Raw genomic sequence first — 55,418 nt, forward strand, 5'->3', positions numbered from 1 at the left:
CGTGGTCGCCTCGAGCTCGAGGTCGTCGACGAGATCGAGGGCCAGGCCCAGCGCGTCGAAGCCCGGCCCCAGGTTCGCGGAGGTCGCCGGGACCTGCACCCGCACGCGGGAGTGCTCGATCCTCACAGCCCCATGGCCTCCGCGGCCGCGGAGATGTCCACGGGGATGACGGTCGGCGTGAGGTCACGGCCGCTGAGCGCGGTGTCCACGTCCTTGAGCCCGTTGCCGGTCACGGTGATGACGATCCGCGCGCCGGCGGGGACCAGGCCCTGCTCGGCCTTCTGCAGCAGCCCCGCGACGCCCGCCGCGGAGGCCGGCTCGACGAAGATCCCGACCTCGGCGGCGAGGAGGGCCTGCGCGGCGAGGATCTGCTCGTCGGTCACGGCGTCGATGCTGCCGCCGGAGTCGTCGCGCGCGGCGACGGCGAGGTCCCACGACGCGGGGGCGCCGATCCGGATCGCGGTCGCGACCGTCTCCGGGTCGAGGATCGGGCGGCCCGCGACGAAGGGCGCCGCGCCCGCGGCCTGGAAGCCCCACATGCGCGGCACGGAGTCCGAGATCCCCTTCTCGCGGTACTCCTGGTAGCCCATCCAGTAGGCGGAGATGTTGCCCGCATTGCCCACCGGCAGCAGGTGGAGGTCGGGCGCCGCGCCGAGCGCGTCGACGATCTCGAAGGCGGCCGTCTTCTGCCCCTGCAGGCGGTAGGGGTTCACCGAGTTCACGAGCTCGACGGGATGCTCGGCGTCGAGCTTGCGCGCGATCTCGAGGCAGTCGTCGAAGTTGCCCTGCACCTGCACGAGCTTCGCCCCGTGGACGACGGCCTGGGCGAGCTTGCCCGCGGCGATCTTGCCCTCGGGCAGCAGCACCACGCAGGTGAGGCCGGCGGCGGCCGCGTAGGCCGCGGCGGAGGCGGAGGTGTTGCCCGTCGACGCGCAGACGACGGTGGTCGCCCCGTCGTTGAGCGCCTTCGACATCGCGGAGACCATGCCGCGGTCCTTGAAGGAGCCCGTCGGGTTCTGGCCCTCGACCTTGATGTGGACCTCGGCCCCGACCTTCGCCGACAGCGCGGGCGCGGCGACGAGCGGGGTCCCGCCCTCGCCGAGGCTCAGCAGCGTGTCCGTGGAGGAGAAGGGCAGGTGATCGGAGTACTCGGCGAGGACGCCGCGCCACTGGTGTGCCATGCGGGTCATTCTCCTTCGATGCGCAGGACGGAGTCGATGGACAGGACGGTGGAGGTGGAGGAGAAGTCGTCGAGCGCGGCGGTCATCGCGGACTCGAGCGCCCGGTGCGAGGTGATGCCGATGTGCGCGCGACCCGGGGCGTCCTCATCGGCCGCGAGGAGCTCCTGGTGGATCGTGGAGATCGAGATGCCGTGGCGGGAGAGGGTGCCGGCGATCTCGGCGAGCACGCCGGGCCGGTCCTGCACCGTGAGGGAGACGTAGAAGGCGCTGCGCAGCTCGTCGATCGAGGCGACCGGGAGGTCCGCGTAGTTCGACTCGCGGGGCCCCACTCCCCCGGAGACCCGGTGGCGGGCGGCGGAGACGACGTCGCCCATGACCGCGGAGGCCGTGGGCGCACCGCCCGCGCCCTGGCCGTAGAACATGAGGGAGCCGGCGGCCTCCGCCTCGACGAAGACCGCGTTGTACGCCTCGGCGACGGAGGCGAGGGGGTGCGAGTCCGGGATGAGGGCCGGGTAGACGCGGGCGGAGACCCGCTCCTCGGTGCCGTCCTCGATGCGCTCGACGATCGAGAGCAGCTTGATGGTGCGGCCCATGCGGGCGGCCGCGGCGATGTCCTGGGCGGAGACCGCGGTGATGCCCTCGCAGTGCACGTCGCCGATGCCGACGCGCGTGTGGAAGGCGAGGGAGGCGAGGATCGAGGCCTTCGCGGCGGCGTCGTGGCCCTCGACGTCGGCCGTCGGATCCGCCTCGGCGTAGCCGAGCTCCTGGGCGGAGGCGAGCGCGTCGTCGAAGCCCGCGCCGGTGCTCGCCATCGCGTCGAGGATGTAGTTCGTGGTGCCGTTGACGATGCCGAGCACACGCTGGACGCGGTCGCCCGCGAGGGACTCACGCACCGGACGGACGATCGGGATCGCCCCGGCCACGGCGGCCTCGAAGTAGATGTCCACCCCGTGCTCGTCCGCCGCCTCGTAGAGGGAGGCGGCGTCCTGCGCGAGCAGCGCCTTGTTCGCGGTCACGACGCTCGCGCCGTGCGCCATCGCCTCGAGCAGCAGCCCGCGGGCGGGCTCGATGCCGCCCATCACCTCGATGACCAGATCGGCCTCGCGCACGAGGGCGCTCGGCTCCGTGGTGAGCAGGGCGGCGTCCACGTGCGGGCCGCGGTCGCGCTCGGCGTCCCGCACGGCGACGCCGATCAGCTCGAGGCGGGCGCCGATGCGCTGGGCGAGGTCCTCGCCCTGCTGCGTGATCAGGCGGATGACCTCGGTCCCGACGGTCCCGGCGCCGAGCACGGCGACGCGCAGGGCGGGGAGCTGATCGGAGGGCGAGGGGGTCGTGGAGACCATGGGGTGAAGTCCTTCCGCGGGGTCCAGGGGCGGCCTGGGAGGCACACGGCACTGTATCCGAGCAGGTGCCGGGCGGATGTCCGGGGATGAACGCATGAGACGCGCTCCCCGGACGCACGCCGCCTCAGCCGATGTCGAGGGCGAGGAGGTCGTCCTCCGTCTCGCGGCGCACGAGGGTGCGCAGCTCGCCGTCCTTGACCGCGACCACCGGGGGGCGCGGCACGTGGTTGTAGTTCGAGGCGAGGGAGTAGCAGTAGGCGCCGGTCACGGGCACCGAGACGAGGTCCCCGCGATGGACGTCCGCCGGCATGTACTCGTCCTTGACGACGATGTCCCCGCTCTCGCAGTGCTTGCCGACCACGCGCACCACCTCGGGCCGCTCCCCCGAGACGCGGGAGGCGAGCAGACACGAGTAGTCCGCGTCGTAGAGCGCGGTGCGGATGTTGTCGCTCATCCCGCCGTCGACGGAGACGTAGACGCGGTGGTGCGGGCCGCCGAGGCTCACGTCCTTCACGGTGCCCACGCCGTAGAGGGTCTGCGTGGAGGGGCCGGCGATCGCGCGCCCCGGCTCGAAGGACACGTGCGGCACGTCGAGCTCGAGCTCGTGGCACTGCTTCTCGACGATGCCCGCGATGCCCGCGGCGAGCGCCTCGGGCGTCGAGGGGGTGTGCTGGGTGTTGTACATGACGCCGAAGCCGCCGCCGAGGTCGAGCTGGGTGATCGTGTGCCCGAGCTCGTCGCGCACCTGCGCGACGAGGTCCAGCACACGCCGCGCCGCGACCTCGAAGCCACCCGTGTCGAAGATCTGGGAGCCGATGTGCGAGTGCAGGCCCACGAGCTCGAGGTGCTCCGCCGCGAGCACGTCCCGCACGCCCTCGAAGGCCCGGCCGCCGCTCAGGGAGAGGCCGAACTTCTGGTCCTCGTGCGCGGTCGCGATGAACTCGTGGGTGTGCGCCTCGACGCCTGTGGTCACGCGGAGCATGACGGCGGTCCTGGTCCCCGCCTCGGCGGAGAGCGCGTCGATGCGGGCGATCTCGTCGAGGGAGTCGGCGACGATGCGGCCCACCCCGACCTCGATCGCACGGCGCAGCTCGGCGTCGGACTTGTTGTTGCCGTGCAGGGCGATCCGCTCGGCGGGGAAGCCCGCGCGCAGCGCCACGGCGAGCTCGCCGCCGGTGCAGACGTCCAGGCCGAGGCCGTCCTCCTGCACCCAGCGGGCGACGGCGCCGCACAGGAACGCCTTGCCCGCGTAGTAGACCTGGGCGCCGGCGTGGGGGCGGAACGCCTCCGCGAAGGCGTCGCGGAAGCCGCGGGCGCGCTCGCGGAAGTCGTCCTCGTCCAGGACGAAGGCGGGGGTGCCCACCTCCTCGGCGATCCGGGTGACGCTCACGCCGCCCACCTCGAGGGCGCCGTCGGCCCCACGCACGGTGGTGCGCGACCACAGCCCGGGGATCAGCGCGTTGACGTCGGTGGGGAACGGGAGCCAGGTGGGGGCGGCGTCGTTGCCATGGAGGGCTCCGGCTTCGTGGGCGCGCATGGGGCTGCTCCTTGATGTCTGCGGGGGCGGGGATCGCGGGGTGGGGCGGGGTCACCGGGGGCGACGCCACGACCCTAGACGGCGGCGTCGCCGGCGCGCCCCGACCGTCCGGCCGACGGTCCGCCCCGGCTGCTCCCGGCCCCGCAGAGCCCCGCGCATCGCCACCCGTCCGCGCAGGTCATGACGCTGATGGCGCGGCCCCGGCACGGCACCCCCACGGTCCGAGTGAGGCATCGCACTTGATAGCGTGGACCCGCACGCACCGGCCCGACACGGAGGAGCTCCCATGCCTGATCCCCAGACCGGCCCCGAGGACGCGCAGCGGCCGGAGGCGGGCCACGAGCTCGTCGTCGTCGCCAACCGCCTCCCCGTCGACTCCCGGACCCTCCCCGACGGCGCGACCGAGTGGGTGACGAGCCCCGGCGGCCTGGTCACCGCGATGGAGTCGGTCATGCGCACGGTGGACTCGGGCGCCTGGGTGGGCTGGGCCGGCGGCACGGGCGAGGCCCCCTCCCCCTTCGTCGCGGACGGCATGCACCTCTACCCCGTGCCGCTCGCCGGCCACGAGGTCGAGCGCTACTACGAGGGCTTCTCCAACGCGACCCTGTGGCCGCTGTACCACGACGTGATCGTCGACCCCGAGTTCCACCGCACCTGGTGGGACGACTACCAGCGCGTCAACCGCCGCTTCGCCCGCGCGGCCGCGGAGGTCGCCGCCCCCGGCGGCATCGTCTGGGTGCACGACTACCAGCTGCAGCTCGTGCCCGCGATGATCCGCGAGACCCGGCCCGATGCGCGCATCGGGTTCTTCAACCACATCCCCTTCCCCCCGGTCGAGCTGTTCAGCCAGCTCCCCAAGCGCAACCAGATCCTGCGCGGGCTGCTCGGCGCGGACGTCCTCGGCTTCCAGCGCGAGGGGGACACGCTGAACTTCGTGGCCGCGGTGCGCAAGCTCCTCGGCTACCACACCGACGGCCAGACGATCACGGTGCCCGGGCTCGGCACCGCCCCCTCCCGTGAGGTCCAGGCGCGCACGTTCCCGATCTCGATCGACTCGCAGTCCGTCTCCGACCTCACCGAGGACCCGGACATCCAGGAGCGCGCGCGGCAGCTGCGCGCGGACATGGGCGACCCCGCCAAGATCGTCCTCGGCGTGGACCGCCTGGACTACACCAAGGGCATCCGGCACCGGCTGAAGGCCTGGGGCGAGCTCCTGGCCGACGGCGCGATCGACCCCCGCGACGCCGTCATGATCCAGGTCGCGACGCCCTCCCGCGAGCGGGTGGACGCGTACCGGCAGCTGCGCGACGAGGTCGAGCTGACCGTCGGGCGGATCAACGGCGACCATGCGCCGATCGGCCGGCCCGCGATCTCCTACCAGCACCGCTCCTTCGACCGCCGCGACATGACCGCCCTCTACATGGCGGCCGACGTCGTCCTCGTGACCGCCCTGCGCGACGGCATGAACCTCGTGGCGAAGGAGTACGTCGCCTCGCGTCCCGACGAGCAGGGCGTGCTCGTGCTCTCCGAGTTCGCGGGCGCCGCGGACGAGCTGCGGGCCGCGCTGCGCGTGAACCCCCACGACATCGACGAGCTGAAGTCCTCGATCCTGCGTGCCCTCGCGATGGGCGAGGACGAGCAGCGCGAGGCGATGACGTCCCTGCGCCGCCAGGTCATGGACCACGACGTGCAGGCCTGGGCCCATGCCTTCCTCGACGAGCTCGAGAGCGTGGGCCGGGACGAGATCACCACCCGCCGGATCCGGCTCACCGGGGAGACTCCCACCCCCGAGGCCGAGCTCGAGGCGAGCCTGCGGACCTTCGCGGAGGTCCCCCGCATCCTCGTCGCGAGCGACTTCGACGGCGTCCTCGCACCGATCGTCGCCGAGCGGGACGCCGTGCAGGCCGATCCCGAGGCGATCGCGGCGCTCCGCGACCTCTCGGAGATGCCCGGCGTCGCGGTGGCCCTCGTCTCCGGCCGCTCGCTGACGAACCTCGACCACCACACGCGCATGCCGAGCTCGGTGGTGCTCGTCGGTTCGCACGGCGCGGAGGTCGGCGCCCTGCCGCCGTGGATGCACGCGGAGGTGCTGGACTCCTTCGCGCTGACCATGTCGCCGCAGAAGGAGCAGCTGCTCGAGTCGATCACCCGCGCCCTGCACCGGATCGCGAGCGCGAACCCGGGCACGGAGGTCGAGACGAAGCCGGCCGCGGCCGTGCTGCACACCCGCCGCGCCCGGGGCCGCGGCGCCGGGAACGCGACCGAGGCCGCGCTCGAGTACGCCCTGAGCCTCCCGGACGTCACGGTGACCCCCGGCAAGGAGGTCGTCGAGTTCTCCGTGGTGGACGCGAACAAGGGCGTGGCGATCGAGGCGCTCGCCCGGGCGAGCGCGGCGGACGCCTGGCTCTACCTGGGCGACGACGTCACCGACGAGACGGTCTTCGACCAGCTCGGCGACGACGACCTCGGCATCAAGGTGGGACCGGGGGACACGGGCGCCGGGCTCCGCGTGGAAGGCACCGAGCAGGTACGGGAGCTGCTCACCCACCTCGCCGCGCTGCGCCGCGCCCGCGGCTGAGCGGTCCGCTCAGACCAGGATCCGTGCGGCTCGGCGGCCGCGGACGCTGCTGAGCAGGGCGATCCCCTCCGCCGCGCGCAGATCCGCGACGGAGAGGGGACGCTCGCGGATCTCCCCCGCCTCGAGGGCGAGCCGCCTCCCCACCCCGGGGAGGCAGCCGTCCTCGAGCGGCGGGGTCCACCAGCTCCCGCCGAGCCGGACGATCAGCGTCGCGATGGTGGACTCGGTGACCCGTCCGTCCCGCCCGCGCAGGAGCACGTCCTGTGCCGCGGGTGAGCGCCGCCGCGCCCGCTCGAGCGCCCGCTCGAGGTGCGCTCGATCGGTGCTCTTGTGCCGGAGCGCCGGGGAGTCCGGGTCCTGGAGCTCGTCGTCGAGCGCGAGCAGCACCGGGTCCTCGGACGGTGCGGGCAGCGGGCGCTCGGTGAGCGTCGCCGCGCCGTCGAGGCCGAGCGCGAGCCGGAGCACGGCCCCCGGCTCCCCCGCCGTGCGCGCGCGGTCCCGCAGCAGGTCCGCGAGGGCGGGCCGGTCGCAGGGGATCCTGAGCTCCGCCGCGGAGGACTCCAGCCGGTCCAGGTGGGCCTCGAGGTACTGCGGTCGTCCCTCGCGCGCCGCGAGCGTCTCCAGGAGCGCGAAGCCCGCGGGATCCGGCGCCGCAGCCCCGTCGGCGTCGACCGGCGCGACGGGAGCGGACGTCGTCCCGGGACGGGGCCGGTGCGCCGGACGCGGCGTGATCGCCTCGAGCACCCGGGCCTTCACCTGCAGCTCCTCCCATTCCGCGGCCGCCTCCGAGGCCCACGTGATCCCGCTGCCCACGCCGTAGGTCGCGGCGCCGTCGGCCCGGTCCACGACGATCGTGCGGATCGCGACGGAGAAGGAGCTGCTCGCCGGCCGCCGACCACCCGGGGTGTCGCGCGCCGGCGCCATCCAGCCGACCGCGCCGCAGTAGGCGCCGCGCGGGCCGTCCTCGAGCCGGGCGAGCAGCGCCGTCGTCGCGGCCTTCGGCGCGCCCGTGATCGAGCCGCACGGGAACAGCGCCGTCATGGCCTCGGCGAGCCCGGTCCCGGCGGCGGCACGGGCGGTGACGGTGCTCGTCATCTGCCACAGCGTGGGATAGGGCTCGGCGTCCAGCAGCGCGGGCACCGCGACGGTGCCGGGCTCGGCGCAGCGGGCCAGGTCGTTGCGCAGCAGGTCGACGATCATGATGTTCTCCGCCCGCTCCTTGGGGCTGCGCAGCAGGTGCGCGCGGGCGGCGGCGTCCGCGGCGGGGCCGCTCTCCCGGGGCGCCGTGCCCTTCATCGGCCGGGTCGTGAGCCGGTCCCCCTCGCGCCGCACGAACAGCTCGGGACTGGCCCCGAGCACGACATGGCTCCCCAGGTCCAGGTAGGCGCCGTGGCGCGTGCGCTGGCGGCCGAGGAGATCGCGGTGGCAGGCGAGCAGGTCCCCCTCGATCCGGCCGTCGAGGCGGGTCGTGAGATTCGCCTGGTAGGTGGTCCCCTCGGCGATCGCCTCGCGCACGGCGCCGACGGCCCGGGCGTGCTCGGCCGCGCTCCACCGCGGCGTCCACGGCCCGGTGCGGTAGTCACCGTGCGGGCGGGGAGCGCGGGCCACGTCCTGCTGATCAGGGGCGTCGGCGATGACGAACCACACGAGCGGCAGCGGGGCCGGGGCGGGCGCGACCGTCAGCGCCGGGTCCAGCCCGGGCGCGGCCTCGTAGGCGATCATGCCGGCCGCCCAGGCCCCGGCGTCGACCCGCGCCTGCACGGCGTGCAGGGCGGGGAGCACCTGGTCCGGGGTGCGGGCGACGATCTCCTCCTGCACCCGGCTCAGCTGCAGCACCTCCCCGGTCCCCGGGTCCTCGAAGCGGGCACGAGGTGCGGCGGGGTGCACGGGGCCTCCAGGGTGCGGTCAGGGGGGCGCCGGGGAGGGGCGCCGCGCCCACCCTAGAGCAGGTCCCGGTGGCGGGATCCTCCGCGTCGGGGTCACGCCTGCCCCCTGAGGAGACGTTCACCGCCGTGAGGACGGGGGTGATCACGTCGACGCGGACCGCCTCCGGGGGGGGGGGGCGCCGCCGCCCGACCGGTCCGGCGGAGGGGCGGGCGCCCGGGGACCAGAGGACCCCGCCCTCCGGCCACGTGGGCCGGCGGACGGGGTCAGGGGTGCCCGCGACAGGATTCGAACCTACGACCTTCTGCTCCGGAGGCAGACGCTCTATCCACTGAGCTACGCGGGCCGACTTCGGCATCCTAGCAAGCCGTGCGGCCCGAGCGGACCGCGCGGGCCCTGCAGGGCCGCGGGAGTGAGGCAGGCCTCATCGCAGGAGCGGCAGCTGGGCCCCGTGGAGGACGGCGGAGGGATCCGCGGGGATGCCGAGGCCGCTCGGCTCCGCGCCGGAGCGCACGAGCAGGTCCCCGATCGCAGCGATCATCGCGCCGTTGTCGGTGCACAGGCGGATCGGCGGGATCCGCAGCGTGATGCCGAGGGACTCGCAGCGCTGCCGCGCCGCCTCGCGCAGCCGGGCGTTCGCGGCGACGCCGCCCACGATGACGAGCGTGTCCAGGCCCCGGTCGCGCACGGCGCGCACGGCCTTCGTGACGAGCACGTCGACGACGGCCTGCTCGAAGCTCGCGGCCACGTCGGCCACGGGCACGGCCTCGCCGGCGCGCTCGATGGTCTCGACGGTGCGGGCGACGGCGGTCTTGAGCCCGGAGAAGGAGAAGGTGTAGGGCGCATCGCCCTGGCGCAGCATGGCGCGCGGGAAGGAGAAGGCGGTGGGGTCGCCGCCCGCCGCGGCGCGGGAGATCGCGGGGCCACCGGGGTAGCCGAGGCCCAGGAGGCGGGAGACCTTGTCGAAGGCCTCGCCGGCCGCGTCGTCGAGGGTGTCGCCGAGGTGCTCGATGGGATCGCGCACGAGGTCGCCCACGGCGAGGATCGAGGTGTGCCCGCCGGAGACGATGAGGACGATCGAGCGCTCCGGCAGCGGGCCGTGCTCGAGGGTGTCCGCGGCCGCGTGGCCGGCGAGGTGGTGCACGCCGTAGAGCGGGACGTCGAGCGACCAGGCCACGGACTTCGCCGCGGCGAGGCCCACGTGGACGGCCGTCGCGAGGCCCGGCCCTGAGGTCGCGGCGACGTGCGTGATGTCGCCGAGCTCGACGCCGGCGTCGGCGAGGGCCAGGCGGAGGGTCGGCACCGCCGCGTCGAGGTGGGCGCGGGCGGCGATCTCGGGGACCACGCCGCCGAAGTCGGCGTGCTGGGCCGCGCTCGAGGCGAGGCCCTGGCCCAGCAGGACCCCCTCGGAGACGATCCCGAAGCCGGTCTCGTCGCACGAGGACTCGACGCCGAGGACGACGGGGGTGCGCGTCACTTCAGCAGCGCCATCGGGTCGGAGTAGGTGCCGGACTCGTCCATCTTCGCGAAGTGGAGGTGGCAGCCGGTGGAGCGGCCGGTGGAGCCGACGTAGCCGATGACGTCGCCCTGCTCGACCTTCGCGCCCACCTCGGTGTTGAAGCCCTGCAGGTGGTAGTAGCCGGTGACGACGCCGTCGCCGTGATCGATCTTCACCCGGTTGCCGGAGGCGGGGTGGTTCTCGACGGCGACGACGGTGCCCGCCGCGGAGGCGTGGACCGGGGTGCCGCACGCGGAGCCGAAGTCCACGCCGTCGTGTCCCTTGCCGTAGCCGAGCACGGGGTGGATGCGGTAGCCGTAGCCCGAGGTGATGGGGCCGCTCACGGGGCGGATGAAGCCCTCGGCGCTCGCGGTGAGCTCCTCGCCGGTGGCCTCGTCGACGATCTCGGGGGCGGGGGCCTCGACCTCGATGCCCGTCGAGGCGGTCGCCGGGTCCACGGCGGCCGCGTCGTCGGCGACGTCCGCGCTGTCCGTGGAGGTGCGCTCCTGGCTGCGGTCCGCGGCGTCGCCGCCCCGGGTCGCGGTCGCGGAGGCGACGTCGGCGACGGGCAGCGCGACGGGGGCGGTGGCGGACTCCGCGAGGGCGGGGACGGCGTCCGAGGCCGGGGTCGCGACCTCGGCGACGGCCTGGGACTCGTCCACCCCGGCGGCGGCAGCGGCGAGAGGGGCGGCGATGGTCGCCGTGGCGAGCGCTCCGAGCACCCCGACCTTGACGACTCCGGCGGTCAGCGTGGAGTCGCGGTGGGTGCCGCCGGTGACCCGGCTCTTGCGGACGTTCGCCCGCCCGGTGGCGCGATGATTCGCCAAGAGATCAGCCTGCTTCCTACGTCAGTTCTGGGCATCGGTCCGAGATCGACGCCGGACTGGGGGGAAGGAGCGTCTCCGAACAACGCGTACCAACCTAGGGGCCCGCACGGAGGGGTTCGAGCCCGGGCCAGCGGCCTTTGCCGACTTTTTGCGGTCTTGGGGAAAAGGGGGAAGGGCTCTTGACGTGCCGCCCCGGGAGCGGACCCTCCCGATACCCGGACACCACTCCCGCGACCGTCGGACACCCAGGGCGTGTCCCGGGCCGCGGTCTACAGTGACGCCATGCCGACCCCGGATCTCCCTGCCCCCAGCAGCTCCTCGGCCCCCGGCGCGGACCCCGTGCGCGTGGTGGTCGTCGAGGACGAGCCGACGATCACGCGCGCGATCGCGGACCGCCTCACCGCGGAGGGCTGGGAGGTGACGACCGCACCGGACGGCCCCTCGGGGGTGCGCACGGTGCTCGAGGTCCACCCGGACCTGGTGGTCCTCGACGTCATGCTCCCCGGCTTCGACGGGCTCGAGGTGTGCCGCCGGATCCAGGCCGCGGACCCGGTCCCCGTCCTCATGCTCACCGCCCGCGACGACGAGACGGACATGCTCGTAGGGCTCGGCGTCGGCGCCGACGACTACATGACCAAGCCGTTCTCGATGCGCGAGCTGGTCGCCCGGCTCAAGGCTCTGCTGCGCCGGGTGCGCCGCGCGCCCGCCCCGGCCCCTGCGGGCGGCTCACCCGCCGAGCCGCAGCTCGCCCTCCAGATCGGCGACCTCGTCATCGACCGGGCCGGGCGCCGTGTCATGCGCGCCGGGGTCCCGGCGCACCTCACCCCCACGGAGTTCGACCTCCTGCTGTGCCTCGCGACGGCGCCCGGGACCGTGCTCACGCGCGAGCAGCTCCTCGCCGACGTCTGGGACTGGGTCGACGCGACGGGCACCCGCACCGTCGACTCCCACGTCAAGGCGCTGCGCCGCAAGCTCGGCGCGGACCTCGTGCGCACGGTGCACGGCGTGGGCTACGCACTCGAGGCCCCGGAGGACGCCGACGGCGGCGAGGGCGGCGGGAGCGGCCTCCCCGCCGACGCGGGCACCGGCACGGGCATCCCCGACCTCGAGCAGCCCCGGGATCCCTCCGGACCCTCCACCGCACCGTGATCCCGGCCGAGCGCCGGGCCACCGCCCTGCACCGCGTCGAGGAGCGCTTCGACGTGCGTCCCCTGGACCGTGTGAGCTCCTTCAAGGTCAAGCTCGGCGTTCTCGTGGCGGTCGTCGTCACGGTCGCCTCGCTGCTCGCCTGGGCCGGCTTCTACGCGGGCCTGCAGCCGCTGCTGACGATCCCGATCGTCGTGGTCCTCGCGCTCGTCGTCACGCAGCTGCTCGCCCGCGGCATGACCTCGCCGCTGCGGGAGATGACCCGTGCCGCGGTGGCCATGTCCCGGGGCGACTACTCCCAGCGGATCCGTGCGAGCAGCCGCGACGAGGTGGGCGAGCTCGCGGCGGCCTTCTCGACGATGGCCGCCGAGCTCGAGCACACCGATCAGCTGCGCCGCGACCTCGTCGCGAACGTGTCCCACGAGCTGCGCACACCGGTCGCCGGCCTGCGGGCGCAGCTCGAGAACCTCGTGGACGGCGTCACCGAGCCCGATCCCGCCGCGCTCGAGGTCGCCCTCGGGGAGACGGAGCGGCTCTCCCTCCTCGTCGACCATCTGCTGGACCTCTCCCGCCTGGACGCCGGGGTGGTCGAGCTGGACCTCGAGAGGGTCGAGCTCACCCCCTTCCTCCACGAGGTCGCGGACGCGGCCGATCTCGCCGCCGGCCAGCGGGACGTCCGCTGGATCGTCGAGGTCGAGCCGCCGGACCTCGCCGTCACGGCCGACGCCGCGCGCCTGCACCAGGTCATCCACAACCTGCTCGACAACGCGGCCCGCCATTCCCCCGCGCGCGGGCGGATCCGGATCATGGCGCGCGGCGACGCTGCGCGCGGCACCGTGAGCATCGACGTGCACGACGAGGGGCCCGGGATCGCCCGCGAGGACCGCTCCCGCGTCTTCGAGCGCTTCCAGCGCGGCGGTGCACCGGACTCCTCGGGCGGCACCGGGCTGGGGCTCGCGATCGCCCGCTGGGCCGTGGGGCTGCACGGCGGCAGCATCGAGGTCCTCGACGACCCCCGCACCGAGCAGGCGCGCTCGGGGCGCTCCTCCCTCATCCGGGTGACGCTCCCGCAGGAGCCGCCGTCCCTCCGCTGAGGCCTCCCGGAGGAGCCCCGCGCGGTCCGGTGCACGGGCCGCGGGAGGCCTCCGACCACCCGGCGCGGGGTGACCTCTCCCACCTGGACGGCCCTGTCTGTGAAGGACCTGCGCACAAGCGACGTCGGTGCTCCCCGCCTCCGTTAGGGTGGTGCCATCCGCATCACCCGACCGTGAGAAGGCTGGCGATCTCAGAGTGTCACAGACGACACAGGGCCCGGACACCTCCCCCGTTCCGGAGACCCCGGACTTCGGACCCAATCAGTGGCTCGTGGACGCGCTCCGCGAGCAGTGGCAGCAGGATCCCGCGAGCGTCGACCCGAGCTGGGCGGAGTACTTCGCCCGCTCCGCCGAGGACTCCCCCGCCGCCCCCGCATCATCCGCATCGACCGACGCCCCCACGTCGGGCAAGGAGGGCGACGATGCCCCCGGGCCCGCGACGGTGAGCGCACCGGACCCGGCAACCGAGCCCGCGGAGCCCGTGACGGAGCAGGAGCCCGCCGCGGCGCCCGCGCCCGCCGCGCAGGTCCCCGCCCCGGAGCCCGCCGGGACCGGCATCCCCCGCACCACCGCCTCCGGGGACCGCACCCCGGACGCCGCCCCCGACTCCCCTCCCGCCGCGAAGGAACCTGCCGCCGTGACCGACCAGCCCGCGAAGGAGACGCGGAGCGCCGCCGTCTCGACCACCTCGGACCGCCCCGCGAAGGTCCCCACCACGACCGCGCAGATCCCCGCGGTGGAGCTGCGCGAGCCCGTGGTCGCCAAGCTGCGCGGCCCCGCGGCCGCCGTCGTGCGGAATATGGACGAGTCGCTCACCGTCCCCACCGCGACCTCGGTCCGCGACGTCCCGGTCAAGCTGCTCTTCGACAACCGCATCGTCATCAACAACCACCTCAAGCGCCACCGCGCCGGCAAGGTGTCCTTCACCCACCTCATCGGCTGGGCGATGGTCGAGGCGGTCTCCGAGATCGGCGACCTCAACAACGGCTTCGACGTCGACGAGAAGGGCAAGCCCGTCATGCTCGTCCGCGAGGACGTGAACTTCGGCCTCGCCATCGACATGCCCCGCCCGGACGGCTCCCGCGGCCTCGTGGTCCCCAACATCAAGGCCGCGCAGCGCTTCGACTTCCGCGGCTTCTGGCGCGCCTACGAGGAGGTCGTGAGGAAGGCCCGCGCGGGCAAGCTCACGATGGACGACTTCACCGGCACCACCGTGTCGCTCACGAACCCCGGCGGCATCGGCACCGTCCACTCGATCCCCCGGCTCATGAAGGGCCAGGGCGTCATCGTCGGCGTCGGCGCCATGGACTACCCGGCGCAGTTCCAGGGCGCGAGCCCCCAGACCCTCGCCGATCTCGCGGTCTCGAAGGTCATGACCATGACCTCGACCTACGACCACCGGATCATCCAGGGCGCGGCCTCGGGCGAGTTCCTCAAGGCCATCGGCGACAAGCTCCTGGGCAAGGACGGCTTCTACGACCGGGTCTTCGCCTCGCTGCGGATCCCCTACAAGCCCGTGCGCTGGGTCGCGGACAACCCCTTCAAGGACTCGAAGTCCGAGCGCCTCGCGCGCGTCATGGACCTCATCCACTCCTTCCGCGTGCGCGGCCACCTCATGGCGGACACCGACCCGCTGCAGTACCGCGTGCGCCACCATCCCGACCTCGACGTCGAGACCTACGGCCTCACGCTGTGGGACCTCGACCGCACCTTCCCCACGCGCGGGCTGGGCGGCAAGGAGGAGATGCCGCTGCGCGACATCCTCGGGGTGCTCCGGGATGCGTACTGCCGCACCATCGGCATCGAGTACATGCACATCACGGACACCGACGAGCGCGCCTGGCTCCAGCGGGAGATGGAGACGCCGCGACGCCCCTTCGCCAAGGAGGAGCTCGCGCACATCATGGACCGCCTCAACGCCGCGGAGGCGTTCGAGACCTTCCTGCAGACCAAGTTCGTGGGCCAGAAGCGCTTCTCGCTCGAGGGCGGCGAGTCGGTCATCCCGATGCTCGACGCGATCCTCGAGGGCTCCGCGCACGAGGGCATCGAGGAGGTGGGCATCGGCATGTCCCACCGCGGTCGCCTGAACGTCCTCTCGAACCTCGCGGGCAAGAGCTACGGGCAGATCTTCCAGGAGTTCGAGGGCAACTTCGGGCAGAACCTGGGCTCCGGCGACGTGAAGTACCACCTGGGCACCGAGGGCACCTTCACCGCGGTCGACGGCTCCACCACCAAGGTGTACCTCGCGGCGAACCCCTCGCACCTCGAGGCCGTGAACCCTGTGCTCGAGGGCATCGTCCGCGCCAAGCAGGACCGCCTCGAGAAGCCCACCGAGTTCCCCGTGCTGCCGATCCTGGTGCACGGCGACGCGGCCTTCGCCGGCCAGGGCGTCGTGACGGAGACCCTCAACCTCTCCGAGCTGCGCGGCTACCGCACGGGCGGCACGATCCACGTGGTCATCAACAACCAGATCGGGTTCACGACGCTCCCGGACTCCTCGCGCTCGTCCTACTACTCCACGGACGTCGCGAAGTCGACGCAGCTGCCGATCTTCCATGTGAACGGCGACGATCCCGAGGCGTGCGTGCGCGTCGCGGAGATCGCCTTCCGGTACCGCCAGAAGTTCCACCGCGACGTCGTCATCGACATGGTCTGCTACCGCCGCCGCGGGCACAACGAGGGCGACGACCCCTCGATGACGCAGCCGCAGATGTACAGCCTGATCGGGGACAAGCCCACGACCCGCAAGGTCTACATGGACTCCCTCATCGAGCGCGGCGAGCTCACCGAGGAGGAGACCGGGAAGCTCGTGAAGAACTTCCAGGACCACCTCGACGAGGCCTTCGCCTCGACCCGCAAGGACTCGGGCTCGGGTGCGGGCGAGACCGAGCGCTCCGTGCAGGGGCTCGAGAAGCCCGTCGCCCAGCGCGGCGGCGAGTCCTCGGGCGACGAGGACACGGCCGTCGACGCCGAGGTCATCACCCGGATCGGGCAGGCGCACTCCGAGGTGCCCGAGGGCTTCACCGTGCACCCCAAGCTCGCTTCGCTGCTGAAGAAGCGCACGCAGATGTCCGCCGAGGGCGGGATCGACTGGGCCTACGGCGAGCTGCTCGCCTTCGGCTCGCTGCTCCTCGAGGGGCGCCGTGTGCGTCTCGCCGGGCAGGACTCCCGACGCGGCACCTTCGTGCAGCGCCACAGCGTGCTCATGGACCACACGGACGGCGAGTCCTGGACCCCGCTGCACCACCTCGGCGAGGGCCAGGGCCGCTTCAACGTTTACGACTCCTCGCTCTCGGAGTTCGCCGCGCTCGGCTTTGAGTACGGCTACTCCGTCGAGGACACGGACGCCCTGGTGCTGTGGGAGGCGCAGTTCGGCGACTTCGCCAACGGCGCGCAGACGATCATCGACGAGTTCATCTCGGCCTCGGAGCAGAAGTGGGGCCAGAACTCGGGTGTGGTCATGCTCCTCCCCCACGGCTACGAGGGCCAGGGGCCGGACCACTCCTCCGCCCGCATCGAGCGCTTCCTCCAGCTGTGCGCGGAGGACAACATGCGCGTCGCGATGCCGTCCACCCCGGCCAGCTACTTCCACCTGCTGCGCCGCCAGGCGAAGCTCGAGCCGCGCCGGCCGCTCATCGTCTTCACCCCGAAGTCGATGCTGCGCAACAAGGCCGCGGTGAGCGCCGTCGAGGACTTCACGAGCGGCGGCTTCCGCCCGGTCCTGCCCGACACGACCGTGGACCCGCAGCAGGTGCGCCGCGTGATCCTCACCTCCGGCAAGGTCTACTGGGACCTCGTGGCACGCCGCGAGAAGGACGGTGTCACCGACACCGCGATCGTCCGTCTCGAGCAGCTCTACCCGCTGCCCACCGCGGAGCTCGTCGAGGTGCTCGGGGCCTACCCGGATGCTGAGCTCACCTGGGTCCAGGACGAGCCGAGCAACCAGGGCTCCTGGTCCTACATGGCGATGAACTTCCCCGTCGAGGTGGGCCGCACGCTCCGCGTGGTCGCCCGCCCCGCCTCCGCCTCGCCCGCGACCGGCTCCAACAGCGCCCACAGGGCGGAGCAGGAGGACCTGGTGCAGCGCGCGCTGCACTCCTGAGCGCCGGTAGAGTGTCCCGTCCTGTCCCCTGACCCTCCAGGAGGTCCCGGTGCCCGCACCGTCCACCAGCCCCGTCACGCCCACCACTCCCCGGGTGCGGGTCATCGCGCTCGGCGACGAGCTGCTCGCCGGGGTCGGTGACGCGCGTGCCCTGGGCTGGCTCGGTCGTGCGGTCGCGAGCGCGCAGGACCCCTCCGCCCGGATCGACGTGTTCACCTCGGCGCTGCCCGGCGAGACCTCTGCGGAGCTCGCGGAGCGCTGGGACGACGCGGTGCGGCGCCGGATGGATCCCGAGGCGCAGGCCGACGGCTCGATCGAGCACCGCGTGGTCATCGCCCCGGGCCGGGCCGACGTCGAGCACGGGGTCTCCATGGCCCGCGCACGGCTGAACCTCGCGAAGATCCTCGACGGGCTCGAGCGCCTGCGGGTCCCCGCCTTCGTGGTGGGACCGCCGCCGAGCCGCGACCGGGGTCGCAGCGCGGCCGTGCGCGAGCTCTCCGACGCGTACGCGGACGTCTGCTCGCGGCGACGGGTCCCGTTCGTGGACATGGTGGCCGGTCTCGAGGGCCACGAGCAGTGGGAGGGCGACCTCGCGCGCACCGACGGCGACCACCCCGGGCAGACGGGCTACGGCCTCATGGCCTGGCTCGTGCTGCACAGCGGCTTCGAGGACTGGGTCTCGGGCCGCGCCTGAGGGCAGTGACTCGCGCCTCAGGTGCGGGCACCTGACGGGGACCGGCGCGACCTGTGGCAGAATTGCGGGGTTGCCCGGGCGAAGGAAGGAGAGCGTGATGAGCAAGCGTGGACGCAAGCGCAAGAGCCGCCGCAAGAGCGGCGCCAATCACGGCAAGCGCCCCAACGCCTGATCCGTGAGGCGTCGGCCCGCCGGCCGACGACGACGAGGGCCTCCATCCTGACGGATGGAGGCCCTCGTCGTCGTCCGGTCCCGGGAGCGGGCACCCCGGCCCGCAGGGCCCCGGGGACCGCCCCGGGACCCGAGCGGTCAGGAGCTCCAGCTGGTGCGCGTCACCCGCACGGTCGTGCCGTCGGCATCGGTGGAGGTGACGGTGACGGTGCGGCACTGCAGCGCGATCCGGTCGCGCAGCTCCGAGGGGGCCGGGGTGTCGCAGCAGCTGCGTCGCACGAGCTCCTTCAGGCGCCTCAGCCGCTCGACCTCGTCCGCGCACTCCGGGCAGTCCGCCGTGTGCGCGGACATCCTCTCCGCGAGCTCCTGGGGCACCTCGCCGTCGAGGGCCTCCTCGAGCCCGTAGCGCAGGTCGCGACGGGGATCCACCTCCGGCGTGTTCCGCGTGCTCATCGTTCCTCCTCCCCGGCCTCGTGGTCGGTCGTGTGCTGATCGGTGGTGCCCGCCTCGGCGCGGCGCAGGTAGCCGAGCGAGCGGGCATGGTCGGAGAGCAGGTCGCGCAGCTGGCGACGTCCCCGGTGGAGCCGCGACATGACCGTCCCGATGGGGGTGTCCATGATCTCGGCGATCTCCTTGTAGGCGAAGCCCTCGACGTCCGCGAGGTACACCGCCATGCGGTAGTCCTCGCGCAGCTCGGCGAGGGCGTCCTTCACCGCGGAGTCCGGGAGGCTCTCGAGGGCCTCGGTCTCCGCGGAGCGCAGCCCGCGGCTGGTGTGGGACTCGACCTCGGCGAGCTGCCAGTCCTCGACGGAGTCGCTCCAGGACTCCTTGGGACGGCGCTGCTTCTGCCGGTAGGTCGAGATGTAGGTGTTGGTCATGATCCGGTAGAGCCATGCGCGCATGTTCGTGCCGGGGGTGAAGCGGTCCGCCGCGCGGAAGGCCTTCATAAAGGTCTCCTGGACGAGGTCCTCCGCGTCCTGCGGGTTGCGGGTCATGCGCAGGGCACCGCCGTAGAGCGCGTCGAGGTGCGAGAGCGCCTCGGTCTCGAAGTCGAAGGCGTTCTCCGGGGCCGGGTCCGGGGTCACGGCGAGGGGTGCGGGGTCGCTCGAGCTCATCGTGTCCCAACTTACGCCAGCATCACCGGGGCACGCGCCCCGGCCGCCGCCCGCGAGGGCTGTCGCCGTCATCCGCTCTCCGTCCGTCCCGTCCGATCGGTCCCTGGGCGGCGCGTCGTGCGCACCACCCCCCGGTGCAACGCCCCGGACGGCCCGGGTGTTCCCCGCGCGGTAGGCTGGCGCCGGTGACAGGGATCTCCCCGTCCGCCCCCGGCCGGTCCGGGAACCGGGCGCGACCCCGTCGCACCGCCGCAGCCGTCGACATCGTGAGGACACCGAGGACACCATGGCACTGGTCCGTCGCATCGCCCGCCCCCTGCTCGCCGCCCCCTTCATCCTCGAGGGCGTGCGCACCGCACTGCACCCCGAGCGGGAGACGGAGGTGTACCCGAAGGCCTTCGAGTCCGCGGACGCCAAGCTCGCGCAGTCCTCGGCCCCGGGCTTCGTCGACGTGCGCACCGTGGTCCGCGCGACCGGCGTCGTCGCCGCGGGCGCCGGCCTGCTCTACGCCACCAACCGGGCGCCGCGCGCCGCGGCCGTGGCCCTGCTCGCCACGACCTCCGTCGGCTGGGTCGGCCGCAGGAAGGTCTGGGAGCTCCGCGGTGAGGAGCGCCTCCGCGAGGTGCAGTCGATCCTCGTCGACGCCGGTCTCCTCGGCGGGCTGCTGCTCGCGACCGTCGACCACGACGGCCGTCCCTCCCTGGGCTACCGCATGGACCGTCTGGTCGAGCGCTCGCAGAAGGCCGCCGCCGCGAAGCAGCGCGAGCTCGGGAAGAACGCCGCCAAGGCGGAGAAGAAGGTCGGGAAGTCCGTGAGGGACGCGAAGGGCACGGCCGAGAAGAAGCTCGCCGCGGTCCAGGGCTGAGCGCGTGACCACCGACGTCCTGTGGACCGCCCCGGTCGCACAGGGGCCGGTCGACGCCCTCGTGCGGGTGCCGGGCTCGAAGTCGCTCACGGCCCGCTGGATGCTGCTCGCCGCGATCGCGGACGAGCCCTCGCGGCTCACGGGCGCGCTCGTATCCCGGGACACCCGCCTCATGCGCGATGCGCTCGAGCGGCTCGGCGCCCTGTTCTCCGTCGAGGACGGCGCGCTCTCGGTGGTGCCGATCCCGCCGCCGGGCGAGCACCCGGCGGAGCCGATCGAGATCCACTGCGGCCTCGCGGGCACGGTCATGCGCTTCGTGCCGATGCTCGCGGCACTCCACCACGGCGACGTCCGCTTCACCGGTGACGAGGGCGCCCTCGTGCGGCCCATGGGCGCGGTACTCCAGGCCCTGCGTGCGCAGGGCATCGAGGTCACCGAGCACGGCGAGCCCGATCGCCTGCCCTTCACGGTCCACGGCCGCGGGAGCCTGCGCGGCGGCCGCATCGAGGTCGACGCCTCCGCCTCGAGCCAGTTCGTCTCCAACGTGCTCCTCACCGGCGCGCGCGGCGAGGAGGACCTCGAGCTCGTCCACGTGGGCGCGACGCTCCCCTCGCTCCCACACATCGACATGACGCTCGAGACCCTCGCGCAGGCCGGTGTCACCGCCTCGCACGACGTCGATCCGGACGGCCGCCACCGCTGGCGCGTGGCCCGCGGCTCCCTCCACCTGGACGAGATCACCGTCGAGCCGGACCTCTCCAACGCCGGTCCGTTCATCGCGGCCGCGCTCGTCACCCAGGGCACGATCGCCGTCTCCGACTGGCCGGAGACGACGACGCAGCCCGGGGACGGATACCGCGAGTTGCTCACCCGCATGGGGGCGGAGGTCTGGCGCGAGGAGGACGAGATGCTCTTCCGCGGCGACGGCAGCCTCCACGGGATCGATGCGGACCTCTCCGCCGTCGGCGAGCTCACCCCCACCATCGCGGCGCTCTGCGCGCTCGCGGACTCCCCCAGCCGGCTCACGGGCGTCGCGCACCTGCGCGGCCACGAGACCGACCGTCTCCAGGCCCTCGCCGCGGAGCTCACCAAGCTCGGCGCGCGCACCACGGAGCTCGAGGACGGCCTCGAGATCGTCCCCGGTCCCCTGCGCGGGACGGTCTTCGAGACCTACGCGGACCACCGCATGGCGACGGCCGCGGCGATCATCGGGCTGCAGGTGCCCGACGTCCGCGTCGTGGACGTGGCCTGCACCTCCAAGACGCTCCCGGACTTCGTGGGGATGTGGCTGTCGATGCTGCACACGGAGGCCCCGGAGGGCGGCACCCCGTGAGGAGGGGTGCGCGGGACCTCGACGAGTCGGACGTCCGCGTCCGTCCCAACCGTCGCGGGTCCCGTCCGCGCACGAAGGACCGCCCCGCCCATGCGGACGCCGTGCAGGCGCGCGTGATCGCCGTGGACCGCGGCCGCTGGCGCACCGTGGTCGACGCGGGAGGCGAGGAGCAGCGGATCGTCACGGCGATGCGCGCGCGGGAGCTGGGCCGCTCCCCCGTCGTCCCCGGGGACCTCGTCGGTCTCGTCGGCGACACCTCCGGCCGCGACGGCTCGCTCGCGAGGATCGTCCGCATCGAGGAGCGCAGCTCGTTCCTGCGCCGCAGCGCGGACGACGACGACTCGACCGAGCGGCCGCTCGTCGCGAACGCCGACCTCATGGTCATGGTCACCGCGCTCGCGGACCCGGAGCCCCGCGGCGGCATGATCGACCGCTGCCTGGTCGCGGCCTTCGTCGCCGGGATCCCCGCCGTGCTCGTGCTCACCAAGGCGGATCTGCGCGCCCCCGAGGAGTTCCTGCGCACCTACGCGCCGCTCGGGCTGGACCACGTCGTCACCCACCAGGAGGCCGACGGGACGATCGTGGGGCTGGACGCGCTGCGGGAGCGGCTCGAGGGGAACGTGAGCGTCCTCGTGGGCCACTCCGGCGTCGGGAAGTCCACGCTGCTGAACGCTCTCGTGCCGGGCGTCGGGCGCGCCACCGGAGCCGTCAACGATGTCACCGGCCGCGGCCGCCACACCTCCTCCTCCGCGCTCGCCGAGCAGCTCCCCGGCGGCGGCTGGGTGATCGACACCCCGGGCGTGCGCTCCTTCGGCCTGGGGCATGTCGCGCCCGAGCAGCTGCTGGACGCCTTCGCCGACCTCGCGGCGCTCGCCGAGCAGTGCCCCCGCGGGTGCACGCATCTCGAGGACGCCCCGGACTGCGCGCTCGACGCGCTCGTGGAGGCCGGGGAGGCGGGCACCGCCGGGCCCGCCCGCCTCGCCTCGTACCGGCGCCTCGCGGTCACGCTGCGCAAGAACGATCCTTGGGACGTCTGAGCGCGGCGACGTGCAAGGCCGGGTCCTCGCGTCGCTGCGGGCCCGGTGGGCCGCGACCGCCTAGGGTGTGACGCATGTCCAGCCGATACGCCGATGACCTGCGCCTCGCCCACGTGCTCGCCGATGCCGTGGACCAGCTGACGATGTCCCGCTTCAAGGCGCAGGACCTCGAGGTCTCCACCAAGCCGGACCTCACGGAGGTCACCGACGCCGACCGCTCCGCGGAGGAGATGGTGCGCGCGCAGCTCTCCCGCTCCCGCTCGCGGGACCAGGTGATCGGCGAGGAGTTCGGCTCGAGCGGCTCCTCGCCGCGGCAGTGGGTCATCGACCCGATCGACGGCACGGCCAACTTCGTGCGCGGGGTCCCCGTGTGGGGCACCCTGATCGGCCTCGTCGAGGACGGCGAGCCCGTCGTGGGCCTCGTCTCCGCCCCCGCGCTGTCGCGCCGCTGGTGGGGCGGCGAGGGCGCCGGCGCCTGGACGGGGCCGCGGCTGAGCTCGGCGAGCCGGCTGCAGGTCTCCTCGGTGGACAGCATCGAGGAGGCGTCGCTGTCCTACTCCTCCCTGCACGGCTGGGCGGACATCGACCGCCTCCCCCAGATGCTGAACCTCATGCAGCGCTTCTGGCGCACCCGCGGCTACGGCGACTTCTGGTCCTACATGCTGCTCGCCGAGGGCGCCGTCGACGTCGCCACCGAGCCCGAGCTCAAGCTCCACGACATGGCCGCCCTCGTCCCGATCATCACGCAGGCCGGCGGCCGCTTCACCTCGCTCGACGGCGAGCCCGGCCCGTTCGGCGGCAACGCCGTGGCGACCAACGGCCTGCTCCACGAGGAGGTCCTCGAGGCGCTCGCGGCACGCGGCTGAGCCCGTCGCCGCCGAAGGCCCTGAGCGACGCGCGACGGCCGTGCACCGACGCCGCTCGGACGGACGGGATCCGTGGAGCGGCCCCCGCTACGATGTGAGCGACCTGCGCGCCGGGACCCGGGAGGGTCCGCCGCGCGCCTGCCATCGGACCCTCGGAGGACCTGCCTCATGACCGTCAAGCGCGTCGCACTGCTCACCGCCGGGGGCTACGCCCCGTGCCTCTCCTCCGCCGTCGGCGGCCTCATCGAGCGCTACACCGAGCTGGTGCCGGACGTCGAGATCATCGCCTACAAGCACGGCTACTGGGGCCTGCTCTCCGACGAGAAGATCGTCGTCGACGAGACGGTGCGCGCGAACGCGCACGTGCTGCACGACTTCGGCGGCTCGCCGATCGGCAACTCCCGCGTGAAGCTCACGAACACCGCGGACCTCGTCAAGCGCGGCCTCATCGCCGAGGGCGAGGACGCCCTCGAGGTCGCCGCGAAGAAGCTCCAGGCGGACGGCGTCGACGTGCTGCACACGATCGGCGGCGACGACACGAACACCACCGCCGCGGATCTCGCGAAGTACCTCGCGGACAACGACTACCCGCTGCAGGTCGTCGGGCTGCCCAAGACGATCGACAACGACATCGTCCCCGTCAAGCAGTCCCTCGGTGCGCGCACCGCCGCGGAGCAGTCCAGCCTCTTCGCTCAGAACGTACTCGCCGAGCACGGCTCGAACCCGCGCATGCTCATCATCCACGAGGTCATGGGCCGTGCCTGCGGCTACCTCACCGCGGAGGCCGCCCGCTACTACCAGCAGTGGCACTCCCGCCAGCAGTGGCTCTCCCAGATCGGCCTCTCCGCCGAGAAGTGGGACGTCCACGCCGTGTTCCTGCCCGAGCTGAAGCTCGACATCGACGCCGAGGCCGCGCGCCTGCGCACCGTCATGGACGAGGTCGGCAACGTCAACATCTTCCTCTCCGAGGGTGCCGGCATCCCCGAGATCGTCGCGGAGATGCAGGCCCGCGGCGAGGAGCCCGAGAAGGACCCCTTCGGCCACGTCAAGCTCGACACGATCAACCCCGGCCAGTGGTTCGCGAAGCAGTTCGCGGAGAAGCTCGGCGCGGAGAAGGTCATGGTCCAGAAGTCCGGCTACTTCTCGCGCTCCGCGAAGGCGAACGCCGACGACCTGCGCCTGATCAAGTCGATGACCGATCTCGCCGTGCAGGTCGCCCTCGAGGGCGGCTCCGGCCTGGTGGGCCACGACGAGGAGCAGGGCGACGTGCTGCGCGCGATCGAGTTCTCCCGCGTCGCCGGCCACAAGGCCTTCGACGTCTCCCAGCCGTGGTTCCACGAGGTCATGGAGCGCACCGGCCAGGGCGTCGTCCCCGCCGAGAAGCACTGACCCCGGCCACCCCGAGCCGCTGAGATGGCGCCGCGGATCCTCACCTGGCGCCGCGGCCTGCGCGCGCTCCTCCGTCCCGGAGGGGCGCGCGCCGTCGTGCTGCGGGAGGACGACTCGCCCCTGTGGGCGCCGGGCCGGCCCCGGCAGGGCATGCTCGGCGACTGCTGGGTGATGGCCTCGATGCTCGCGGTCCACGAGACCGCGCCGGAGCGCCTGCGCGCCCTGCTCGCCGAGCAGGCGGACGGCGCCGTGCTCGTCACCCTGCCCGGGGCGCCGCCGCTGCGCGTGGACCGCTCCCTCCCGGTCGACGAGCACGGCCGCTTCCTCCTCGGACGGATCGACGGGCACGGCCCCGGCTGGGTGGGCGTGCTCGAGAAGGCAATCGCCGAGCACGTCGCCGGAGGGTACGGCTTCCTGCAGCGGGGGCTCGCCCGCTACGGACTCCAGATCCTCACCGGCGGCCGCGGGCGGATGCTGCTGCGCTCCCCCGACGCCGGCACGATCCGCCGCTGGCGCGCCGAGCACCGCGCGATCACCGCGTCGACGCATCCGCTGAGCCCGCGCGTCAGGACCGAGCACGGACCGCTGCCGCCGAACCATGTCTTCGCCGTGGTCGACGCCGATCCGCGCACCGGGCACGTGCTGCTGCGCAACCCCGTGCGCCCTGCCGCGCTGCTGCGGGTCGACGCCCGCAGCTTCCGCCGCGGCTTCCTCGCCGTGGACGTCACCGCTCCCCTGCGCTGAGCGCGCCCCTCCGCGGCCGACGATGCCGCGCCGCGCCAGGAGCCCGGCGCGGGAGCTCCGGGCTCAGGAGCGGCGGGCGACCGTGTGGTCGAGCGTGCCGAAGACGTCCAGCCACGCGTCCGCCACCAGACGGTGGCCGGCGATCGTGGGGTGCACGCCGTCCTGGGCGATGCTCGCGGGCGTGTGCCCCACGGCCCAGGCGTCCTCGAGCACCACCTCCAGATCGACGATCGCGGAACCGAACTCCTTGCCGAGCGTGCGGATGATCGCGATCTTGCGATCCAGCTCCCCGTGGTACCCGGCCTTCTCCTCGTCGACGTCCGCCACGAAGGGCAGCACGAGCAGCACCGGCAGGCCCGGGCGGGACGCGGAGAGCTGGTCGAGCAGGAAGCGGTAGTCCGCCTCGAAGTCCTCGTCGGAGACGTGCTCGCCGCGGGTGAAGCCGTGCCACACGTCGTTGACGCCGACGTAGATCGTCACGACGTCCGGGCGCAGGTCCAGGCAGTCCGCGTCGAAGCGGTCACGCAGGTCCAGGACCTTGTTCCCGCTGTTGCCGCGGTTGATCACGGTCGCGGTGGGCTCGTGGGCGGCGAAGTGCTCGGCGAGCAGGCGCACGTACCCGAAGCCGAGGCCCTCGGGATCCTCGGAGCGGCTGCAGTCGGTGATCGAGTCGCCGATGAACACGAAGGTGCGGGGCGCGGGCGCGGACGTCATGGTCATGCGCACATCCTGCCAGAGCAGGACCGTCCTCCGGCGCGCGGCAGTCCCCCACGCGCTCGCAATAGTCGAACCAGCGGGTCAGCCGCTTCCACACTGGTGGACCGAAGGACGCTCAGTACGCCTCGGGCGCGACGGCGAACCTCTCGACGCTGTGTAGTCCGCTCGCGAGGAGGCCCATCAACGGTGCGGACGGAGTACCCGGCACTCCCGCGCGCCCGGCGCAGCAGCCCCGGGGTGTCGTCGGGGCTCGACGCCGAGTCCGAGAACATCTCCACCTTTCCAAGCGGTCCTACGACACGCCCGCGCGTTCAGGCCGAGATCTTACGGAAAGGTTTGCGTATAGGTCACCGAATTCGGGGCAAACCAAGAACCCCTGATCAGCATTGTTGCTGACCAGGGGTCCTATCTCGTAGCGGGGGCAGGATTTGAACCTACGACCTCCGGGTTCCCATGTATTTATTTCGTGACCGTTCGTCTACCAGCGAAGACGCTCCGAATAGACGGCCTCCGCTGCCACTAAAGACGAGACGTTTACGTTCTCGGGACGGCGACCTGCGGTGCAGCAACCGCCCGCCTGGACCATTTCCGGCCATTAAACGGCCCCCCGGTCGGAACCTCGCGACCTCCTCGAGCACCCCCGCCGCCCGTCTACCACTACTAGACGGTGCGTCTATTATCCGCTACGATGAGGGGGTACAGCAGTACAGCCCCACCGCCACGAGGAGCCCGACATGACCGCCACCACCACCCCGACCGAGCGCACCGGCCGCGTCCGCGCCGACGAGGTCGTCGTCGGCGAGAAGCTGACCGTCTTCCCCGCCGTGCTGTTCCCCGCCCTCGTCCTCGAGGCGACCCCCGGCATCGACCTTAACTTCCGCCGCGTCGTCGAGTTCCGCCTCGAGGGCGAGCGCGAGACCGTCGTCCTCCCCGTGTCCAAGACCGTGTTCGTCGAGCCGAACACCCTCCACTGAGACCGGCGCTGACCGTCGCCTCCACCGCATACGATCGGACAACCCCGCCACAGAAGGAGCCCGCCATGCCCAGCAAGCCCCGCCCGTCCGTCCGCGACGCGTGGCGCGACCTCGCCGCCGCCGTCAAGGCCCCCGCGAACCCACCGCCCGACGATGCGCCCGCCGCGCCGGCGAAGCGGAAGTGGTCGACCCTCCCCTCCGCCCGCTTCAAGGGCACCGACGGCGAGCTGCAGCTCTACCCCGACGCGGTCGACCACGTCCACGGCATGACGAAGGAGTCCGCCCCGCTGGGCACCATCACGTCGGTGACCGTCGAGGACGGCGCAGACCTCGAGGCACGGATCACCGCGACCCGCCTCGTTCTCGTCGGCGTGTTCGCGCTCGCGTGGCGCAAGCGCACCGGCGGCGAGAAGTTCCTCGTCGTCGAGTCCACCGACACGACCCTGCTCGTCACCGTCGACCGCAAGGACGTCGCGAAAGCGCAGAAGTTCGCCGCCGCCGTCCGGTCTTCCGCGAAACGCGCCTCATGAACGGCTGGCCGCAACGACTGCTCGACGTCACCTCGACCTACGAGGGCCTTGCGAGCTGGATTGTCGCCGTAATTGCGGTTCTCACGGGAATTACCGCGATACTATCCTTGGTGCAGGCGAAGGCTCTCCGCTTCGAGGAAGCCAGGCCATACGTAGTGGCTGGCTTGCGACGTGTGACACCAACCGCCGTGGAGCTTTACATTAAGAACTACGGGCGAACCGCGGCATATCAGATCACCGTCGATAGCGCCCCGCCCCTATGGTCGCTGACATTTCCGAAGCGATTTCGCCCACCCCAGGAACTGCCGATGCTTGCGCCCGGCGACGAATGGTCCACCATCTGGGAGACGAAAGCCGGGAACCGAAAAGGGCTTCCTGACCGTGCCAATCGCTTCGAGGTAAAGCTCCAATACAGGGCGCGCGTGGGCTCGAAGTTCAATGGCGGCCCCCGGTACAGACCAATTTCAGATAGCATTGTAATAGACTTCCAACCCTATCTCAGTACAACTTTCGTCGACGTAAGACCTTACGGCGATATTGTAAAGTCGATCGAGAAGGCGACTACCCAGTTGCGCGCCATCGCAATAGTGGGCAAGGAGTCGCCACCCGAGGCGAATAGCGGTCGATTCGAATGGCTTAAGAAGCTCCTTTCTCGAACGAAGTAGGAATGGCGAAGCGGCCCCCTCCCGATGATGGGAGAGGGCCGCTTCGCTGTTCTCGGGGGGCGAGGTCACTCCTTCTCGACGCCCGTCCCGAGGCCGATCCGCGCGAGGAGGTCCTGCACCGCCTCGAGCGCCATGATCCGGGTCGCCGCGGCGACGATCGCGCCGAGGACGGCGACCACGCCGCCGAGCCACGCGACCCACGCGTCCGGCAGGTACGGGCCGAGCTCGTCCTGCACGACGGGGATCGCGACCAGCAGCACCGGCACGACCGCGACGACGTACGCGACGACCGTGCGGAGCGTCGCCTTCCAGGGATGAGCGACCTGCGTCGGCAGGCCCTTGTGCGTGTTCACGGTTCGGTCTCTCCTTCGTCGGTGGATGCAGTGGGCGGCGTGTAGACGATGAACGCGGCGAGGTCCGCCGGCACGCTGGGCGGGATCGCGCCGGGGAGCTGCTGCGACACCCAAGTGAGCAGCACCCGCACGTACTGAATCGCCGACCAGCGGAGGTCCCGCTCGAAGACGATGTCCTTCTCGATCCGGTCAATGCGCGCCCGGTCGTCCTCCCGGTCCTTCCGAAGCCGGTCGACCTCCCCCCGGAGCGAGTCGACCAGCGACCGGAACCCGTCGATCGCGGTCGCCGCCTCCGCGGCGTCCGCGTCCCGCGCACCCTTCCGCTTGTCCACCCACACCCTGTAGACGGCCGCCACGCCGCCGCCGGACGTGGCAGCGACGATGATCGCGATGACGAGTTCGCTGTCCACGTTCACTCGATCCTCGCCTCCGCTGCCCACCGCGCGTCGGTCGACACCCGCAGCAGCGCCCGGAGCCGCACGGCGGCGAGGATCATCCCGCCGGTCATGAGCAGGGCCCGAGGCCCCGATCCGAGGGAGTCACCGAATGTCTGCTGCCAGGACAGGAACGCGTAGATCGCGAGCCCGCCGGCGACGAGCACGACGCCGGGGAGCTCGAGCTTGTACGACCGGGCGACCCACCCCAGCGCGAGGAGCAGCCCGCCGAGCGCGAGGAACACGCCCCACGCGGTCGTGAGGGCGAGGCCGAGCGCCTCGTACGATCGCGGGGGCGACATGAGCACCCACGTGCCGGCCGCAGCGACGAGCACCCCGACGGCGGCCCCGGCGGCACGCGATCCGATTCCGGGCGGGTACGGCATCACTTCACCGGCGCTTCCCACGCGGCGGCCCACGTCTCGGGGCCGACCTTCCCGTCCTGCGGCTGCCCGACGGTCTTCTGGAACTGCTTGACGACCTTCGCCATGGTGTCGCCGTACCGGCCGTCCGCGCCGTCTCGCTCGAGCTCCTTCCAGCCGCGAGCGATCAGCCGCTCCTGGAACTTCGCGAGCCCGCGGGAGTGCCAGCGACCGTTCTTGTCTCGGTAGACGTCCGCCGGCACCGCCGTGTTGAGCCCGGTCCCGGAGACGCTGGTCTTCCCGCCGGACGCGGGCCCGTAGAAGAACATCGCGCCCTTCCGCCGCGGGAGGGGGAACGCGGGGGCCTTCGCGGCGGCCGCCGGGGCGGGGGCCGGCTTCGTCGCGGCGGGCTTCGTCGCCGCCGGCTTCGCGGGGGCGGCGGGCGTGTCCGCCGGCGCGCCCTTCATTCGCTGCCACGTGTCCGCGCCGGGGATGCCGTCGGCGGTGAGCCCGTTCGCCTTCTGCCACGCCTTCACGGCGGCGATGGTGCCGGGGCCGAGGTCCCCGTCGACCTTCACGCCGACGACCGCCTGCGCGTCACGGACCATCGAGTCCGTCACCCCGTAGAACGGATGCAGCGTCCCGTCGACGGTGTCGTTCGTCCGCTCGTTCTCCGCGACGAAGACGCCGTCCGCGAACGACCCCCCGCGCCCCTTCCACGACGTGTTCCCGCCGACCGTCCAGAACCGCTTCCCGGACACGCGGATCACGAGCTCGACGTGCTTCCCGCCGCGGAAGGTGACGATGTCGCCGACGCGGACGTCGGACTTCCCCGCCGACCAGCGGCCGCGGGCACGCGCCCACACCCGGTAGTCCGGCACCCATGCGGTGCGCGGCCCGTAGATGCCGACGTCGAGCCCGGCCTGCGCCATGACCCACGAGACGAACATCGCGCACCACGCGACCCCGTTCACGCCGTACCACTTCCCGTACTTCGTGAGGTTCGAGCCCCGCGGATGTTCCGCCGAGCTCTTGGACACCTCCGCGCGGGCGACGTCGACGACTCGCCCGATCTGCGCGTCCCGGTTGCTGGACATGGACTGCTCCCTTCCGGCCCGGCACCCGCCGGACACGACGAAGCCCCCGGAGCGGATGTGCTCTCGGGGGCGGTGGTGAGAGGGCGGGCCTCGTGGTGAGGCCCGCCCCGGTTGCGGTCACTTCTCGTAAGTGATCCAGATTTCGGCGTTCGCCAGGCGGGCCTGCACGTAGTACTCGAGGTTCGTCGAGGCGGTAGACAGGCCGAAGCCCCGCCACGTCCCGGACCGGAAGCCGTCGAGGTAGTTCGCCGGCACGTCGATCGAGTACTGCGCGTTCCGCTTGACCTTCAGCGTCCGGATCGACGTGTCGAGGCCGCCCGTGGTGAAGCTGGTCTTCCCGTGGAGGCGGATGTCGACCGTGCCGCCGGCACCCCAGTACGTGTGTGTCACGTAGAACCGGAGCTGCACCTTCTTGATCGTCGCTCCGGACAGGTTGCCGTTCAGCGAGTTGAACCACCACGCGCCCTCGCGCGCGGGCACGTTCGGGTACTTGCCCTGGTAGACCGTCCCCGCCTTGTCCGACAGGAACGAGGACGCGCCCTTGTTCCACGACTCCGCCCGCGTCGCCGCGAACTTCTCCGTCCTGGTGACCTTCTCGACCGTCGCCGGCGGGGCGTCCGCCGTGCCCTCCGCGGGGGTGCCCGTGTTGAACCAGGACATCCCCGAGGAGCCGACGGTCGGCCCCTCGTCGCGGATGGTCATGCGGATCGCCTGCCCAGGCGACCCCTCGAACCGGTAATCCCGCCCGGAGACACCCTGCGTGGACCACCAAATCTGGACGGGGGTGTCCTCCGTGATGCCGAGGTCCGCCGTGGACAGCCAGCCAGTGAATCCGGCCATCGAATAGGTGATGGTGGACGCGGGCTGGGAACCGACGTAGATCGCGAGCTGCCCGGATTTGGACACGTCGGTCGCGTTGTAGCGGAGCCGCTCGACGATGCGGAGGCCCGTCGCTCCCGACCGGGTGCGGACGAGCCGCTGGTCCAGCGTCACGGAGTACATCCGGTCCGGGCGGAGCAGGAGGGACAGGCGCATCCGGTCGACCTCCGAGGAGGTGCCGTCCCATGCCGTGTTCGACGTCGAGTACGCCCACGCGACGACGCCGCGGGCCCCGTCGTCGACGATCGTCGCCACGTCCCGCCCATCGACGGTGACCATCCCCGCCTCGAGCGACGGCGTCGCGATCCCGTCAGGAGCGACGGTCGTGTCACCGATCGTGAGGAGGTTTTCCCCCGACGGACCGAGCCGCACGAGCTCGTACTCGAAGCCGTCGTCGTCCAGGCCGATGAGGACGACGCCGCCCTTGTCGATCACGACCCGCTGCCCGGTCTCCGACGTGCGGATCACGCCGGCGGTCACCATCTCCGAGGCGAGCTTGCGGATCACCGCCGCGTCGATCGTCGCGCCGTCGGTGACGACGAGGTGCTCGACGGCAAGCTGCATGATCGCCGCAATGCGCGCGACGAGCCCAACCTCGTCAGGGTCGTCGGGGTCGCCGACGATGAGCAGCTTGTTCGCCGAGACGGTGCCGTCCTGGATGTGCACGCCGCGCACGGAGTCGGCGACGAGCTCCCCGTCCGGGCCGACGGCCGCGATGGTGAGCTCCCCGGCCGTGATCTTGTGCGCCGCGAAGATGTCCGCGAACAGGCGGTCGACGACCGCCTCCGTGAACCGCGACGATCCGGTGACGACGAGCTTCCCGACGTCGAGGTTCGCGATCACCTCCGACCGGACCGTCCGCGGCGACCACTGCGACCCGGTCCACGTCCACTGCCCGTAGATGTTCCCGGACCCGTCGACCCGCCACCACGTGTCCCCGACGACCACGCCCGGGGTCGACGAAGACGCCGCCGCCGAGGAGACGGTGATCGCGTTCTTCCCGTTCGCGGACGTCTTGATTTCCGCCGTGATCTGCCCGCGAGCCGTGGCGAGCGCCGCGAGCGCATCCGCGAGGGCCTTGTCCGCCTTCGTCTTCGCGTCGGCGGACGCGGCGGCGACGGCGGCGGCCTGCGCGGCGGCGGCCTTCGATGCCGCGTCCGTGGCCGCGCCGGCGAGGGCCGCGGCCTTCGCGGCGTCGGCCTTCGCCTGCGCGTCGGCGGCGGCGGCCGTCTTCGCGGCGGCCTCCGCGGCGGACGCCGCCGCCGTCACCTGCGCCGGCGTCGCCTTCGAGGCCGCCTCCGTCATCGCCGCATCGGCGCGAGCCTGCGCGGCGTCCGCTGCCGCCTGCGCCGCGACGAGCCGAGGGTAGGTCTCCGTCACGTCCACGAAGCGGAAGTCGTCCACGTACACGACCTGGCCGGCGTTCTCGGCCTTGTTGTAGGCCGCCGCCTGGCCGGCCCACGCCCGGTAAGCGAGAGCGCCTTCCGGTGCCTGGAAGAACCATGTCGCCGTCGACGTCGAGTTCGCAGGGACCGTGATCCTTCCGTTGGTCCCCGAGATGACGTAGCCGATCATCGGCCCTGCACCATTCTGCGCAGTGCGCGCGTCCCAGGTCGTGATCCACTGCTGCTCGTGGTCCCCGGCGCGTACCGTCGCGCTCACCGCGTACCAATGCCCGGGGGTGAGAGCGCCGAAGAAATAGGCCCCGTAGTTGTTTCCCGCGTTCCCGGATGCGGTGTACTTGACCGACCAGGACCCGGACGCGGCCCACTCCTGCGACCGCTCGATCTTGCCCGGGTACGGGCCGGGAAGGGGGCCCATTCCCCGCTCGAAGCTGGGGTCTGCCCACAGTGACGGCCCCGCCGCCATGTCCGCACGGAGCGCCGCCGCGGCGTCCCCCGCCGCGACGGCCGAGTTCCACGCGTCCCGCGCGTCGAGGGTCGCCTGTTCCGCGGTGCGCTGCGCGCCCTCCGCCGCCGCCTGCGCCGTCGCCGCCGCCGACACCGCCGCGTCCGCCCGCTGCTGCGCCTGCTGCGCCGCCTCCCGCGCGTCGAGCGCGTTCTGCGCGGCCTGCGCGAGCTCCGACGACGTCGTCGCCTGCCACTCGTCCGACGCCTCGAGGTACACGTACGTGACCGCCGACTCGACGACCTCCGTCGCGGGGTCATCCGGCACCGGCCGAATCCAGATGTTCGACGGCGTCCGGTCCGCACCGGTCGGCTCCGTCTCCGAGACGATGACCCGACCCTTCGACGCGGCGATCCCCGCCGCCTCGAGCGCCGCCTGCGACGCCGCGAGCGCCGCCGTGTTCGCCTCCGTCGCCGCGGTCGTCGCCGAGTCCGCGACCGCCCGCGCCGCCGCGAGGTCCGTCCGGATCGCGTCGAGGTCCGACGTCGACGGCCCATCCTCGAGCCGCCCCTCGAGCTCCGCGAGCGCAGCGGCCGCCTCCGCGAACGCCTGCTCCCGAGCGATCCGCTCCGCCTCGAGGTCGCCCTTCGCCCCGTCGAGGTCCTCGCGGGTCTCCTCGAGCTCCTTCTTCGCCGCCTCGATCGCGAGCGCGGTCTCGTCGATCAGCGCCGGCAGTTCGCGGACCGAGGACTCCTCCCCGGACTCGGGGTCCGTCCACACGGCGTCGCCCGTCTCGCCGAGGTCCTTCACCCCATGCGGGCGGGTCTCGAGCGCGGCCGCACGGTCGTTCAGCCGGCGGACGAGGTCCGCCATGGCGGCTTTCGAGTCCGGCTTCAGGTTCCGCCGCTTCACCATGCGAGCTCCTCTCCGAGCGCGTCCGCCTGGCACTCGAGGGCCACGACGTCGCTTCCGTACGTGTACTTCGCCGCGATCACCCGCAGCAGGTGCTCCCCGTCCGGGACGTCGAGCCACCCCTCCGCGTTCACGACCGCGAGCTCCCCGCACCACCAGGTGCCGATCGGCTCGTCCGACGAGTCCGCGTTGACGGTCAGGGACACCTGGTCGAGGGCCTCCGTTGCGAGCCGCGCCTCCGCCTTCGACTTCAGCAGCGCCGACGACCCCGACGCGTCGTCCTGCTCCGCGTCCGCGTCCGACGTGACCACCTCGACGAACGGCATGTACTCCGACAGCTCCGCGACCTCAGCGACGGCGACCGCGATCGCCGCGCCCTCCCCCGCCCCGGTCGTGTAGACGCGGTGCGCGATGCCCGTCGCGTCCGAGGTGACCGTCATCGACGACACCGACGAGTCGACGGACGTCGCATCCCACAGCACCGTTCTCTCCTGCGGGAGCGTCGGCTGCGCCTCCGTGCCGACGGTCAGCCGCCACCGGAACGCGGTCCGCTGCTCGTTCGCCCACTCCGGGCGGAACGCGACGTCCGGGCCGTTGATGACCTCCGTCATCTCCTTGACCCGCTTCCAGACCTCGTTGTTCGCGAAGTTCCAGCCGGCGTACGTCCGGACCCGTTTCCCCGTCTCTCGGGGGGGCGTCACGAGCGGCAGGTACCCGTTCCGCTTCGCCATGCCCAGCCGGAGCACCTCGCCGATGATCGACGGGAACGTGTCCCCGTGGAACCGGATCGTCGCCTTCCGCGCGTCGCCGGCCGTCGCGACGGGGTACTCCTTGTCGAGCAGCACCCGCCGCTCGAACAGCCACCCGGGCCCCTTGCCCTTCAGCGTCACGGTGCCCGCCGCCCGGTTCTCCGCCGGCGGATCCGACACCGCGCACACCGTCACCGGCCGCTCGACGTCGTGCGCGTCGGTGTACGTGATGACGAGCGCGCCGGCGCGGACCCGCCAGAAGTCCGGCTCGACCCCGTCGAGGGAGTCCCGCGCGATGACGAGGGTCAGGTCGTCGTGGTCGTTCAGCGCCATGTTCAGGGTGCCGGAGGTGACGTCGAGCTTCGGCCCCACCTCGCCGGTCATCGTCCGCCCGAGGTACGCCGACCAGGTCACGCGAGCGCCCCAATGTCGACAGCCGAGAAGTTCGTGCCGGGCCAGTTCCCGGACGCGCCCTTGTAGTAGAGGATCGCGTTCTTCGAGTCACGCTTCACGGACCGGCGGAGGGTGACGACGTGTGTGCCGGCGGTCAGCGACGAGTTCATGTTGAAGTACTTCGTCTCCGCGATGTTCTCGACCTTCATCTCCCACGACCGCTGCACGTTGCCGTTGATCAGGAGGTCCCACTTCATCGACGACCAGACACCGTCCGCCGTGTCCTCGAGCGCGAGCGTCTGGAAGAAGCGCCAGTCGATCAGGCGGTCCTCCTCGAGCGTGATCGTCTTCCGCATGACCTCGACGACACCGACGGGCATGTGGTATCCGTGGCCGACGGACTCCTCCCACGAGATGAGGCGACCCATGGACCCACCCACGAGCGGCGCGAACCGTCGATCACCGAGCGTCGACGTCGTCGCCGTCGTCGCCGTGATCCCCGCCGGCACGGTCCGCCGGTCGAGCATGACGTTGTTCGCCGGGAGCGACGTGCCGACCTTGATCGCCCCGTCCGACCCGGCGTAGATGATGTCCGTCCGGCTGCCCGAGGACGGCGCGGCCGCCGTCGGCACCGTCACCCGGTCGGTGGGGACGACCAGCCGTCGCGAGTCGCCCGCGGGGACCACCAGCACCGCCGGCGCGACCGCGTAGGCCATGCTCGACGTGCCCGTCACCACGCCGCCGCGTGCGATCGACGGCTTGTCCGACCGGTACAGGGACCACAGCCACTGCTGGAAGTCCTCCGGGGTCGTGCCCGTCCCGTCTGCCGCGGCGGCCTTGCCGATTGCGTAGCCCATGAGGGCCCCCTTCTCTCAGATGTAGGTGTCTCGGTGGTGGGTCTCGCACCAGCCGTCGCCGCCCTGCAGCGCGGTCAGCGACGGGGTGACGGCCCGGCCGGGGCCGATCCTTGGCCATTCGCGGAGGGTCGCCTGCTTCGTTACGTTCGCCGACCCGATCCACACGGACCCGGCCGACTCGATCTGCACCGGCGCGGTCTTCGTCGTCGGCCACGGCCACTCGACGGACCTCCGGTCGACGGTGAGCCGGAACCCGCCGGGGAAGTCCCCGACGATGAGGAACGACGGGTACGCGTCCGCGTCGCCGCGGTTCACGACCTGCCCGTCCTCCGCGAGCGCCGACCCGTACGACATGACCCCGGCCGGCGTGAACAACGGGAAGACGAGGCCGACGCCCGCCTCGACCGGCCGGGTGAAGTGCACCCGCTCCTCCCCGAACAGCCAGGGGTCCGGCGAGTAGAGGGGGAGCTGCACGGTCGCCGACGCGATCCCGTCCGGGACGATCCCCGGCTCCCCGTCGAGCTTCACCGGGCACGAGAGGGTGAGCCCGTCGACGGTCGCCGTCAGCGTCCCCTCCTCGCCGTCCCACAGGACGGCGGACAGGGAACGCATGACTCGGTCCCGTTCTCGGGGGTCGGTGACCTCGAGGTGTCCCTTCACGGTGATGGACCGGCCGGTGCGCCATGCCCGCCCGGCCCAGCCGCCGTGCCCGACACGGTCCGTCTTCTCCGTGCGCACGCCGACGCCGCCGTACCAGCCGGTGACGTCGAGCAGGACCAGGCGCACGCCGGCATCCGGGACGGCGTCCGAGTCGAAGTCGACCCGCACCCCGCCCCACTCGATCGTCGCGCTCGTGACCGCCACGTCAGCCCACCTCCACCGTGAGTAGATGCAGGTCGAGCGATTCGCCGACCCTCCGCCCGAACGTCGTCGGATCGCCGTCGCCCTCCGACACCTGCGGGTAGACGTTCACGTCCCCGAACCGGCCACGCCGGTCCTGGTCCTCGAACGACTTCGCGAGCACGTCCCACTGCGCACCGTTGAACACCGGCTCCGGACGGTTCGACAGGTTCACGGCCACGCCGCCCGGCTTCAGCCAGCCGCCGTTGTCGTACAGGCCCGCCTGCACGAGCCCGCCGCCGAAGTACCCGCCGGCCCGGCCCCACCCCTTCTCGAGGTCGCCGTAGCGCGACAGGGTGTAGCGGATCGACGCGACGATGTTCGCGAGCGGGTCGTAGATGTCGCTGGACAGCGACCGGTCCCGGTACGCATCGAACGTCGGCTGGATGACCTGCATAAGGCCCTTCGACGGCGTCCCGCGCTTCGCGTTGCTGTCCGTGAGGTTGATCGCCCGCGGGTTGTAGCTGGACTCCTTGTTCATCCGTGCGAGGAGCGCGGCGAGCCGCTTCGGCCCGAGCTGCCCCTCACGCGCGAGCGCCTCCGTCGCAACCCCGGTCCAGCGGGCCGCCCCGGCGACGGTGCCCGCCGTGTCCGTCGCGAAGTCACCGAGCGAGGACAGTGCGTCCTTCGCCCACGACACCGCGCTGCCGATGACGTTCTCGGGGAACGCGAACAGCATGTCCGCGAACGGGCCGTCGCCGACGCCGTCCCGGACCCGGTCCTTCAGCGAGTCCCACAGGCCGTCGAACGGGTTCCACCAGGAGGAGCCGCTGTCCCCGGGCTCCTCGCCGTTCGCGAAGCCGCCGACGTGCACGTGGTTGTAGTGCATCCGCTTCGTCTTCGCCGGGAAGTCCGAGCGGGGGATGCCGCCACGGGACAGCTGCCGGCCACCCATGGGGGTGTGGATGAGCTCCGAGACCCGGAAGTTGTCCCTCACGTAGTTGAAGAACGACCGCATGGCCGACGCGGTGCCGGCGAAGTCGACCGCGCGCCCGAGGGCGTGCAGCGACGTCGACCCGGTGCCTGCCGTCCGAGCGCCCGCCCGGTACGTCGACGTGATCGTCATGCCCTCGTGCGGGATGGACGAGATGTCGGACGCCGAGTGCAGCACCCGGCCGCCGCTCGCGTAGCCGCCGAGCGCCGCGGCTCCGTGCCGGTTCAGCGCGTCGAGGTACCCGGGTGCGGCGTTCCGGATCGAGTTCTGCGACTCCTTGCGGATCACGAACTCGTCGGCGTGGACGACGCCGGCGGGCGCGTACTTCGCGCCGGGGCCGGTGTAGCCGCCCGTCGCCCACCCGACGGTGAACTTGCCCTCGTCGACCGTGGGCACCTTGAACAGCTTCGCGACCTCGTTGTACTTCTTCACGATGCCGTCGCGGACGATGTCCTCGACCACGAAGCGGACCGGCTCCTTGGCCTTGTCCCGGATGCCGTTCCACACCGCCTCGACGGTGTCGCGGAGGGTCGAGAACGCGTCCCCGACCCCACCCGTGACCGTGTCGAACAGCGGCTTGATGGTGTCGCGGAACCATGCCGCGACCGGCTCGATGATCTTGTTCCGGATCGCGGACCAGACGTCCGAGATGCGGTCTCGCATGGTCGCGAAGCCGTCCTTCAGCCGGTCGATCACGTTCCGGATCGTCGGCCAGGCCGTGTTGGTCAGCCAGTCGGCGACGACCCGCACGGCCGTCCGGACCGCGTCCCAGACGATCTGCGCGAGGGTCTTCCAGCCCTCGAACGAGTTCTTCAGGTACCCGATGACGGCGTTCACGATCGGCCAGGCCACGTCCCGGAACCATCCGACGACCGCGGAGATTGCCGCCTGGATGCCGGACCACACCGGCTGCATGACGTTGTTCCACAGCCACGTTGCGGCGTCGCCGATCCACTTCAGGGTGAGCTGGAATGCCGGCCAGCCAATGGTCGTCACCCACGTGATGACGCTCGCGATCGCGGCCTGGATACCGTCCCAGGCGGGCTTCAGCACCGACTGCCACAGCCACGTCGCCGCGCCGGCGATCGTGTCCCATGCGGCCTTCAGGATCGGCCACGCGACGTCACGCACCCACGCGACAACGGCACCGATCGCCGTCTGGATGCCCGCCCACGCCGGCGCGATGATCGTGTTCCACAGCCATAGCGCGACCGGCGCGATGACGTTCGCGAAGTACCACTTCAGCAGGTCGATGTACAGGCCGATCGCGGTCACGACGACGGCGATCGCGATGCGGATGCCCTCCCACACCGGCGTGATGACGTTCTGCCACAGCCACATCGCGGCCGCCGCGATCCCGTCCCACGCCGTCTGCAGCGCGGGCACGAGCGTCCCGGTGACCCAATCGGCGACGACACCGATCGCCGTCTGGATGCCCGACCAGGCGGGGAGGATCGCGTTCTGATAGAGCCACAGGGCCCCGGCGGCGATCCCGTCCCACGCGGCCTGCAGCACCGGCAGCGCCGTCCCCATGAACCAATCGGCGACGGCCTGGACAGCGGCCTTGATGCCACCCCAGATCGTCGCCCACAGCTGCCGGCCGGTCTCCGTCTTCGTGAAGAAGGCCCACAGGGCGACGCTCAGCGCACCGACCGCGAGGACGATCCACCCGACGGGACCGGTCAGGGCCGTGAACAGCGGGCCGATCTTCGTCACGACGCCGATCACCTTCGTGACCACGCCGAACACGGTCGTGAAGATGGGCGCGAGCACCCCGAACACCTTCACGAGCCCGAACACGGCACCGCCGACGCCGACGATCAGCGGGAGCGCCGGCGACAGCCACTCGATCAGGCCCGCGAGGCCGTTCACGATGGTGACGATGACGGGGGCGGCGGCCTGCAGCGCCCCGCCGAGCGCGACGGCCGCCGCGGCGAGCACCGGCCCCATGGCGACCGCGAGGTCCGCCACGACGGGCACGAGGGTCTCGAGGGTCGACCCGAGCGCCCCGGAGAGCACCTCGAGCAGGTTCCCGAACGACGCGCGGACGTCGTCGTTCGTCGCGATGAGCGTCACGAGCCCGCCGACGATCAGGCCGACGGGGCCGCCGAGGAACCGCAGCATGGGCGCGAACCGGCCGAGCGGCCCGAGGAGCCCCTTCACCTTCCCGCCGAGCGCGCCGAGCGTCGACCCGAGCTTCCCGAACATGGCGAGCCCGCCGGCGATCCCGGAGCCGACGAACAGGGCCTTCGCCCCGACGGACAGCTCCGAGAACCATCCCCACAGCGACACGGCGTAGGGGGCGACGGCGTCGAACGCGGCCCGCAGGTACCCGATCCCCGTCACGACGACGCTCGACGCCGTCTGCCACGCGTCCCGGATCGCGAACGCGACCCGCACCAGCGCCGAGTCCTCCTCGACGCCGTCGGCCCAGTTCTCGGGCTTGAACGCGCCGGAGCCGATCACCTCGAGGATGCCGCCGATCGACTCCGTGAACGTGGAGACGTAGCCGAGCGCCGCGGTCGCCGCGGCCTGCATCTTCGGGGTGAGCGCGTCGAGGAACGGGCCGACGGCCTTCGACGCCCCGTCGATCAGCGCGGTGATCTGCCCGAAGAACGGACCGATGAGCGGGTACACGCCGCCGAGCAGCGTCGCACCGAAGCGGGACAGGGCCGCACCCATGTTCTTGAACGCGCCGGAGGTCGTGTTGCCACCCTCGAGGGCGGCACCCTGCATGGACGACATGGCCGACAGGAAGTCGTCCGTCGACACCTTGCCGGCCGCGCCGAGCTTGTAGACCTCCTCCGCGGAGACCCCCATCTGCTCCGACAGCAGGGACACGATCGGGATGCCCTTGTCGCCGAGCTGCGCGAACACGTCGCCCTGCACCTTGCCGGACGTCGCCACCTTGTTGAAGATCGACCCCATGTCCGACATGGACGTGCCGGCGATCGTCGCGGCGTCGCCGACGAGCCCGAGGTACCCCTCGAGGTCCTTGCCCGGCTTGATGCCGGCGGCGACGGCGGCCGCGGCGGTCGTCGCCGCCTCGTCCATGCCGAACGCGGTCCCCGACACTGCGCCGAGCGCGTTGTCCATGATCGAGGAGACGTCCTGCGCCGAGTTGCCGAGCCCGCGGAGCTTCGCCTCCGCGTTCTCGATCGACGACAGGCGACCGAAGCCCTTCGCGAGGGACGTCGCGAGGACACCACCGGCGGCGATACCGACGCCGAGCGCGGACTTCTTCAGCAGCCCGCCGAGACGGCTCGAGAACGACTTCCCCGACTTCTGGGCGGCACGCTCGCCGTCCTTCTCGTTCGGGAAGACCTCCTCCTTCGTCTTCTGCGAGATGCCCTTCGTCACGGGAATGATTTCCACGTACGCCCGCGCGAGCTCGATGTCCGCCACCGGTGGCCCCCTTTATGTAGTTGTCAGAGGTCCCGGAGGGTCATCGCCTCACCGTTCCGGGCCCGTCGTTCCCGGTCGGCGGCACGCTCGTGCCACCGCCGCTTCGCTTCCGCCTCGCGCGCGACGCGCGCCTCCCGATCCCGGACGCCCTCCGGGAGCTCCCACGCCTTCGGCTCGTCGCCCTTGCCGCCGGCCACGGCGCGCACGGCCCGCCGGACCGTCAGGTCGAGCTGGGCGATCGCGTGCCACTCGTCGGACATGGCGGCGGCCCCGCCGAGCTCCCGTCCCACGGCGCACGCCGCGGGCAGGTGATCGACGAGGGCCGCCACGACGCCGGGCCGAATCCGGCCGGCGTACATTTCCGCGAGGTCCACGTGATAGAACCGCCACAGGTCAGCGACCAGGGCGGTTCGGTGGTGGTGCGCGAAGTACGCGAGGGCGATCAGTTTCCCGAGTTCGCGACCTTCTGCAGCTGCTCGAGGAGCGCGACGAGGAACGCCTCCGCCTCCGAGTAGGGCACGCGGGTCCCCTCGCGGTGCGTCGCCTTGAACGTCGACCAGCCCTCCGGGCCGAGGAGCCGCACGGCGGCGGACACCTGCTTGCCCTGCTCGAGCTCGAGGACGAAGTCGACGTCGTCGATCGCCTCACGGTCGATCGTGTACGTGTCGCCGTCCCACTCGAGGGTCACCTCGTCGGACAGGACCCGCACGTTCCGAATCTTCTTCTCGGGGGCCGCGGTGTCCTCGTGGTCGCCGGGGACCTTCGCCCCGGCCGCCTTCGCCTTCTCCGCGGTGCTGCTCGTCTTCGCTGCCATGATGTTTGCTCCCATCGTGTTCGGCTCCCGAAAGGTGAGAGGGGCGCGACGGGACGGGAGCCGGGCCCCGCCGCGCCCCGGTCATCACTCGCCCGCGCCGGCCTCGACGGCCTCGACGTAGGCGGGGTGGTTCGTGATCACGTAGGCGTCGCCACGGATCGCGAGCTTCATCTGGTGCGTCGTCGGGTCGCTGTTCTTGTGCCCGACGGTGCCGCGGTCGGTGACCGACACGAGCGGCGCGACGTAGTACTTCGTCACGTCGAACGCGACGGTCTTCACGATCGCCGCGCCCTCGATCGCGGTCATGGACCCGGGCAGGTTGATCCGGGCCACACCGTCGCCGGCGGCGATCGGATCGGACGCGCCGTAGAACATCTTCGCGACGAGGGGGGTGTCCTCCATCGCCGTGAAGTTGAACGCCTTCGAGGACCCGGTCACCGGGAAGATGACGGAGGTGCCGCCCTGCCAGGCGACGATCTCGCCCGAATCGACGGACACCTCGATGTCGACGCCGTCCTCGTTCAGCCAGCCGAGGTCCTGGAACTTCGTGTCGATCGGATCGTCGAGCCCCTGCGGGAGGGTGAACCCGGCCCCCTTGAACGCGAACAGCACGGCGGAGTCCTCGCCGCCGTACAGCTTGATGTTGTCGAGGTTCTTCGTCATGGTCAGCCCTTCCGGCGAGCAGTGCTCGCCTTGCCCTTGTCGTCCGCCGCGGGCTCGTCACCGGCGGCGGGCTTGTCCTTGGACTCGTCGGCGGCACCGGGGACGGCGTCCGGGACGGCCTCCCCGGCCGCAGCCTTCTCGTCGTCGCTCACACGCCCCCCTGCGCCGAGCGCGACGAGGAGCCGAGCGTCGCTCGCCTCGACCTCGACGACGTCGCCGGCCGCGTACTTCTTGTCTCCGACCTCGCGGGCGTCCGCGAGCTTCACCTTCACACCCATGAGGGGTGCCTCCTTCTCTATCGAGAGACCCCGCGGACGCGGAGCCGTACCATCGCGATCGCCCGGGCCATGTCCGGGAACCGCTCGTCTGCCCGGGAGGCGACGCCCCCCGGATTGCCGGTGTCGAGCACCTGCCAGCCACCCAGCCGGCCGCCCTCGAGGGCCAGCACCTCCGACACCGCCTCCCCCGCGATCCGCTCCGCGGTCGCACCGGACCGGGGATGCCACGCGGCGAGGTCGATCTGCACGTCCTCCGACAGGCGCGTCCGGACACCACCGGTCCGGTCGAGCTCGAGGAACCCGCCCGCCGGCCAGGTCGCCGGGAGCCGCGTCCCGGCCGGCACGCCGAGCCGGTCCGCGAGGTACGCGCGGAGCAGGTCGAGGGTGTCCGGGAACCGGGTCACCTCCGCCATGCCGTCACCCCCGCCCGGCGTCGATCGCCCGGGACAGTGACCGCGTCTTCGCCTGCCGTTCGTCGGCCTTCGCGGTCGTCGTCATCACGCGCCCACGGGCACGGTCGTGCCCCTGGTAGACGACGGCCCGATGCCCGGCCCCGGCGGCCGTCGCGATCCTGTTCCCACGGTCGCGGAGGTCGTCCTGCACGCCCTGCGATCGCAGCAGCCGCGCGACGCCGGCCTTGTTGAGCTCCCAGCGGATGCGACCCTTCGCCATGTCAGCGCACCTCCCACCGGGTGAGGACGAGCAGCACATGATTCAGGGCCCCGGTCGCCGAGCGGACACGCTGCCCGTCGGACGCGAGCCCGTACGTCCCGAACCCCTCGACGTCGACGCGCGCCTTCGCGGGGACCTCCCGGCCGCCGCGCGCCCGGAACGTCCCCGTGATCGACACGGCGTACGCGTCCGGGTCGACGTCCCCCGGCCCGGGCTCGAACAGGCCCCGGAGGGGGAACACCGCCGCTGGCGCGTCCCAGTCGTCGAGCACGTCGCCGCGCTCCTCGTACGTGCCGGGCACCGTCACCGTCGCCCGGTCGTTCGCCCACGAGGCCAGGTTCACGGCGCACCTCCGATCCGGTACCCGTCCAGCACCGCGAGGTCCCGCTCGAGGAGCGTCAGGCCACCGGACACACCGATCGCCGTCTGCGCCCACGACACGGACACCTGCCCGGCCTGTTCTCGGGTCGCGCCCTTCGGCGAGGACAGGGCCACGACGGACACCTGCACCACGATCGACGCGAGCGCCGGCACCTCCGAGAGGTGCCAGCCGTGCTCGACGTCGACCTCGACCCGGTGCGGGCCGGACGACAGCGGACCGGCCCACACGGCACCGGTCGCGTCCCACGCGTACCGCTCGACGGGGCGACCGTCGACGCGGACGGCGGTCACGTCCCGCAGGTGCCCCGTGGGCACGAGCAGGTCGAGCTGCCCGCCGCCGTAGTGGTCGGTGACGGTGAGCGTGTCCCGCACGACCGGCGCGACGTGCCACCCGCAGTAGTTCCGCACCGCTGCCGACGCCCCGGCGAGGAGCAGCCCCAGCCGCGGGTCGTCGGTCGCGACCTCACCTTCGGTCCATGCCTCGATCTGCTCGCCCTTCGCGAGCGGCGGGAGGATGACGAGGCCTTCCGGCTCCTCGACGAGTTCCATGCCGACCCCCTACTTGTTCGAGGCCGTCCGTTGCTTGTTCGGCACCGTCCGCTGCTTCCGGGCGGGCCGCTTCGCGTCGTCGTCGGTCTCGGGGGCCGGCGCGGGGGCGGACGCCCCGGGGACCTTGATCCCCAGGGCGTCCGCCTCGTCACGCCGGACCCGCACACCGTCGACGACGACCATCACGTCGTCGCCGGCCATGATCAGGCCGCCGCCTCACCGAGGGTGAGGAGCCGCGAGGGCTTCCAGATGACCTGCTCCGCGCGGAGCTCCGCGCGGACGTAGGTCATGTTCCGCTGCGCGTAGTCCTTGTGCTGGTTGAACGCCAGCACGGACAGGCCCTCGACGTCGAGCAGGGCCACCTGCTTGAAGTCGCCGAGGATGTACTGCCCGGCCTCGACACGCTCCGACTCGACGATCGGCCGGCCCCACAGGGTGCCGGGACCGGACGAGAACGGGCCCTGCCCGTAGAACCGGCCCTGCGCGTCCTGCAGCAGGTCGATTTCCGCGGCGGTCTCCGGGTTGACGACGATCGCCTGCACGGTGCCGCCGGGGAGGCGGGTAATGCGGGTGATCGCGCGGCGCACGGCCTTCACCTGCTCGATGACGTCGGCGGCGGCGGCGTACTCCGCCTGCTGGACACCGGTCGTGTTGAGCAGACCCTTCGGCTCGCCGTTCGTGCCGGTGCCGTTCAGCAGCTTGTCCTCGATGAGGGAGTCGAGCGAGTAGCCGAGCTCCTGGTTCATGTAGGACGCGAACGCCGGGGCGTCGTGGAGCAGCTGGTTCGTGACGTCGTAGCCGTCCGCGTAGGTGTACGGCTTCGCGTCGGCCATGGCCGTGGTGAGGCCCGAGGTGGGCTTCAGCGCGGCCGCGTCGGTGCCGGAGGTCGCCTCCGGGACGATCGCGGCGTTCCGCTCGACGGACACGATCTGCACGTACTCGAACGCACCGGCCGCGGAGCCGCGGGAGATGAGGTCGAGGAACGTCAGCCGGTCACGGTCGACGAGGTCGAGGGTGGGGAACCGGGTCGGCTGCACGTGAGCCTGCGGGGACGTGAGCGGGGCCTTCTGCCCGAGCCCGCGCCCGCCCATGTGCTCCGCGAGCGTGCCGACCTTCACGCGGCCGATGTTCACCGGCGAGCCGGAGCCGACACCGGTCGGGAACGCCTTCTGGAAGTCGCCGTACGCGGCGGACTTCGTGAAGCGCTCGCCGAACGAGCGGGCCGACTTCATGCCGGACTCGTCGGCGTCGCCACCGGGAGTCTCGCCCTCGTCGCCCTCGTCGCCGGCGAGGCCGGCGAGACGGTCGATCGAGGCGCGGGACTTCGCCGCGGCGGCGATCTTCTGGTCGAGCTCGTTGACCTCCGCGACCTTCGCGTCGATCGTCGAGAGCTCGTCGTCGGTGAGGTCCCGGCCGTCGGCCTTCGCCTTCGCCGCGATGTCCTGTGCCGCCTTGAGCGCGGCGGCGCGCTGGGCCTTGAGTCCCATGGTCATGCCCCTTCCGGGTCGGTGGTGGTGAGTCCTGCCAGTTCGAGGTCCACGAGTCGCCGCGCCGCCGCGCCCGGGTCGGCCTCCGGGTTACGGCCGACCCCGGCCGCCTCCCCGTTACCGTCCGCCGTGTTGCCGGACTTCTCGTCGGGACCAACCGAGCGGATCGCCCGGTCGATCGAATCGCGCACCCCTCGCAGTGCGTCGATCGTCTTCGTCGACAGCGGGGCCCCCTCGAGCCCGGCCGCCATGTGCTCCGCCGCCGCCTTCACGGCGAGCACCTCCGTCTCTTGGTTCGCGCCGATCGGCACGACGGATACCTCGTAGAGCTTCAGCCGGCGCAGCTCGAATACGTCCTCGCCGTCCTTCTCCGCCGGCGCACCGTCGAGCACGTCGAACGCGAACGACATCTGCGACACGCGCCCGGCCTTCAGCAGCCGGTACACCTGCGCGGCCTTCGGCGACTCGAGGTCGAGGGCGGCACGGACCTTCAGCCCGTGCTCGTCCTCGACGGCCTCGACCACGTGCCCGATGTTGTAGTCCGGATCGGCGAAGTTGTGCCCCCACAGGAGCGGGAGGGACAGCCCGGAGGCGTCCCAGTCCTTCAGCGACTCCGCGAACGCGCCCTGCACGACGACGTCGCCGTACGAGTCGACGTTGCCGAACACGGACGCGTACGCCTCGAACGTGCCCTCGTCGAGGCCCCCGTCGGGACCTGCCTTCGTCCCCACGAGGGAGACACCCTTCCACCGCATGACGGCCTCCTTCGGTTCTCAGTTCTCGGGGGTGATGACCAGGCCGCACTGGCATCCGGCGACCTCGTCGGCCCCGCCGGCGGAGTCGCCGGGCCACTTCATGCCGTTGGGGAACACCGCGTCGATGCCGACGGTGACCCCGTTCATGGCGGCGTGCGTGTCCCGCGGGTCGTTCGACCGCGTGACCCACGTCTTCCGGGCCTTCGACCCGAGGTTCTGCCGGCCCGCCTCGTGGGCGGCGAACGACCCGACGCCGGCGACGAAAGCGCCGGCCGCCGCGACGGAGCGGGCCTTCGCCGCGGTGTCGAACACCCCGGCCGGGTCGGCCCCCTCCGCTTTCGCAGTTGCAAGCTGCGCGCGGGTGGTGTCGTTGATCCATTCCGCCCGCGAGGCGACGACCGCCTCGAGGTACGCGAGGGTCCGGGCGACGGAGTACCGGGCGTCCGGCCGGAGCCGGGTCGCCACGACCGCCCCGACCGTCGAGGACAGGGCGATCGCCGCGTCGTACAGGTCCGCGGCGAGCTCGTTGTTCCACCGGTCGGCGTCCCACCACTCGTCGGCCCCGCCGGCGAGCAGCGGGGACACGGCGAGCTTCTGCCGGTCGAAGTGCCGGCGCAGCAGCGCCGCGACCTCGTCCCGGTCCCGGTCGTCGCCGCCGGAGTCGTCGGTCTTCTGCGACGGCACGAGGATGTCCTCGCGCGCACGTCCCAGCGCGTGGAGCTCCGCCATGACGTCGTCGGGAATGCGGCGCACGAGCCCGGCCTTCGGCGGCGGTGCGGAGTCCGTCGGCGACGCCTGCCCGCCCTCGAGGACGTTCAGCGGCGTGATGAGCTCGTCCCCACCGTCTACCGCCGGTAGATTCATGCGGGCGCGGCCCTCGTTCCGGGTCATCCACGGCGCACCGATCGACGTCTGCAGCTGCGACGCCTGCTCCTCGAAGGAGCCCCGCATCTTCGCCTGCACGTTCGCCTCGATGTACCGGCCCTTCCCGGGCTCGACCATCGCGACGAGCCGGCCGATCATCTGCTCGTGCCCCGTGATGTACGGGCCGAGGTTCACCGACCACAGCATCGTCCGGAACGCGTTGAGGTTCGCGAACGTCCCCTCCCGCGCCCCGACCATCTCGGGGGCGATGTGGAACGCCGCGGCGACCTCCACGTCGGTGAGCTTCCGCGCCTCGACGTCGGCGACGTCCTTCGGGTTGATGCCCGTCACCGGCTTGTACGTCATGCCGTCCTCGAGCAGGAGCATGGACCCGGCCCGGGTGCCGCCCTGCTTGAACGACCGCAGCCCGGTCAGGAACCGGTCCCGCGCGGTGCCGTTCGGCCACTTCTCCGACCGCTCGACGACACCACCGAACGCCGGGCCCCGCTCGAACAGCTCCGCCCGATAGGCGGCCTGCTTCAGCCATTCCTCGATCGGCACGGCGAGCGACTCGAGCGGCGACGCCGACCGGCCCGACGTCCGCGGCGAGTACCCCACGTCGACGAGGAACTCCTGCGGGTCGTGGTCGACGGTCGATCCGTCACCGTCGATCAGGGTCACGGCCCGCAGTCGGTGCAGGCGGTCGAGCTTCGGCCGCCACGTGTGCGCCGGGAGCCGCAGCAGTCGCGGCCGGCCCTGGTCGTCCGTCACGAGCTGCAGGGCGACCCGGTCGAAGATCAGCCCGTCGAGCAGCACCGACTCCCAGAACCGGAACGGCGTCTCGAGCGGGTCGACCGACGGCCACGCGAGCAGGTCCGCGAGGGCACCCTCCCGGACCCGCTGCCGGTCATCGTCCGCCCCGCGCTCGTACACGTTCCACGGCAGGGACGCGATCTGCGCGGCGATGAACGAGGTCACCTTCCGCACCGACGGGTGCACGGAGAACAGCCGGTCGACGGTCATGTCCGCCGCGTCCGTCCACGAGGACAGCGGCACGCCCGGGTCCGGGGTCAGCATCCCGTTCTCCGTCGAGAAGGGGACCATGTCCCCGGCACTCCCGGGGACCGTCGGACCGTAGTCCGGAGGCCAGGCGATCCGGCTCACGAGACCACCGCCGCGAACACGATCTGCGCCGACGCGACGATCACGGTCCCCGGGACCTTCGTCGTCCCCTCCGGCGTCGCCGCCTCGACGGTCGCGAGGGACACGGAGTCGCGGGCCACGTCGACGAGCACGCCGAGCAGCACGACGCCGTCGAGGTGCACGCGCACCTGCCGGCCCTTGTGCATCTTCAGAAGGCGCATGTCATCCCGTCCTCTCACACGACCGCGACGTCGTACTCCTCGTACGCGCTCGAGTTGTCCTCTTGGGGGCGAAGCACGTCCCACACCGCACCGGAGGCCGCCATGAGCACGGCGCACCCGTACGGCGAGCCCTTCGCCGACCACATCCATGAGTCACCGCCGGCCATGGGCCGGGTGACCACCGTTCCTGCGACGAGGTCCAGCACCGGCGACGGCCGATGCCACAGCCGCTCCGGCTGGTCCCCCGCCGTCTCGCCCTCGTCCGCGTCCGGCTCCCACACGTGAGCGACGACCGCGTCGAACAGTCGCCCGCACGCCGCGCCGAGGTCCGCGCCGCCCCAGTTCACGACCTCGACGCCGTCCATCGCCTCGAGGTCGTCCGCGATCGACACGACCGCCGCGCCCCGCCGGCGGGCGACGACCCGGAGGTCCTGCCCCGGCCTCGTCCGTTCCTTGAACCATCCGGTCACCCACGAGGTGCCCGGTCGCGCCGCGATCGGCTCGACGTGCACGTCCCCGTCCGGCCGCCGGCCCGCCGCGACGATGTACGCGTTCGCACGGTCCGGCTCGACCTCGACGCAGAACGTCACCGGCTCCCCGTCAGCGATCACCGACTCCCGGTCCTGCCCGAGGAGCCACGACCCGCTGGGGAACACACTCTCGGTCGCGCCGTCGTTCCACTGGCACAGGCACTCCGTGCGGAACACCCACTCCGGGTCCGTCGTCGCGGCCGACGCGAGCGCGCGGTGCATCTCGACGTGCCCGTACGACGGGTTCGCCGCGAGCCACCCGTCGACGTCGTGCACGTCCACCCCCGGAGGTGCCGACCACTCGAACCACCCGAGCGCCGCGTCACCGTTCGTGATCGCGTCGTCCGGAGCCCCGTCGTCCTCGACCGGCGCGGCGAGGATGTCCGCGACACCCTCAGCCGACCGCACGATCCCGTCCGGGTCGCCGAGCTCCCGGTGAGCCATGAGCCGCAGGTGCCGCAGGACGATCGACGCCGCGTCCCCCGCGTTCGACATGCCGAGGATCAGCGCGTCCGGGCGAGCCATGGTCGTCTTCGTGACCGCCGACCACGCATCCCACGTCGAGTGCTCGCGCAGCTCGTCGAGCATGATCAGGTCGCCGGACAGTCCACGGCCACCACGACGCGTCGCCGGCTGCACCCGGTACCGCTCCCCCGACTCGAGGACGAGCGCCTTCTTCCCGTTCGACCGGTGCACCGCACCGATCAGGTCCGCGAGCTCGTCGACACCCTCCGCGAGGTCGACCGCCCCGTCCCACACCTCCTCCGAGATGTCGAGGTTCTGCGCCGTCCCGATCACGAGCCCCGACCCGCGCACGTACATCGCCCACAGAGCGAGCACCTGGGACAGGGTCGACTTCCCGTTCTGCCGGGCCACGGACAGGACCACCGTCCGGAACCGCAGCCGACCGTCCTCGAGCAGCTCGAGCGCGTGGACCAGGAACCATGCCTGCCACGGCCGGAGGGTCACGCCGAGCAGGTCCCGCGCGAAGTCGATCACGGCGAAGCCGAGCGACGTCTCCCGCGTGAGCTCCCGCAGCGGCGGCGTGAACACCCGCGGCACCTCGTGCCCGTACAGACGATCAGGTGCCGGTACGGCCGGCCTGCTCACGGAGGACGGAGAGCTTGCCACGCTTCCCCTCCTTCTTCTCGGGGAGCACCGTCCGGCCGGCGACCGTGAGCCCCAGCTCCCGGGCGGCCTTCAGGTACAGGCCCTCCGTGACGTTGTCGAACCGGCCCTCCACGTACGGGAAGTCCGGGTCGTCCATCCGCTCCGCCATGCGCAGCAGAACGGCGGCGGTGCCCTCGTCCATGTCCGTGAGCACCCCGGCGGCCCGGGCCGCCTCGAGCGCGTCTTCGGTCGCCGCGACCAGCGAGGTGTCGAGCGGATCGCCAGCCACGGCAAACCTCCCACTGCGAGTAGACGTCAGGCCATGCGCGCGCACGCGCGAGGGACCCGGTCGAGGTCGACCGGAGAGAGAGACTCCTACCCGACACCCCAACTCGGGCTGGGGTCGTCGCCGAGAGTCCGACCCCCCTCCCCCTGTGAGGAGAGAGGGTGCCGGGCCGCGTTCGGCGACGAGGGAGGGTCGAGGTTCGTCGGTGAGCGTTCACCAGGTGCGCGAGGGCTCTCCGAGGGCGAGCTCGCGTTGTAGGTCGTCTGCGGGGCGCTTGCCGCGTCGGCGGTTGCAGCCCTTGTGCGACGCGCGGAGGTTCGCCCGGTCGAGGCGTAGGTGCGGGTAGTCCGCCCATGCCTTCGCGTGGTCGGCCTCGAACGCGCCGTCGGGGATCGGCTTGCCGGGCTTGTGCCGGAGCCGGTAGTCGATCGGTTGCCCGCACAGCCAGCACGGTGTCCCGCTGCTCTCGCAGGCGGCGCGGAAGTCGCGGGCGAGCTTGCGGTACCGGGGGTCGTCGCGCTCGACGTGGGCGGCGGGTCCGGTCATGGGCGGGTCACCTCCCGTAGGACGTGGCGCGGCCCGGGCGTCGCCACAACACCCGGGCCGTCTACCCCACGTGCGGACACACTTCCGCCGTCGACACTCAGTATGTCACACGTTCGTGGACGAGTCGTCCACAGGTTGTGCACGGCTTGTGGATGAGCGTCGCGCGGCGGCCCGGTACACGTCGTCGAGCCGGTAGAGCGTGCGTCCGCGGGCGTCGCGTCCGTGGGGCTCGAGGTGTCCGCGTGTTGCCCAGGTGCGGATGAGAGCGGGCTTGACCCGGGCGGCATGCGCGGCGGCGAGGGTGTCGACGAGGCGGGCCATGGTCAGTCGATGAGGACGACGTCGCGGCCGGCGGTGAGCGTGGCGAGGCCGCCGGGGTCGGTGTCGTCGACCATGCGGCGCACCCCGTCGACGACGATCACGTCAGCCTCGACGCCGTCCGCGTTGTGGAGGGCGCGGTAGAAGGCGATCGCTTCGGTGGTGACGTCGTGCAGGCGGGCGGTGCCGTTCGCGGCGTTCCATGCGTACCCGGGGGTGTGGGGGTACAGGGTGCCGAGGTTCGCCCGGGGGTCGAGGTGGAGTAGCGCCGCGCGGTGCGCCTGCTGCACGTCCCGCGCGGTGGGCGAGACGACGAGGACGGTCCGTCCGGCGGCGAGGTCGCGGAGGATTCCTTCGATGATGTACCGGTTCATGCCTGCTCCCGTTCGGTGTGCCCGCGGCGCGTGTTCTCGTCGAGGGTTGCTTGGTAGGTGCGGCCGGCGTCGAACCATTCCTGGTGCGCGAGGATCAGGGCGGCCTGCAGCTTGACGACGGCGGCCCAGCCGCGGTCGGCACGGCGGGACGTGAGGGTGAACAGCACGAACCATGCGAGGGCGAGCGCGTAGCCGGCGGTCGCCGGCCAGTTCCCGTCGATCCCGTGGGCGACGGCGGCGACGGCGAGTGACCCGCCGACGAGCACGGCGAAGGTCACGTCGAGGACCCGGGCGGTGCGGGTCGTGCGGGTCATCGTGTCGCCGCCTTCCGGTCGGCGATCGCGACACGGTCGGCGGCGGCCTCGTCACGGCGGGCCCACGCGTTGAGCGCGTCGGCGACGACGGCGGCGTCACCGAGCGGGAGGTGCAGCGTGACGGACGTCAGCCCGGTGAGGCGGGCCGCGCGGGTCCGGGCCTTCAGGTTCCCGGCGATCGCGGCGACCTGCATCCGGTGGGACTTCGTGATCTGCTCGCGCATGTACGCGTCCCGGGCGTCACGGGCGGCGCGGCTGCCGTGCCTCACAGGATCACCCGCCACAGGGACACGATCCCGGCGAGGATCAGGGAGGCGATGAGGCCGCCGCCGAGGAGGACGGTCGCCCACACGGCGACGGTCGCGAGGACTTTCCCGCCGGCGGGCTCCGGGCGGGGGGTGTTCTCGGGGTGCTTAGGGTACTGCTGGTCGTGCTGCATGGTGTCTCCTGTCATCGGCGGCGGGCGCGGGGTGCGCGGGCCTGGTACTTGTCGCCGATCCGGGCGAGCTCCCGGGCGGCGTTGTTCTTGATCGCGATTGCAGGGTTCTCGACGGGGGCCCCGCGGACGTCCTGCACGAGCACGCCGTGCTCGGCGACCTTCGAGGTCGCGGCGCGGAGGTCCGCGACGATCGCGCAGTACGCCTCGAGGCCGGCTCCGACCTTCCGGGCGATGGTGTCGTCGCCGACGTCGGTGTGTGCCTGCACGACCTCGTCCCAGATAGCGGCGACGTCCGCTGGCATGTGCCCGGGTGCGGGGTAGTCGTTGGTCGTCATGCGTCGTTCCCGTCTAGGTCAGCGAGCAGGATGCTCGCGATGATGTTGTCCGCCCACCGATCGAGGACGTCGGCGGCGACGTCCACACCGGCGACCATCCCTTCGGCGTAGGCGCGGGCCAGCGGATCGGACACGAGGACGGTCGCCGCGCGTACCTCGACGTACTGCCGGCGGATGTCCGCCGCTCCGCCGCGGATGATCCGGGCCGCGAAGGCCGTGAGCTGGTCCTCGAGCGGACTACTCATCGGATCGCCCTCCGAACAGGCCGCACCACGCCGCGCCGAGCTCGTCGACGGTGAACGTGGTCCGGTCGTGCAGTTCGGCGGTGGCCGCCTGCAGCGGGTCGCGGGTGAGGCTGCGGCCGGCGGGGTGGGCGCGGCGCGCGTTGACCACGGCGAGCGCCCACGTGTACGCCTCGTTCCAGGTGGGGAACTCGCCGGCGCTCACGAGCCGGAACGCGCGCTCCTGGTCGTACGCCTCGAGGGCCCGCCCGGACGGGTCGCCGCGGAGGATGTCCGCGTACCAGGTGCCGGTCCCGTTGCCCTTCCACACGGCGGCGTGCACGCTCCGGTCGACGTGCCACGGTTGCCGCACGAGCCCGCCGGCCGGGTAGTCGCCCGTCCGCCGGTACCCGCCGCCGTCACGCTGGAACGTCTCCTGCGCGTGCCCCGCGGGGTTCACCGTGCGCCCGGTCATGCGGTCATCACCGCGACCCCGGTCATCGGGCGCGCGCCGAGCGTGTTCCCGGTCGAGTCGATCCGGCCGAGCTGCTCCGCGCCCCGGTCCGGGTGCCAGCCCGGTTCGATGCCGGCGAACAGCTCGTCACCGACCTGGTCGGCGAACGCGACGGTCCCGGGGTCGTTCGTGACGACGTACCACTCCGCGCGCTTGTTCTCGTTGAGGTTCGCGCTCGAGAGGACCGCGAACTCGTGGTCCCCGCCGCGGATGACGACGTTCTTGCAGTGCGTGCGGGTCGTGCGGATCGCGTCGAGCCCGAACACGTCCTCGAGGACAGCGGCGTACGACGTGCCGTCGGTCGCGTTGTTCCCGCGGTTGTTGCGGAACGACACGTCGAGGACGAGCCGAAACGACGTGATCAGGTCCGACGCGATGAAGCGGTTCAGGACCTCCATGTCGTAGAGGCCCGCCGACCACGTCTCCACGGTGACCCTCGAGGGGCCGGCCGCGTCGAGGAGCACGAGGACGAGGTCAAGGAGGGAGAAGTCCCCCGTCGTCCGCCACATCTCGAACCATGACGCGTCCGGCTCCGACTCGACGTCGTCGAGGAACCCACCGAGCGCGAGGCGCGCCGAGTTGGTCCGCAGCATCCGGTTCCGCCGGCGGGCGGGGTCGACCTTCACGCGGTGCCCGGCCGAGTCGACGGGCAGGGTCGCCCGGTGCGTGCCGGAGCCCTGCACGTCGCCGGCCTTCCCGAGCCGCCCGGCGGGGTCGACGTTCAGCGGGAGCTGGTCAGCGTCCCGGAAGTGCGCGCGGGTCGCCGGGTCCCACTGCTCAGAACGGCGGGTCATCGTACCCACCCCCGTTCCCGAACCCCTGCTGCTGCGCCTGCCCGCCGCCCTGCGCGGGCGTGTTCTCGGGGGTGCGGGCCGGGGCCTGGCCGCCGCCGTCCTGCGCGTCACGCTTCGGCCACACGGCCGGGGTGCCGTCGGCGGTGAGCTTCAAGCCCTGCCCGATCGACCCGTCCCGGCGCGTGAACTCCTCCATGAACAGCGACCCGGTGACACGGATCGTGTCGCCCTTCCCGATCGCGAGCTCCGCGACCTGCTCCGCGGCCTTCCGCCACCACTCGACGGTGACCCAGGTCGTGTTCTCCCGGTCCCAGTCGCCGCCGGGGGTCGCCGGCGGGATGTCCTTCGACCAGGCGGCGCGGACCTTGCAGACGGCGATGCCGCTGTTCGTGTACCG

At 72.2% G+C, this 55,418-nt stretch carries 60 protein-coding genes and 1 tRNA gene (2 of these 61 only partly in view); 15 read left to right on the forward strand and 46 right to left on the reverse strand.

What is annotated here, in order from left to right; translation table 11 throughout:
- The 4 genes from thrB to lysA all read right to left on the reverse strand — a co-directional run.
- Positions 1-126 carry the beginning of a homoserine kinase gene (gene thrB / locus ABD080_RS13190; protein WP_137770475.1) on the reverse strand. 801 nt of this gene lie to the left of the window's left edge, so only the first 126 of its 927 coding nucleotides appear in the window; it begins with the start codon at positions 124-126; its stop codon lies off the left edge, out of view.
- Positions 123-1,181 (reverse strand): threonine synthase, encoded by a 1,059-nt coding sequence (gene thrC / locus ABD080_RS13195; protein WP_137770474.1) that lies wholly within the window; start codon positions 1,179-1,181, stop codon positions 123-125. Before thrC ends, thrB begins: the two co-directional genes overlap by 4 nt.
- A 5-nt stretch (positions 1,182-1,186) precedes the next feature.
- Positions 1,187-2,524, reverse strand: a complete 1,338-nt coding sequence (locus tag ABD080_RS13200) for a homoserine dehydrogenase (RefSeq protein ID WP_137770473.1) — start codon at positions 2,522-2,524, stop codon at positions 1,187-1,189.
- A 124-nt stretch (positions 2,525-2,648) separates the two neighbouring features.
- The gene (lysA, locus tag ABD080_RS13205; protein ID WP_343905497.1) at positions 2,649-4,061 is read right to left on the reverse strand and encodes a diaminopimelate decarboxylase; all 1,413 of its coding nucleotides are present in this window, start codon (positions 4,059-4,061) and stop codon (positions 2,649-2,651) included.
- Between the two features lie 286 nt (positions 4,062-4,347).
- Here lysA and ABD080_RS13210 point away from each other — a divergent pair, with 286 nt between their 5' ends.
- The gene (locus ABD080_RS13210; protein WP_343905499.1) at positions 4,348-6,639 is read left to right on the forward strand and encodes a bifunctional alpha,alpha-trehalose-phosphate synthase (UDP-forming)/trehalose-phosphatase; all 2,292 of its coding nucleotides are present in this window, start codon (positions 4,348-4,350) and stop codon (positions 6,637-6,639) included.
- A gap of 9 nt (positions 6,640-6,648) precedes the next feature.
- Here ABD080_RS13210 and ABD080_RS13215 read toward each other — a convergent pair whose 3' ends face one another.
- The 4 genes from ABD080_RS13215 to ABD080_RS13230 form a co-directional block, all read right to left on the reverse strand.
- Entirely contained in the window at positions 6,649-8,526 is a 1,878-nt protein-coding gene (locus ABD080_RS13215) for a bifunctional chorismate-binding protein/class IV aminotransferase (protein WP_343905501.1), read from the reverse strand.
- A gap of 270 nt (positions 8,527-8,796) precedes the next feature.
- Positions 8,797-8,869: transfer RNA gene (locus ABD080_RS13220), tRNA-Arg, on the reverse strand.
- Between the two features lie 78 nt (positions 8,870-8,947).
- A complete protein-coding gene (tsaD, locus tag ABD080_RS13225) occupies positions 8,948-10,000 on the reverse strand; it encodes a tRNA (adenosine(37)-N6)-threonylcarbamoyltransferase complex transferase subunit TsaD (RefSeq protein ID WP_137770469.1) in 1,053 nt (350 codons plus the stop codon).
- On the reverse strand, positions 9,997-10,848 hold the full coding sequence (locus ABD080_RS13230) for a M23 family metallopeptidase (RefSeq protein ID WP_264451826.1): 852 nt from the start codon (positions 10,846-10,848) through the stop codon (positions 9,997-9,999). The genes tsaD and ABD080_RS13230 overlap by 4 nt, the downstream gene beginning before the upstream one ends.
- Before the next feature lie 282 nt (positions 10,849-11,130).
- Between ABD080_RS13230 and ABD080_RS13235 the strand changes: the two genes are divergently transcribed.
- The 5 genes from ABD080_RS13235 (at position 11,131) to ABD080_RS16820 (ending at position 18,056) form a co-directional block, all read left to right on the forward strand.
- On the forward strand, positions 11,131-11,997 hold the full coding sequence (locus ABD080_RS13235) for a response regulator transcription factor (protein WP_240811074.1): 867 nt from the start codon (positions 11,131-11,133) through the stop codon (positions 11,995-11,997).
- Complete coding sequence (locus ABD080_RS13240; protein WP_137770467.1) at positions 11,994-13,088, forward strand: HAMP domain-containing sensor histidine kinase; 1,095 nt, start codon at positions 11,994-11,996, stop codon at positions 13,086-13,088. The genes ABD080_RS13235 and ABD080_RS13240 overlap by 4 nt, the downstream gene beginning before the upstream one ends.
- A 196-nt stretch (positions 13,089-13,284) precedes the next feature.
- Complete coding sequence (locus ABD080_RS13245; protein WP_343905507.1) at positions 13,285-17,190, forward strand: multifunctional oxoglutarate decarboxylase/oxoglutarate dehydrogenase thiamine pyrophosphate-binding subunit/dihydrolipoyllysine-residue succinyltransferase subunit; 3,906 nt, start codon at positions 13,285-13,287, stop codon at positions 17,188-17,190.
- 49 nt (positions 17,191-17,239) lie between these two features.
- Positions 17,240-17,884 carry a GDSL-type esterase/lipase family protein gene (locus ABD080_RS13250; protein ID WP_240811073.1) on the forward strand — a complete coding sequence of 215 codons (645 nt, stop codon included), beginning with the start codon at positions 17,240-17,242 and terminating at the stop codon, positions 17,882-17,884.
- Between the two features lie 97 nt (positions 17,885-17,981).
- Entirely contained in the window at positions 17,982-18,056 is a 75-nt protein-coding gene (locus ABD080_RS16820; RefSeq protein WP_370297284.1) for a 50S ribosomal protein bL37, read from the forward strand.
- Positions 18,057-18,193: 137 nt separating this feature from the next.
- On the opposite strand, the gene ABD080_RS13255 is transcribed toward ABD080_RS16820, so the two are convergent.
- Positions 18,194-18,508, reverse strand: a complete 315-nt coding sequence (locus tag ABD080_RS13255; RefSeq protein WP_137770465.1) for a zf-HC2 domain-containing protein — start codon at positions 18,506-18,508, stop codon at positions 18,194-18,196.
- Positions 18,505-19,170 carry a sigma-70 family RNA polymerase sigma factor gene (locus tag ABD080_RS13260; RefSeq protein WP_137770464.1) on the reverse strand — a complete coding sequence of 222 codons (666 nt, stop codon included), beginning with the start codon at positions 19,168-19,170 and terminating at the stop codon, positions 18,505-18,507. The genes ABD080_RS13255 and ABD080_RS13260 overlap by 4 nt, the downstream gene beginning before the upstream one ends.
- 286 nt (positions 19,171-19,456) lie before the next feature.
- On the opposite strand from ABD080_RS13260, the gene ABD080_RS13265 reads away from it, so the two are divergent.
- The 6 genes from ABD080_RS13265 to ABD080_RS13290 all read left to right on the forward strand — a co-directional run bounded on the left by ABD080_RS13265 (position 19,457) and on the right by ABD080_RS13290 (position 25,404).
- Entirely contained in the window at positions 19,457-20,035 is a 579-nt protein-coding gene (locus ABD080_RS13265; protein WP_343905510.1) for a hypothetical protein, read from the forward strand.
- A 4-nt stretch (positions 20,036-20,039) separates the two neighbouring features.
- The gene (gene aroA, locus ABD080_RS13270) at positions 20,040-21,368 is read left to right on the forward strand and encodes a 3-phosphoshikimate 1-carboxyvinyltransferase (protein WP_137770462.1); all 1,329 of its coding nucleotides are present in this window, start codon (positions 20,040-20,042) and stop codon (positions 21,366-21,368) included.
- On the forward strand, positions 21,365-22,405 hold the full coding sequence (rsgA, locus tag ABD080_RS13275; protein ID WP_264449422.1) for a ribosome small subunit-dependent GTPase A: 1,041 nt from the start codon (positions 21,365-21,367) through the stop codon (positions 22,403-22,405). Before aroA ends, rsgA begins: the two co-directional genes overlap by 4 nt.
- A 74-nt stretch (positions 22,406-22,479) precedes the next feature.
- Entirely contained in the window at positions 22,480-23,271 is a 792-nt protein-coding gene (gene hisN, locus ABD080_RS13280; RefSeq protein WP_343905513.1) for a histidinol-phosphatase, read from the forward strand.
- Between the two features lie 168 nt (positions 23,272-23,439).
- On the forward strand, positions 23,440-24,660 hold the full coding sequence (locus ABD080_RS13285) for a pyrophosphate--fructose-6-phosphate 1-phosphotransferase (RefSeq protein ID WP_343905515.1): 1,221 nt from the start codon (positions 23,440-23,442) through the stop codon (positions 24,658-24,660).
- 24 nt (positions 24,661-24,684) lie between these two features.
- Complete coding sequence (locus ABD080_RS13290) at positions 24,685-25,404, forward strand: C2 family cysteine protease (RefSeq protein WP_343905518.1); 720 nt, start codon at positions 24,685-24,687, stop codon at positions 25,402-25,404.
- Positions 25,405-25,467: 63 nt separating this feature from the next.
- Here ABD080_RS13290 and ABD080_RS13295 read toward each other — a convergent pair whose 3' ends face one another.
- Positions 25,468-26,124, reverse strand: a complete 657-nt coding sequence (locus ABD080_RS13295) for an SGNH/GDSL hydrolase family protein (RefSeq protein WP_343905520.1) — start codon at positions 26,122-26,124, stop codon at positions 25,468-25,470.
- A 731-nt stretch (positions 26,125-26,855) separates the two neighbouring features.
- Here ABD080_RS13295 and ABD080_RS13300 point away from each other — a divergent pair.
- The 3 genes from ABD080_RS13300 (at position 26,856) to ABD080_RS13310 (ending at position 28,290) form a co-directional block, all read left to right on the forward strand.
- Positions 26,856-27,095: a hypothetical protein gene (locus tag ABD080_RS13300; protein ID WP_343905523.1), complete on the forward strand. Its 240-nt coding sequence runs from the start codon at positions 26,856-26,858 to the stop codon at positions 27,093-27,095.
- Positions 27,096-27,160: 65 nt separating this feature from the next.
- Positions 27,161-27,625, forward strand: a complete 465-nt coding sequence (locus ABD080_RS13305) for a hypothetical protein (RefSeq protein WP_343905525.1) — start codon at positions 27,161-27,163, stop codon at positions 27,623-27,625.
- Positions 27,622-28,290: a hypothetical protein gene (locus ABD080_RS13310; protein WP_343905527.1), complete on the forward strand. Its 669-nt coding sequence runs from the start codon at positions 27,622-27,624 to the stop codon at positions 28,288-28,290. Before ABD080_RS13305 ends, ABD080_RS13310 begins: the two co-directional genes overlap by 4 nt.
- A 65-nt stretch (positions 28,291-28,355) precedes the next feature.
- Here ABD080_RS13310 and ABD080_RS13315 read toward each other — a convergent pair whose 3' ends face one another.
- The 35 genes from ABD080_RS13315 to ABD080_RS13480 form a co-directional block, all read right to left on the reverse strand.
- A complete protein-coding gene (locus ABD080_RS13315) occupies positions 28,356-28,643 on the reverse strand; it encodes a hypothetical protein (protein ID WP_343905530.1) in 288 nt (95 codons plus the stop codon).
- Positions 28,640-29,059: a hypothetical protein gene (locus ABD080_RS13320; RefSeq protein WP_343905532.1), complete on the reverse strand. Its 420-nt coding sequence runs from the start codon at positions 29,057-29,059 to the stop codon at positions 28,640-28,642. The genes ABD080_RS13315 and ABD080_RS13320 overlap by 4 nt, the downstream gene beginning before the upstream one ends.
- The gene (locus tag ABD080_RS13325; protein ID WP_343905534.1) at positions 29,056-29,379 is read right to left on the reverse strand and encodes a hypothetical protein; all 324 of its coding nucleotides are present in this window, start codon (positions 29,377-29,379) and stop codon (positions 29,056-29,058) included. The genes ABD080_RS13320 and ABD080_RS13325 overlap by 4 nt, the downstream gene beginning before the upstream one ends.
- Before the next feature lie 83 nt (positions 29,380-29,462).
- Complete coding sequence (locus tag ABD080_RS13330) at positions 29,463-30,536, reverse strand: peptidoglycan-binding protein (RefSeq protein ID WP_343905536.1); 1,074 nt, start codon at positions 30,534-30,536, stop codon at positions 29,463-29,465.
- Positions 30,537-30,653: 117 nt separating this feature from the next.
- Positions 30,654-34,178 carry a hypothetical protein gene (locus ABD080_RS13335; RefSeq protein ID WP_343905538.1) on the reverse strand — a complete coding sequence of 1,175 codons (3,525 nt, stop codon included), beginning with the start codon at positions 34,176-34,178 and terminating at the stop codon, positions 30,654-30,656.
- On the reverse strand, positions 34,172-35,338 hold the full coding sequence (locus tag ABD080_RS13340; RefSeq protein ID WP_343905540.1) for a hypothetical protein: 1,167 nt from the start codon (positions 35,336-35,338) through the stop codon (positions 34,172-34,174). Before ABD080_RS13340 ends, ABD080_RS13335 begins: the two co-directional genes overlap by 7 nt.
- Positions 35,335-36,174 (reverse strand): hypothetical protein, encoded by an 840-nt coding sequence (locus ABD080_RS13345; protein ID WP_343905542.1) that lies wholly within the window; start codon positions 36,172-36,174, stop codon positions 35,335-35,337. Before ABD080_RS13345 ends, ABD080_RS13340 begins: the two co-directional genes overlap by 4 nt.
- Before the next feature lie 15 nt (positions 36,175-36,189).
- Complete coding sequence (locus ABD080_RS13350; protein ID WP_343905544.1) at positions 36,190-37,038, reverse strand: hypothetical protein; 849 nt, start codon at positions 37,036-37,038, stop codon at positions 36,190-36,192.
- Position 37,039: 1 nt separating this feature from the next.
- A complete protein-coding gene (locus ABD080_RS13355) occupies positions 37,040-41,413 on the reverse strand; it encodes a tape measure protein (protein WP_343905546.1) in 4,374 nt (1,457 codons plus the stop codon).
- Between the two features lie 23 nt (positions 41,414-41,436).
- A complete protein-coding gene (locus ABD080_RS13360; protein WP_343905548.1) occupies positions 41,437-41,787 on the reverse strand; it encodes a hypothetical protein in 351 nt (116 codons plus the stop codon).
- A gap of 68 nt (positions 41,788-41,855) precedes the next feature.
- Entirely contained in the window at positions 41,856-42,227 is a 372-nt protein-coding gene (locus ABD080_RS13365) for a hypothetical protein (protein WP_343905550.1), read from the reverse strand.
- Between the two features lie 84 nt (positions 42,228-42,311).
- The gene (locus ABD080_RS13370; RefSeq protein ID WP_343905552.1) at positions 42,312-42,890 is read right to left on the reverse strand and encodes a hypothetical protein; all 579 of its coding nucleotides are present in this window, start codon (positions 42,888-42,890) and stop codon (positions 42,312-42,314) included.
- Between the two features lie 2 nt (positions 42,891-42,892).
- Positions 42,893-43,168 carry a hypothetical protein gene (locus ABD080_RS13375; protein WP_343905554.1) on the reverse strand — a complete coding sequence of 92 codons (276 nt, stop codon included), beginning with the start codon at positions 43,166-43,168 and terminating at the stop codon, positions 42,893-42,895.
- Between the two features lie 17 nt (positions 43,169-43,185).
- Positions 43,186-43,581 (reverse strand): hypothetical protein, encoded by a 396-nt coding sequence (locus ABD080_RS13380; RefSeq protein WP_343905556.1) that lies wholly within the window; start codon positions 43,579-43,581, stop codon positions 43,186-43,188.
- A gap of 4 nt (positions 43,582-43,585) precedes the next feature.
- Positions 43,586-43,840, reverse strand: a complete 255-nt coding sequence (locus ABD080_RS13385) for a hypothetical protein (RefSeq protein ID WP_343905558.1) — start codon at positions 43,838-43,840, stop codon at positions 43,586-43,588.
- Between the two features lies 1 nt (position 43,841).
- Positions 43,842-44,183, reverse strand: a complete 342-nt coding sequence (locus ABD080_RS13390) for a hypothetical protein (protein ID WP_343905560.1) — start codon at positions 44,181-44,183, stop codon at positions 43,842-43,844.
- Entirely contained in the window at positions 44,180-44,770 is a 591-nt protein-coding gene (locus tag ABD080_RS13395) for a hypothetical protein (RefSeq protein WP_343905562.1), read from the reverse strand. The genes ABD080_RS13390 and ABD080_RS13395 overlap by 4 nt, the downstream gene beginning before the upstream one ends.
- Positions 44,771-44,779: 9 nt before the next feature.
- The gene (locus tag ABD080_RS13400; RefSeq protein ID WP_343905564.1) at positions 44,780-44,971 is read right to left on the reverse strand and encodes a hypothetical protein; all 192 of its coding nucleotides are present in this window, start codon (positions 44,969-44,971) and stop codon (positions 44,780-44,782) included.
- A 2-nt stretch (positions 44,972-44,973) separates the two neighbouring features.
- Complete coding sequence (locus ABD080_RS13405) at positions 44,974-46,263, reverse strand: phage major capsid protein (protein WP_343905566.1); 1,290 nt, start codon at positions 46,261-46,263, stop codon at positions 44,974-44,976.
- Positions 46,260-47,012, reverse strand: coding sequence for an HK97 family phage prohead protease (locus ABD080_RS13410; protein WP_343905568.1), 753 nt, complete (start codon positions 47,010-47,012; stop codon positions 46,260-46,262). Before ABD080_RS13410 ends, ABD080_RS13405 begins: the two co-directional genes overlap by 4 nt.
- Before the next feature lie 18 nt (positions 47,013-47,030).
- Positions 47,031-48,953, reverse strand: coding sequence for a phage portal protein (locus tag ABD080_RS13415; protein ID WP_343905570.1), 1,923 nt, complete (start codon positions 48,951-48,953; stop codon positions 47,031-47,033).
- Between the two features lie 83 nt (positions 48,954-49,036).
- The gene (locus ABD080_RS13420) at positions 49,037-49,240 is read right to left on the reverse strand and encodes a hypothetical protein (RefSeq protein ID WP_343905572.1); all 204 of its coding nucleotides are present in this window, start codon (positions 49,238-49,240) and stop codon (positions 49,037-49,039) included.
- 14 nt (positions 49,241-49,254) lie between these two features.
- Positions 49,255-50,901 (reverse strand): hypothetical protein, encoded by a 1,647-nt coding sequence (locus ABD080_RS13425; protein WP_343905574.1) that lies wholly within the window; start codon positions 50,899-50,901, stop codon positions 49,255-49,257.
- Positions 50,852-51,169 carry a hypothetical protein gene (locus ABD080_RS13430; protein WP_343905576.1) on the reverse strand — a complete coding sequence of 106 codons (318 nt, stop codon included), beginning with the start codon at positions 51,167-51,169 and terminating at the stop codon, positions 50,852-50,854. The genes ABD080_RS13425 and ABD080_RS13430 overlap by 50 nt, the downstream gene beginning before the upstream one ends.
- Before the next feature lie 210 nt (positions 51,170-51,379).
- Positions 51,380-51,712 carry an HNH endonuclease gene (locus ABD080_RS13435; RefSeq protein WP_343905578.1) on the reverse strand — a complete coding sequence of 111 codons (333 nt, stop codon included), beginning with the start codon at positions 51,710-51,712 and terminating at the stop codon, positions 51,380-51,382.
- A gap of 105 nt (positions 51,713-51,817) precedes the next feature.
- A complete protein-coding gene (locus tag ABD080_RS16825) occupies positions 51,818-52,033 on the reverse strand; it encodes a MerR family transcriptional regulator (RefSeq protein ID WP_377827318.1) in 216 nt (71 codons plus the stop codon).
- 2 nt (positions 52,034-52,035) lie between these two features.
- The gene (locus tag ABD080_RS13440; RefSeq protein WP_343905580.1) at positions 52,036-52,404 is read right to left on the reverse strand and encodes a hypothetical protein; all 369 of its coding nucleotides are present in this window, start codon (positions 52,402-52,404) and stop codon (positions 52,036-52,038) included.
- Positions 52,401-52,718 (reverse strand): hypothetical protein, encoded by a 318-nt coding sequence (locus tag ABD080_RS13445; protein ID WP_343905582.1) that lies wholly within the window; start codon positions 52,716-52,718, stop codon positions 52,401-52,403. Before ABD080_RS13445 ends, ABD080_RS13440 begins: the two co-directional genes overlap by 4 nt.
- A complete protein-coding gene (locus ABD080_RS13450) occupies positions 52,715-52,942 on the reverse strand; it encodes a hypothetical protein (RefSeq protein WP_343905584.1) in 228 nt (75 codons plus the stop codon). Before ABD080_RS13450 ends, ABD080_RS13445 begins: the two co-directional genes overlap by 4 nt.
- Before the next feature lie 41 nt (positions 52,943-52,983).
- Positions 52,984-53,157 carry a hypothetical protein gene (locus tag ABD080_RS13455; RefSeq protein WP_343905586.1) on the reverse strand — a complete coding sequence of 58 codons (174 nt, stop codon included), beginning with the start codon at positions 53,155-53,157 and terminating at the stop codon, positions 52,984-52,986.
- An 11-nt stretch (positions 53,158-53,168) separates the two neighbouring features.
- Positions 53,169-53,492 carry a P27 family phage terminase small subunit gene (locus ABD080_RS13460; RefSeq protein ID WP_343905588.1) on the reverse strand — a complete coding sequence of 108 codons (324 nt, stop codon included), beginning with the start codon at positions 53,490-53,492 and terminating at the stop codon, positions 53,169-53,171.
- Positions 53,489-53,737, reverse strand: a complete 249-nt coding sequence (locus ABD080_RS13465) for a hypothetical protein (protein ID WP_343905590.1) — start codon at positions 53,735-53,737, stop codon at positions 53,489-53,491. Before ABD080_RS13465 ends, ABD080_RS13460 begins: the two co-directional genes overlap by 4 nt.
- On the reverse strand, positions 53,730-54,188 hold the full coding sequence (locus tag ABD080_RS13470; RefSeq protein ID WP_343905592.1) for a hypothetical protein: 459 nt from the start codon (positions 54,186-54,188) through the stop codon (positions 53,730-53,732). The genes ABD080_RS13465 and ABD080_RS13470 overlap by 8 nt, the downstream gene beginning before the upstream one ends.
- The gene (locus tag ABD080_RS13475; RefSeq protein ID WP_343905594.1) at positions 54,185-55,021 is read right to left on the reverse strand and encodes a hypothetical protein; all 837 of its coding nucleotides are present in this window, start codon (positions 55,019-55,021) and stop codon (positions 54,185-54,187) included. Before ABD080_RS13475 ends, ABD080_RS13470 begins: the two co-directional genes overlap by 4 nt.
- On the reverse strand, positions 55,005-55,418 hold the 3' portion of the coding sequence (locus tag ABD080_RS13480) for a single-stranded DNA-binding protein (RefSeq protein WP_343905596.1). Its footprint extends 54 nt past the window's final position; the window shows 414 of its 468 coding nt (coding positions 55-468); its start codon lies beyond the right edge, outside the window; it ends in the stop codon at positions 55,005-55,007. Before ABD080_RS13480 ends, ABD080_RS13475 begins: the two co-directional genes overlap by 17 nt.

The sequence above is a fragment of the Brachybacterium rhamnosum genome (genome assembly GCF_039526185.1).
In the GTDB taxonomy this organism is placed as follows: domain Bacteria; phylum Actinomycetota; class Actinomycetes; order Actinomycetales; family Dermabacteraceae; genus Brachybacterium; species Brachybacterium rhamnosum.

Bases quoted from the DNA above. Each gene is read 5' to 3' on its own strand.
- thrC (WP_137770474.1), bottom strand. From the start codon at position 1,181: ATGGCACACCAGTGGCGCGGCGTCCTCGCCGAGTACTCCGATCACCTG.
- ABD080_RS13200 (WP_137770473.1), bottom strand. From the start codon at position 2,524: ATGGTCTCCACGACCCCCTCGCCCTCCGATCAGCTCCCCGCCCTGCGC.
- lysA (WP_343905497.1), bottom strand. From the start codon at position 4,061: ATGCGCGCCCACGAAGCCGGAGCCCTCCATGGCAACGACGCCGCCCCC.
- ABD080_RS13210 (WP_343905499.1), top strand. From the start codon at position 4,348: ATGCCTGATCCCCAGACCGGCCCCGAGGACGCGCAGCGGCCGGAGGCG.
- ABD080_RS13235 (WP_240811074.1), top strand. From the start codon at position 11,131: ATGCCGACCCCGGATCTCCCTGCCCCCAGCAGCTCCTCGGCCCCCGGC.
- ABD080_RS13255 (WP_137770465.1), bottom strand. From the start codon at position 18,508: ATGAGCACGCGGAACACGCCGGAGGTGGATCCCCGTCGCGACCTGCGC.
- ABD080_RS13260 (WP_137770464.1), bottom strand. From the start codon at position 19,170: ATGAGCTCGAGCGACCCCGCACCCCTCGCCGTGACCCCGGACCCGGCC.
- ABD080_RS13265 (WP_343905510.1), top strand. From the start codon at position 19,457: ATGGCACTGGTCCGTCGCATCGCCCGCCCCCTGCTCGCCGCCCCCTTC.
- hisN (WP_343905513.1), top strand. From the start codon at position 22,480: ATGTCCAGCCGATACGCCGATGACCTGCGCCTCGCCCACGTGCTCGCC.
- ABD080_RS13285 (WP_343905515.1), top strand. From the start codon at position 23,440: ATGACCGTCAAGCGCGTCGCACTGCTCACCGCCGGGGGCTACGCCCCG.
- ABD080_RS13290 (WP_343905518.1), top strand. From the start codon at position 24,685: ATGGCGCCGCGGATCCTCACCTGGCGCCGCGGCCTGCGCGCGCTCCTC.
- ABD080_RS13295 (WP_343905520.1), bottom strand. From the start codon at position 26,124: ATGACCATGACGTCCGCGCCCGCGCCCCGCACCTTCGTGTTCATCGGC.
- ABD080_RS13300 (WP_343905523.1), top strand. From the start codon at position 26,856: ATGACCGCCACCACCACCCCGACCGAGCGCACCGGCCGCGTCCGCGCC.
- ABD080_RS13305 (WP_343905525.1), top strand. From the start codon at position 27,161: ATGCCCAGCAAGCCCCGCCCGTCCGTCCGCGACGCGTGGCGCGACCTC.
- ABD080_RS13310 (WP_343905527.1), top strand. From the start codon at position 27,622: ATGAACGGCTGGCCGCAACGACTGCTCGACGTCACCTCGACCTACGAG.
- ABD080_RS13325 (WP_343905534.1), bottom strand. From the start codon at position 29,379: ATGTCGCCCCCGCGATCGTACGAGGCGCTCGGCCTCGCCCTCACGACC.
- ABD080_RS13330 (WP_343905536.1), bottom strand. From the start codon at position 30,536: ATGTCCAGCAACCGGGACGCGCAGATCGGGCGAGTCGTCGACGTCGCC.
- ABD080_RS13335 (WP_343905538.1), bottom strand. From the start codon at position 34,178: ATGGTGAAGCGGCGGAACCTGAAGCCGGACTCGAAAGCCGCCATGGCG.
- ABD080_RS13345 (WP_343905542.1), bottom strand. From the start codon at position 36,174: ATGGGCTACGCAATCGGCAAGGCCGCCGCGGCAGACGGGACGGGCACG.
- ABD080_RS13365 (WP_343905550.1), bottom strand. From the start codon at position 42,227: ATGGCAGCGAAGACGAGCAGCACCGCGGAGAAGGCGAAGGCGGCCGGG.
- ABD080_RS13370 (WP_343905552.1), bottom strand. From the start codon at position 42,890: ATGACGAAGAACCTCGACAACATCAAGCTGTACGGCGGCGAGGACTCC.
- ABD080_RS13375 (WP_343905554.1), bottom strand. From the start codon at position 43,168: ATGGGTGTGAAGGTGAAGCTCGCGGACGCCCGCGAGGTCGGAGACAAG.
- ABD080_RS13380 (WP_343905556.1), bottom strand. From the start codon at position 43,581: ATGGCGGAGGTGACCCGGTTCCCGGACACCCTCGACCTGCTCCGCGCG.
- ABD080_RS13385 (WP_343905558.1), bottom strand. From the start codon at position 43,840: ATGGCGAAGGGTCGCATCCGCTGGGAGCTCAACAAGGCCGGCGTCGCG.
- ABD080_RS13395 (WP_343905562.1), bottom strand. From the start codon at position 44,770: ATGGAACTCGTCGAGGAGCCGGAAGGCCTCGTCATCCTCCCGCCGCTC.
- ABD080_RS13400 (WP_343905564.1), bottom strand. From the start codon at position 44,971: ATGGCCGGCGACGACGTGATGGTCGTCGTCGACGGTGTGCGGGTCCGG.
- ABD080_RS13405 (WP_343905566.1), bottom strand. From the start codon at position 46,263: ATGACCATGGGACTCAAGGCCCAGCGCGCCGCCGCGCTCAAGGCGGCA.
- ABD080_RS13410 (WP_343905568.1), bottom strand. From the start codon at position 47,012: ATGCGGTGGAAGGGTGTCTCCCTCGTGGGGACGAAGGCAGGTCCCGAC.
- ABD080_RS13415 (WP_343905570.1), bottom strand. From the start codon at position 48,953: ATGCTGACCCCGGACCCGGGCGTGCCGCTGTCCTCGTGGACGGACGCG.
- ABD080_RS13420 (WP_343905572.1), bottom strand. From the start codon at position 49,240: ATGCGCCTTCTGAAGATGCACAAGGGCCGGCAGGTGCGCGTGCACCTC.
- ABD080_RS13435 (WP_343905578.1), bottom strand. From the start codon at position 51,712: ATGACCGGACCCGCCGCCCACGTCGAGCGCGACGACCCCCGGTACCGC.
- ABD080_RS16825 (WP_377827318.1), bottom strand. From the start codon at position 52,033: ATGGCCCGCCTCGTCGACACCCTCGCCGCCGCGCATGCCGCCCGGGTC.
- ABD080_RS13440 (WP_343905580.1), bottom strand. From the start codon at position 52,404: ATGAACCGGTACATCATCGAAGGAATCCTCCGCGACCTCGCCGCCGGA.
- ABD080_RS13445 (WP_343905582.1), bottom strand. From the start codon at position 52,718: ATGACCCGCACGACCCGCACCGCCCGGGTCCTCGACGTGACCTTCGCC.
- ABD080_RS13450 (WP_343905584.1), bottom strand. From the start codon at position 52,942: ATGCGCGAGCAGATCACGAAGTCCCACCGGATGCAGGTCGCCGCGATC.
- ABD080_RS13455 (WP_343905586.1), bottom strand. From the start codon at position 53,157: ATGCAGCACGACCAGCAGTACCCTAAGCACCCCGAGAACACCCCCCGC.
- ABD080_RS13460 (WP_343905588.1), bottom strand. From the start codon at position 53,492: ATGACGACCAACGACTACCCCGCACCCGGGCACATGCCAGCGGACGTC.
- ABD080_RS13465 (WP_343905590.1), bottom strand. From the start codon at position 53,737: ATGAGTAGTCCGCTCGAGGACCAGCTCACGGCCTTCGCGGCCCGGATC.
- ABD080_RS13470 (WP_343905592.1), bottom strand. From the start codon at position 54,188: ATGACCGGGCGCACGGTGAACCCCGCGGGGCACGCGCAGGAGACGTTC.
- ABD080_RS13475 (WP_343905594.1), bottom strand. From the start codon at position 55,021: ATGACCCGCCGTTCTGAGCAGTGGGACCCGGCGACCCGCGCGCACTTC.